Below are 51161 nucleotides of genomic sequence, written 5' to 3' on the forward strand. Positions count from 1 at the left end.
GCGGCCCCTGTTCGGGCTGGCCTACCTGGCCGGTTTGCTGCACAACTTTGGCGACCTGGTGTTGGTGCAGGTGTTCCCGCCCTACCACGAGCAACTGATGCGCTGGCAGGGGGATAACCCGGCCGGTGACAGCGCCGCCCAGGAACAGAAATTGATGGGGTTCAGCCGGGAACAGATCGCCGCCCGCCTGTTGGAGAACTGGGGCATGCCCGATGAAGTGACACTGGCGGTAAGGCACCAGGCGGATGCCGACTACAGCGGCCCGCATCATTACCTGGCCAGAATTGTCTGGCTGAGCCGGCAGTTGCTAACCGCCCGGGGCGTGATGCCGGGCCGGGCAGAACCGGTGCCCCAGTCTGTTTTTGAAGAACTGGGCCTGAGCCGGCAAAGGGTAGAGCAGCAGTTCGATGCGCTGGTTCGTAACCGGGACGGCATCATGGCCATGGCCGGAATGATGCCGCTGGCCCGGTAACTGCGGTTCAGTCGAACCGGTAATGGCGAATGGCGGTTGCCGCCTTGCGCACATCCTCGGCGTGCTGCCGCTCTACCGCGAAGCGTTCCTTGTCCATCTTCTGAACCAGCTTGGCATCCGTGGCCTTTCGGGCGCGGTGGGTGGGCATGTGCTGGATCTTGTCGTGCACTTCCTGAAACACCCGGTAGGGCGCCTGGCCCAGCAGTTCCGGGGCCACGTAATCCAGCAGGCCCTTCAGGCGCAGGCAGGCTTCAGAATGTTCCACCTGTCCCTCTTCCACCGCCAGGGCAATAATGCGGATGCTTTCGATCATCTCGTCGCGCCGCTTGGCCTGGAACTCTTCCGCCTTCTTCTGGCGCATCCGGTTTTCGTTCAGCACCCGGGATTGCCGCCAGATGTAGAACAACAGAATCCCGATCACCACCAGCCCGACAACAATAAACGACAGTTGCAGTCCTCTGGGCATTGTTGAACCTCGTATCAATGAATGGCGAGGCCTGCCCGGTGGGTCAGGCCTGTTTGCTTTGGGCGCCAGTTTGCCAGACTTTCACTTCCACTGCCTGCCCGTTCAGTACCGATGTGCCGGAAACCGGGTCGGTTTCGGTGTCGTCCAGGATATCGTTGATGCTGGCACCGGCGTGGGCGCTGGCAACCGACTGCCCGGTGCCGGGCCGGCTATGGCCCCAGCCGTGGGGAATCGACACCACTCCGGGCATGATATCTTCCGATACCTCCAGCGGCAGCACCACGGCCCTGCCGTCTTTCTGTACCTGTACCTGCGCGCCGTCTTCGAGCTTGCGGTTTTGGGCATCTTCCGGGTGCATGATCACCGTACAGCGGCTTTTGCCTTTCACCAGTCGCTGGCTGTTGTGCATCCAGGAGTTGTTGCTGCGTACATGGCGACGGCCGATAAGCTGCAGGCTGGTGCTGGCTTCAGGCTGGTCCAGCAGGGCCTGAAGGCGCTCCACATCCGCCAGGTAGCGGCGCGGCGCCAGGTTGATCTTGCCATCCCGGGTAAACAGCCGCTGGGGCAGGGTAGGCTGCAACGGGCCAAGGTCCACCCCGCTGGGTGATTTCTTCAGGGCGGACAGTGATAGCCCCTTGGGCATGTGCTGCCACTGCGGGTTCAGCGGGCTGAGCCGCGCCAGGCCTTTGAGGGGGTGGCGTTCCGGAAGAATGCCGAGCACCTTGTCCAGCACCGGCTTGATCACACCGCCCACCCGGCCCGGGTTGGCGCCGTAGGGGCCGGTGCGCAGCAGCACATCCAGGATCGGGTCTGGCCCCAGCTTCTTGAAAGCCTGCCAGCCCAGTTCCGCCTGCAATGGCAACTTCCCGCCCTTGCGCTGCCGTTCAAGGCGGTGGGCCAGTTCCAGGTTGATCTGCCAGTCGTGACGGCTGTCCTGTGCCGGTTCGAACAGGGCTTCGCTGTACTTGGCCTGGTTGCGTACCGCCATCATGCTGAAAATCAGGTCGTAGTGGCTGCGCTCCAGCGCCGCTGTGGGCGGCAGAATCACATCAGCGTGGCGGGTGGTTTCATTCAGGTAGTAATCCACCGACACCATGAAATCCAGCCCGGCCAGGGCTTCATCCAGGCGCTGACCATTGGGGTTCGACAGCACCGGATTGCCGGCCACGGTTACAAAGGCGCGAATTTGCCCCTCGCCCGGGGTCAGGATTTCATCGGCCATGGTGCTGGACGGGTATTCACCGCCAAATTCCGGCAACTTGCGCACCCGGCTGTAACGGTTGCCGAAGTGGCCGGCCTGGCCCACCAGTGCGCCCAGCGCTACCAGATCCACCGCAGGCTGGGTGAACATCACCCCGCCCGGGGCATCCAGCTTGCCGGTCAGGATATTCAGGCAGTAAGCCAGCCAGGTAGTGGTGCCACCAAAGGCCTGGGTGCTGGTGCCCATTCGGGTGTGCAGGGCTGCCCTTGGCGTGGTGGCAAGCTGCCGTGCCAGGCCGCGAATGGTGTCGGGGTTGATGCCGGTATGGCTTGCTACGGCTTCCGGCGTAAAGCTCAGGACAGCCAGCTGCAGCAGGTCCTGGTCTTTTACCAGCCCGGTAGCCGCGCCGGTACTGACCAGGTTCTCCGCAAACAGCGTGTGCACCATGGCCATCAGCAGCAGGGCATCGGTGCCCGGGCGGATAAAATGGAAATCATCGGCAATGCGGGCGGTTTCCGTGCGGCGAGGGTCGATGACGACCAGCTTGCCGCCACGTTTCTTGAGCTCCTTCACCCGGCCCCGGAAATCCGGCACCGTCATCAGGCTGCCGTTGGAGGCCATGGGGTTGCCACCGATGCAGATAAACAGGTCGGTGCGGTCGATGTCCGGAATGGGGAACAGCACCTGGTGCCCGAATATCTCCAGGCTGGCCAGCATATGGGGCAGCTGGTCGTTCGAGGTGGCTGAAAAGCGGTTCTGGGTGCCTATGGCCCGCAGCAGCGGCGTAATGGTCATGGCGGCGCCGTGGTTGTGCACATTGGGGTTACCCAGATACACCCCGATACTGTTCCGGCCGTGGGCCTTGCGCACCTCATGCAGCCGCCGGGCGACCAGGTCGAAGGCCTCGTCCCAGCTCATTTCTTCCCAGCCGGTGGCGGTTTTGCGAACCGGCCGGCGCAGCCGTTCCGGGTCTTCATGCAGGTCCTGCAGCGCCACCGCCTTCGGGCAGATATGGCCCCGGCTGAGCGGGTCGTTGTCGTCGCCTTTGATAGCGGCAACCTTGCCGTTCTGAACCTCGATAGCCACGCCACACATGGCTTCGCAAAGGTGGCAGGTGCGGTAGTGGGTGCCGTTGTGCATAAGGATTCTCCGGAACTCTTGTTTTTAGGTTTCAAATTGAAACCAGATTATCAGGAAACGAACCGCGATGGGAAAAGGGTTTTTGTAAATGTGACCCGATAAGCCCGACAAAAAAGGCCAGCCCGAAGGCTGGCCTGAGGAGGGTCCGTATTACCTGGTTAACTTACTGAGCAGTTTGCTGCTCGTATTGGGCCGGCAGGTCTTTTACCGGGTTGGAGATGAAGTTTAGGTAGACGCCGTTTTCGGGAATGAACAGCGGGATTTCAATGTCGCCAGCCGGCACAGATTCAGTTGTTGAGTCACAGAAATCCAGTACGTTAAGGAAGTCCAAGGCGCAGGCGAATTCACGAAGCGACTCTTCCGGATCTTTCAGGAAGTTGAGGAAATCGGAAATAACAGGCGCGTCGACCGTGACGCTGACGGTTATGTCTGCAGGTATTCGAGGGGCGACGTTACGTTGCTCAATCTGCATCCTGCCATCATCGAAGAACACAATGTCGCCCTCAAGATCCAGAGTGAACGGATAGCTATAAAGGTTGTGCTGAAGGAGGCCCTCGATCGGCAGGTGCAGGTTGGGAGCATCCAAAGTTAATGCTGCCTCGGTCTTGAAGGTGGGTTGTCCATTTTCTCCCTCGATGATCATGCCTTCGACCAAGCCGAGTGGGTTGTCATCAGCTCTATCCTCAGGCGCTGCATAGGTCATCCTGAGAATTTGTGGCCCGGTGGCCTGCTCTCCAAGCGGAGTCAGATAAACACTGGCAGATGTGGTTGCCAGCATGGTGGGATACAGAAGTACCCTGATGCCTTCTTTTCCTGTCTCTTCGTCAATGGCAGGGCCGATTACTTCGGTATTCAAGCCATAAGTCTGATAAATGAACTTATTCATCGGACAGTCATCACCGTTAGCATCACAGCCAATGCGGGCAGGAATGATGCCGCTGTCGCCGCCAAGCAGTCTTGCGTCGTCTCTCAGGGCTAACTTAGCAGCGTTTGCGGAGGGCATATACTCGCCATTTTCACCCGGGGCGCCATGGTTAAATGGCTCCAGACAGCTAAGACCTTCCGGGTCATCACAGTCAATTTCATAGTTGGAGTTGGTGTCGCGAACCGGAAGATTTCGTAGTGGTGTGAATACAGTACTTACAGCATCTGTTCCACGGAAGTAAATGGCCATGTCTGGACCACCTACATCCTCAGGATCTACCAGCAGATCGGTTTGTAGGGCCAGGCCATTATCACCTTCCGCACAGATTACACCGTCGCTGCAGGAACCATCCTGTTGAGATTTCATGGTGTAACGGTAGAAAACTCCATCTTCCTTTGACCAAGGCTGGTCCGGGTAGAAACGGATGCGCTGGTTGTTCTTTTCCAGGCGGCCAGCCACGATTTCGCCCTCACCAACGGGGGTGTCAGACCCAGTCACCTTTTCAACGACGAAGGTTTGATCGTTGATCGAGTCGAGGTTCATGGACTGCGAGAACACAACCACGATGGGCCGATCCTCAGGCAGTGTGGTTATAGGTAGTTGCTGTCCTCTCGGGCCACCGGGGGCTGCATCCAGACACTGGCCATGGGTAGGTGGATTAGCATTAAGGTCTACGCCAGTGGTTACGCAAGGGAAGCCAGGATAGGTCGTCAGCGCAATAGGGGAGCGGGAATTAACGTTATCAGAATTCTCCCCCAGATCTTCCATCGTAAACGAGCGGGTCAACGAGACAGGGTTGCCAGCAAGGTCGGTTACACCATTTACGCTGATATCGTATGTGGTGCCGTGTTTCAGGCCACCTGCGGGGTTCAGTGCGAGAGCTGTGCCATCTAGGTCGAAGGCAAAATCAACGGCGGCACTTGTGTCTGCAGAAGTAGCCGTCAAAGAGACGTTATTTTCAATAGAAGCCGGATCCAGCGGCTCATCAAAGAACAAAATCACCGGGTCACCCGGCCGCTGCATGGACTGGCGGGTGGCCGGAATGGCGTCCGAGTCACCTGGCATCCAGCTGACTAGTGATGGGCCGGTATTGTCCAGTTCGTTGTCCAAATAGTCCTGATAGGCATCCAGCGGAGAGTTCTCGTCAACCGGAGCTTGCAGGTGGAAGGCGATGGTGGAGTCGGTGTACTCCTGGCCCAGCAGGTTCGGTTCTACCATGCCAATCGCGTCGATGGTTAGAACGCCATCCTTGACCAGTGCAATACCGCGGAGCTCAACGCCCATCAGGTCCTGGGACAGTGCAGCATTTGGCTGTGCTTCCTGGGTGTTCATGGAGACATCCATGTACAGGGTGACCAGGCTGGGGGCATCGACGCTGTCGGTGTAGGGGTTAGGGCTCAGATAGCCGCTGGCGTCAGACAGCATGGTGACTTTGATTTCACCCGTGGTCTGCAATGGGCCTACCGGCTGTCCTTCACGGGTGGCTACTGTTACCGGCACCTTTCCGCCCACCAGTACGTCCAGGCTGGTACTGGTAAGTACGCTACCCTTGGGAATGCGTAGCGGGATCGCCTCATCTGAGTTGAATGCTGGGGCATAGCCCAGTTCAGCAAAGAGGGCTCCGGTTTGTTGGGATGGGCCTGCAACACCTTGCAGCACCGAGTTCAGGGTTACACCGTTGATAATCTGGTCGTTCAGGATGCTGCGTGTGGCGTCACTTTCTGTAGCACCCTGTGCCAGACCGGAATCCACGGTAATCTGCTGAACCACTACTGTGGGGCTGGTATCTCTGGGCGTAAATGCATATTCCTCACTGAAGCGTTTGCCGTTCAGGCTGGGGAGGTTGTTGAGCTTCAGTGTGTAGGTTTCACCCGAAGTTAGGATGTCTTCCTTCGTGCCACACATCAGTGGGTCGTCGGTTAGACACGGATCAACTGTGATCCGGTTACCCTTGACCAGAACGGTTGCGGGTACCGCTTCGCCATTCCTGTCCAGTAGTGAAATGCTGCCGCCCATCTGTTCCCACTCGGGATGGACCGGTTGGGTCATGGCCAGCCGGAAAGTGGAGAAGTTCATGGCCTGGAAAGCGCTGCCATTGGCAGGAACCTGCCAGGCTACGCCGAACTTATTCGATGTGGCTCCCAGCTCTGCTACCTGACTGAACGCCGCGCGGGTGTAAAATTGGACACCGTCTGCACCTACAGCATTGGGCGTGGCAATGGTGCGGCCGCCTTCAGCAGTCAAAGGCTCGGTAAAGGTGACTGTGTAGCCGCTACCGGGTTTTAGTGCGGTCTTCGGTTCGAGTTTTACGCTTTTACCGCCGTCGACCATTTTTACATTGAAATCGACAGTTGCACCGTCTGCTTCCACTGAAATCTTCTCGGCGAGCGTGGCCTCATCATCCACCACGGCATGGGAGAAGCGCAGTACGATATCCGCTTTCGGGCTGACATCATTCTGGCCGTCCATCGGGAAGGAATACACCATCGCGCCCGGCGTGGTTTTTTCTTTTATGGTCTGGGTGTCACTGTCGCCGCCACAGGCTGCCAGTAGCATGGCGGGAATCAGTGCCAGGATCTTGAATTGTTTCATGGCCTGCTTCTCCTCAGAACTTCAGGGTGATGGAGCCGCTGACTACGTGCACATCGCCGTTGGCATTGGGGTTGGCTGAACGCAGCTCCTGCTCGGCGTGCAGTATGCCGGTAGTCAGCTCACCCCGGGTGTCCTTGGTGAGAGACGCGGGGTTGTAGTAGGTGGCGGATACCTGGTCGTTGAACATGGACAGCGACTGGGCGGTTGCCACATCTATGGGCATTACGCCGTAAGTGGTGCCCAGGTTGCCCATGCTCGCCGAGGCGTTCATGGTAAGGCTGGCGGAAACTGCTGCAACTGCTAGGGACACTGCCCGTACGGAAAATCGGGGAGAGGGGACCATTGATACACTCCGTTCGCTCGTTATTGTTGTATTCAAACCTGACACCCTGCGCCATCGCGGACCTCGGGTTTGGCTACATTGGTTCAGTGGCAAGTGTATTGGGCTTGTCCGATGAGGACTTTGGCATTTTTGACACAGGTCAGTGTCGGTAAAACCACGTAGTGCTAGCCCGTGACTTCAAGTTAGCGCTAAGCCATTGAAATAACAGGTGTCAGGTGTGATTTTTTGTAGCGTAATGTTTCTTGGGCGAGGTAAAAAGAAAAGGATAAATTGTGTTGTTTGATAAATGTGACGGGGTGTTATGTAGCGTAATAGGCGGGTAAAAACCTGTGCCGGGGTGCTATGTAAAGTTTCCCGACACAGGTTTTTGGTTACTTCTGCAGTTTGCGGCGTGAAGCAATCAGGCCGGCAAGGCCCAGACCGAAAAGGGCCAGGGTGCCGGGTTCGGGGACGGGGATGGTTCTTGCGAGGTAATTCCATTCCTCGAAGCCAGAGCCCACCCGGTCGTACTCTGTGTAGAATACAAAGTAATCATCGGTATCGCCTTGCAGCAGGCTGTCGAGAATGAACAAATTGAGGTCTCCCTTCCCGCTACCGCACTGCCCCGGATTGTCGCAGATACTGGCCTGCAGGATAACAGTAACGTCTCCGTTCAGAGCATTATCCAGGTTCCAGACCGGGGCATAGCCCGCCAGGAAGTTGTCCGACGCGCTGCCATCGAACTGGGTGCCGGTGTAGCCGCCATTGTTTTCTGGAATTCGAAGGCCGTCACCACCGAGGAAAATCTGGATTTCGGTCAGGTCAATCTGGTTTTTCCTTCCGCCTTCTTCATTGGCGTCCATGGAAAACTGGTAGTAGGACAGCCCCCCGATGTCGACGGTGCCCAGATCGCCAAACAAGACGGAGTGGGTCCAGATGCCGGATTTAGTGTCAAAATTTATACCATTGTCTGGCGAATAGTCGGTATTGTAGCCGCTTTGGGTGTCGCTATTGCCTTGGGCCTGAACCCGAACAAAGGGCTTGAAAACCCCGGTTCCGGTGGAAGGCTCTGTCGGGTTCGCAGCAGCTTCGAAGATGGTGCCGTCGGCGGTAGTGCCAGACGATTGGCCGCAAGGCTCGGATGCCGTGCAGAGAATCTCGATGGTAGTAGCCTGGGCGCTGGCCATGCCAAGCGAGCCGGTCGCAGCCATACCGGCAAGCAATAGTGTTTTGGTTATCGTTGAGCGGTTCACGTGACACTCCTTCGTTGCGGTTCGCAACCTTGTCCTTTCTCGCTAGAGAGGTAGCAGTATGTGTGCCAGCTTCGTAGTTGTTTGTATTCAGGAGTGTTTTCGGAAGTTCTGAAAGTGAGGTGTAAAGTTTTTTGACGGTGTGGTTGTGGCGGCTTCGGAAGGCAGCGGGAGAGTAGAAAGAAATGGTGGGCCCAGCTGGACTCGAACCAGCGACCAAGGGATTATGAGTCCCCTGCTCTAACCAACTGAGCTATAGGCCCTGAAAGCAAAACGGGCGCCATTATACCCGCGAGGGGTGGCGCCCGCTACTGTGTTGCGGATTAACCGTTGCCCTGATCGTCAATAAAGCCGCGCAGGTGATCGGAGCGGGAAGGATGGCGCAGTTTGCGCAGGGCCTTGGCTTCGATCTGACGGATACGCTCCCGGGTTACGTCGAACTGCTTGCCGACTTCTTCCAGGGTGTGGTCGGTGTTCATCTCGATACCGAAGCGCATGCGCAGCACCTTGGATTCGCGAGCGGTCAGACCGGCCAGCACGGAGCGGGTCGCTTCGCGCAGACCTTCGGCGGTGGCGGAATCCACCGGCGACAGGGCCTGGATATCTTCGATGAAATCGCCCAGATGGCTGTCTTCATCGTCGCCGATCGGGGTTTCCATGGAGATCGGCTCTTTGGCGATCTTCAGTACCTTGCGGATCTTGTCTTCCGGCATTTCCATGCGCTCGCCAAGCTCTTCCGGTGTGGGCTCGCGGCCCATTTCCTGCAGCATCTGGCGGGAAATGCGGTTCAGCTTGTTGATCGTTTCGATCATGTGCACCGGAATCCGGATGGTGCGGGCCTGGTCCGCGATAGAGCGGGTGATGGCCTGACGGATCCACCAGGTGGCGTAGGTAGAGAACTTGTAGCCACGACGGTACTCAAACTTGTCGACGGCTTTCATCAGGCCGATGTTGCCTTCCTGGATCAGGTCCAGGAACTGAAGGCCGCGGTTGGTGTACTTCTTGGCAATGGAGATAACCAGACGCAGGTTGGCCTCGACCATTTCTTTCTTGGCACGGCGGGCCTTGGCTTCGCCGATAGAAACGCGACGGTTGATTTCCTTGATGTCGACTACGTCCAGGTCCACTTCGGTCTGAACGTTCTGGATGCGTTTCTGCAGGCGTACGATTTCGTCAATGCGCTCGCCGATGGCAGCGGCGTATGGCTTCTTGGTGGCGGCGATTTCTTTCGCCCACTCAAGGTCGATTTCGTTGCCCGGGAACCACTTGATGAAGTCTTTGCGGGGCATTTTGCAGTCGCGTACGCAGATCTGCATGATCGCCCGCTCGTTCTCGCGCACCAGGTCGTTGGTGGAGCGAACCACGTTCACCAGCTCGTCAAACGCCTTGTTGGCCAGTTTGAACGGAGCGAAAACCTGGCCCAGTTCGTTCAGGGCTTCCTGGGTTTTCTTGTGGCCGCGGCCGTGCTTGTCCAGGGCCTTGTTTGCGGCGTCGAGCTTTTCTTTCAGCAGCTCGAAGCGCAGGCGGGTCTCTTCCGGATCCGGGCCGTTGTCGTTGTCGTCATCGCTGGAGGTGTCATCGTCATCGTCATCGCTGTCGGAGTCGTCCGAAGAGGTATCTTCGGTGGTTTCTTCGCCCATGAACGGCTCGGCGTCGTCCGGGTCAAGGAAGCCGGTTACGATGTCGCTGATGCGGCCTTCGTTCTCGATGATGCGGTCGTAGGCCTGGATGACGGTGCCAGCTGTGCCCGGGAAGTGGGCAACGGCGGCCATGACGTCGCGGATGCCTTCTTCGATGCGCTTGGCGATAACGATTTCGCCTTCGCGGGTCAGCAGTTCAACAGTACCCATTTCGCGCATGTACATGCGCACCGGGTCGGTGGTGCGGCCGGCGTCGGTTTCCACGGCGGCAAGGGCTGCGGCGGCTTCTGCGGCAGCGGCTTCGTCTGCGGTGGAATCGCCTTCGGTCATCAGCAGGGTATCGGCGTCCGGTGTTTCTTCGCACACCTGGATACCCATGTCGTTGATCATCCGGATAATATCTTCAACCTGGTCCGGGTCTGCGATATCTTCCGGCAGGTGGTCGTTTACCTCGGCGTAAGTCAGGTAACCTTGTTCCTTGCCTCGTGCGATGAGGTCTTTCAAACGTGATTTCTGCGAATTGCCTGACATAGACACCCTGTGAACTCGCTTTTAAAAAGGAAAAAAGTTAAACAGCCATTATAGCTGTCGCTTGGTTTTGCTGCCACCAACCGGTTAGATGGTGATCAATTGCGATAGTTTCAAGTTTTTACTCCCCGGCTTTCGGGTTTAACGTACCCGCGCTGAGGGTTCTCAGCTCTTCCCGCTGTTCCGGGGTGAGCGTTGCCAGGTTCCGGAGCAGGGTTGCCAGTCTTTGCTGGCGCGCGGCTTCTTCGTTCGGGCTTAACAGCTCTCTGGCAGCAGCCAGTGTGCTTTCCCGTGCCGGTATGTGCTCCAGTCCGTCGAACAGGTTGTAGAACCTGTCGCGGGCCTGCTTATCGGTTGCCAGTCCCGCTACCAGTGCTTTGCGGGTCTGGATGTTGTTTTCCAGCAGCCAGCGGGCCAGTCGGCCGGCCTGCTCCAGTTGCCTTGTGCGGTCGGCCAGGGCTTTCACTTCCGTGGCCAGTTCCGGCGCCTCCAGCAGGGCCAGGCACAAGGTGCTGTCTTTGCTGAGTTTTACGTCAATACGTTCTTCTGAAGGCCGGTTCTGGCCTTCGTTGCGCCAGCCCCGGGCCTTGTAGTTCTGGCCTTGCTGGCGGTTCTGCCACTGGTTGCGGCCGCCGCACAGTCGCAGCATTTCGTGCCACATGGCGTCCCGCAGTGTGCTGCGGGGCATTTTGTTCAGTAGCGGCTCGGCCCGGGCTCTCAGTTCACCCCGGTGTTCCGGCAGTTGCAGGTCGAGCCCTTCGCTCTGGCGGTCAAACAGGTAGCGCGAGAGCGGAGTGGCGCCGTCTATGCGTTTCTGGAAGGCCTCGGCACCCTCTTTTCGGATCAGGGTGTCCGGGTCTTCGCCTTGCGGCAGCATCAGAAACTGCAGATGCAGGCCGTCTGCCATCAGCTCCAGGGCATTTTCCATGGCACGGTCGGCAGCACGGAAGCCGGCCTGGTCGCCGTCAAAGCAGAATACGATGTGTCTTACCTGCCGCAGCAGGGCGTTCAGGCTGTCCTGGTTGGTCGCTGTCCCCAGGGTAGCAACGGCGTAGTGAATGCCGTGCTGGGCCAGGGCGATCACGTCCATGTAGCCTTCCACCACCAGCAGCTTGTCCAGCTGGCGGATGGCTTGCCGGGCCTCGAACAGGCCGTAGATTTCACGGCTCTTGTGGAATACGTCCGATTCCGGCGAATTGATGTACTTGGCTTTGTCGTCGCCCAGTGTGCGACCACCGAAAGCGACGGTTTTGCCCCGGGTGTTCCGGATCGGGAACATTACCCGGTTGCGAAACAGGTCTCTGGGGCGGCCGTATTGATCGGAAACCGTCCGGGTTTCAATCAGCGGGCCCTTCAGATCTTTCGGGGCTGCGTCGTAAAGGGCGGTGCCTGTGCCCGGGGCGAAGCCGATCTGGTATTGCTGGATAATCGAATTATCCAGTCCGCGCTGTGTCAGGTAGTCCCTGGCGTAGGCGCCTTGCTGGCCGGCCAGGGCCGACTGGTAAAAGCGATTGGCAAAGTCCAGCGCATCGGTCAGCGTCCGGGCCTGCTGCATTTCCTGCTTGGCGGCCTTGTCGTAAGGCACTTCAAGCCCTGCGCGCCTGGCCAGTTCTTCCACTGCTTCGGTAAACCCGAGGCCCTCGAACTCACGAACGAAGCTGATGGCATCGCCGTGGGCGCCGCATCCGAAACAGTGATAGAAGCCTTTGTCTGGCCGAACGTTAAACGAAGGTGTTTTTTCGTCGTGGAACGGGCAGCAGGCTTTGTAATTTGCGCCGGCTTTTTTCAGGGTAATGCGGGAACCGATCAGCTCCGCCAGGTCGATACGATCCAGCAGGTCTTCAACAAATCGTTGAGGGATCAGTCCGCTCATGGTGGCTCCACTTCAGCCTGGGTGCCGGGGTAAAACGCTATTCACCATAGCCAAAAATGCCGCCGAAGCCAGGCCTCGGCGGCATTTTCAGTTTGCCGGGTAGGGCGAAACGCCGTTCCGGCAATCAGTCTTGCTGTCGATGCGTTCTGAACTCAGTACAGACGCTCGAACTTACGCTGCTCACGCTGAAGCTTCTTGAGATGACGCTTAACGGCGGCAGCTGCTTTGCGCTTACGTACAGCGGTCGGCTTCTCGTAGTGCTCACGACGACGTACTTCAGACAGTACACCGGCCTTCTCGCAGGAACGCTTGAAGCGACGCAGTGCTACATCAAACGGCTCATTCTCTTTCACTTTAACAGCTGGCATTCGAAAATCACCTACCTGATAGATTCGGTTTCAATTGGTTCCGCCGGCCTTTGCCATGCGGGCTCGATCCCTGGTCAGATTGGCTAAAACTCGACCAGTGCTAATTTAGGGCGGCAATGATAACGGCTGGGCCTGCCGAGGTCAATCATTGTTCAACGAAACTGCCGGAGGCTTTCGGGTTTCTGCTAAAATGCCGCCAGCTTTCATTTCTCCTCCTGCGGATACGGCCTGACTATGCTGATTCTTGGTATTGAAACCTCCTGCGACGAAACCGGCGTTGCCCTGTTTGATGACGAGCAGGGGCTGCTGGCCCACGCCCTGTTCAGCCAGATTGACATGCACGCCGACTACGGCGGGGTAGTGCCGGAGCTGGCCTCGCGGGATCACGTGCGCAAATTGTTGCCCCTGTGCGACCAGGTGCTGGCCGAGGCCGGCAAAACCCGCAAGGATCTTGAGGGCATTGCCTACACCGCCGGCCCGGGCCTGATCGGCGCGTTGATGGTGGGCGGCTCGGTGGCCCACGCCCTGGGTTTTGCGCTGGATATTCCGGTACTGGGTGTGCACCACATGGAAGGCCATTTGCTGGCGCCCATGCTGGAAGACAACCCGCCGGAATTTCCGTTTGTGGCGCTGCTGGTATCCGGCGGCCACACCCAGCTGGTGCGGGTAGACGGCATTGGCGAGTATGAAATGCTGGGCGAATCGGTAGACGACGCCGCCGGTGAGGCTTTCGATAAAACCGCCAAGATGCTGGGCCTGGATTACCCCGGCGGCCCCCGGGTGGCGGCGCTGGCCGAAAAGGGCCGCGATGGCATCTACCGGTTTCCGCGCCCGATGACCGATCGCCCCGGCCTGGACTTCAGTTTCAGCGGCCTGAAAACCTTTACCCTGAATACCGTGAATGCGGCCCGGGATAACGGCAACCTGGACGAGCAGGTAAAAGCCGATATCGCCCTGGCCTTCGAGGCGGCGGTGGTGGATACCCTGACCATCAAATGCAAGCGGGCACTGGAGCAGACCGGCTGCAAGCGGCTGGTGATTGCCGGTGGCGTAAGTGCCAACAAGCGGCTGCGGGCCGGGTTGGAGAAGATGGCCGCGAAGCTGCGCGGCTCTGTGTTCTATGCCCGCCCGGAATTCTGCACCGATAACGGGGCCATGATTGCCTACGCCGGTGCCCAGCGGCTGCGGGCCGGGCAGCGTGACGGTGAACGGATTGTGTCGGTGCCGCGCTGGCCGATGAACACCCTGCCGGCGGTGAATGAGCCCCGGGCTAACGGCCTTGTAGACTGAGTATTACAAACCGGTTTCCCGGCCCTGGGCCAGGCGGATCAGGTTATTGCGGTGGCGCACCACAATCAGCAGGGTAAGCAGGCCAAACAGGGGCAGGGTGTCCGGCTCCAGCAGGGCGCTGATGACCGGCCCGCTGGCAATGGCAATCAATGAGGCCAGCGCAGAGATACGCCAGCGCCACATGATCACCAGCCAGATGCCGGCCATGATCAGGGTTGTGACCGGTGCCAGCGCAAGGCCGGCCCCGAGGGCTGTTGCCACGCCCTTGCCGCCCTTGAACCGGTAGAACAGCGGAATCATATGGCCGGTTACCGCGCACAGGGCCACCATGGCCTGCACCAGGATGGATAGCCCCGCCAGGTGCGCCAGCCACACCGGTAGCCAGCCCTTGAAGGCATCCAGCGCCAGGGTGATCAGCGCCGGTTTCCAGCCGCCGGCCCGGTACACGTTGGTGGCTCCGGGGTTGCCGGAACCCAGCGCCCGCGGATCGGGCAACTGCCATGCGCGGCATACGGGAACGGCAAACAGCACCGAGCCGGCCAGGTAGGCGCCGAAGCAGAGCAGTACAGTCACAATCGGGTTGCTGGTTACATCCATGGCTGCATCGCAGGTGCGCAGACGGCACCGGGTGTTCTGTGAGAAAATGCCGCCCCTTAAATCCGGCAGACAGGCGAACAGCCACAGTATCGCTTGCCTGTGCATTATTCAATCAGCCTTGAGTGGAACATCCTGGAGTCCGGTTTGGCAGATGCTTCAACAGACATCGTCTTCATCGAAGGCCTGGCGGTAGAGACCGTTATCGGCGTGTACGACTGGGAGCGCGACGTCACCCAGCGGCTGCTGGTGGACCTGGAAATGGCGTGGGACAACCGGCGCCCGGGTGCCAGTGACGATGTAACCGATGCCCTGGACTATGCTGCGGTGAGCGAGCGGGTAACTGCCGTGCTGCAGGCACTGCAGCCGAAGTTGCTGGAGCGGGCGGCGGAAGAGATGGCCGGGGTGCTGCAGAATGAGTTCGGGGTACGCTGGTTGCGATTAACCCTGCGAAAGCCTGGCGCCGTGCCGGCGGCCAGGGCGGTGGGTGTAAAAATTGAAAGGGGAGAGCGGTGATGGCCAGGGTGTATATCAGTATCGGCAGTAACATCGACCGCTACCGGCACGTAACGGCAGCACTGGATGCCTTGCAACAGTGGTTTGGTGAGTTGGTGATCTCGCCGGTGTACGAGAGCGAGTCGGTGGGCTTTGACGGTTCGGACTTCCTGAACCTGGTGGTGGGGGTGGAGACCGACTTGCCGGTTGGCGAGTTATCTGCCCGTTTCAAGCAACTGGAGCGGGAAAACGGGCGCAAGCGGGATGCTCCCAAGTTCAGCCCGCGAACGCTGGACCTGGATATCCTGACCTGGGGCAGTGTTACCGGTGTAACCGATGGCGTTGAATTGCCCCGGGCCGAGATTCTGAAGAATGCCTTTGTGCTGCGTCCACTGGCAGATATTGCGCCGGATGAGGTGCATCCGGTGTGTGGCAAGCGCTATGAGAGTCTGTGGCAGGCCTACAGCACCGACCAGAAACTCTGGCCGGTGGATTTCACCTGGCAGGGGCGGCGGATTTCACAGGCCGTTGGCTGACCGGAACCGCTCAATCAGGTGATCGGTGGCGCTGTCTCCTGCCGTGCCGTCACTCTTTTCGCCCAGCAGGCGCGGCAGGATTTCGTTGCCAATCTGCTTGCCCAGCTCCACGCCCCACTGATCAAAGCAGTCCACATCCCAGATAACGCTCTGCACAAAGGTGCGGTGCTCATACAGCGCAACCAGCGCACCCAGTGTCTCCGGGGTTAGCTGTTCCATCATCAGGATGTTGCTGGGCTGGTTGCCGGGGATTGCCTTGTGCGGGGCCAGCGTCTGCGCTGCAGCCTCAGCCATGCCGCTATCCCGCAGCTCCTGAACGGCTTCCTCCCGGGTTTTCCCCGCCATCATGGCCCGTGCCTGGCTCAGGCAATTGGCAAACAGGGTGGCGTGGTGGTGTTCCACGGGGTTGTGGGACTTCAGCGGAATCACAAAGTCCGCCGGAATCAGCCGGGTGCCCTGGTGGATGAGCTGGTGATAGGCGTGCTGGCCGTTGGCGCCTACGCCACCCCAGAGAATCGGGCCGGTTGTGGCGTCTACCGGGGTACCGTGCTGGGTTACCCGCTTGCCGTTACTTTCCATATCCAGCTGTTGCAGGTGTTCCGGCAGGTGTTTCAGGTACTCGTCGTAGGGCAGTACCGCGTGGCTACCGGCCCTCCAGAAGTTGTTGTACCACACGCTCAGCATGGCCATCAGCACCGGCAGGTTTCGCTCGGCCGGGGTGTTGCGGAAATGGCAGTCCATGGCATGGGCGCCGGCCAGCAGGGAACGGAAGTGATCCATGCCCAGCGTCAGCGCGATGGGCAGGCCAATGGCCGACCACAGAGAATAACGGCCGCCCACCCAGTCCCACATGGGGAAGATGTTGTCAGCGGCAATGCCAAAGCCGGTGGCTGCTTCGATGTTGGTGGTGACCGCCATAAAGTGGCTGGCGATAGCCGTATCGGAGCCGCCATTGGCCAGGAACCATTGCCGGGCCACCAGGCTGTTATCGAGGGTTTCCTGGGTGCGGAAGGATTTGGACTGCACCAGGAACAGGGTGGTTTCCGGGTCCAGGGCCTTCAGGGTTTCGGAGATGTCGGTGCCGTCGATGTTGGCAACAAAGTGGCAGTTCAGGCCGCCCTGCCAGTAAGGCTTCAGGGCCTCGACCACCAGTTTCGGGCCCAGGAAGGAGCCGCCGATGCCAATGCTTACCACATCGGTCAAGCGTTTGCCGGTGTGGCCACGGTGCTGGCCGCTGTGTATCGCTTCAACCAACTGCTCCATGCGGGCCAGTGTGCTGTGCACTTCCGGCATGATGTTGCAGCCATCTACCTTTACGTCGGTATCGGCCGGCTGGCGCAGTGCCGTGTGCAGGGCCGGCCGGTTTTCGGTGATGTTGACGATGCCGCCGTTAAACAGGGCCTCGGTGCGCTGCTCCAGGCCACAGGCCCGGGCCAGGTCGGCCAGTGCGCTGAGGGTATCATCGGTCAGCCGGTTGCGGGAGAAGTCCAGGGTCAGGCCCGCAGCTTCGATCAGGTAGCGGGTGGCGCGTGTGGGATCGTCCCGGAACAGGTCTCGCATCGGGGTTTCGGCAAGTTTTTCTTGGTGCCGGATCAGCGCCTGCCACTCGGGCTTTTGGGTCAGTGCTGCCGTGTTGTCTGGCATCAGAGTATCCTTTCTGTCTGCCGCCTTCCCCGTTCGGGCAGGCGGCAGTTCCGGGTTCAGCGGGTTACGGAAATATTGTCGATCAGCCTTGTGGTGCCCAGGAAGGCTGCGACCAGCAGGGTGAGCTCGCGGTCGGCTTCTGCTGCGGGTTTGAGGGTCAGGCTGTTCACGATATTAAAGTAATCCGGGCGTAGCCCGGCACCGGCCAGTGCCTCTTTGGCTTCCTGCTCCAGCGTGTTGAAGTCCGAACGGCCCTGCTCCAGCTGGCTGGCGACGCTGGTGAGTGTTTTGTACACCACCGGAGCGATGGCTCGCTCCTGGTCAGACAGGTAACCGTTGCGGGAGCTCTTGGCCAGGCCGTCATCTTCGCGGATGGTCGGGGCGCCAATAATCTCGATGGGCATCATCAGGTCCCGCGTCAGCTTGCGGATCACTGCCAGTTGCTGGAAATCCTTCTCGCCGAAGATGGCGATGTCAGGCTGTACCATGTTGAACAGCATGGTCACCACCGTGGCTACGCCTTCGAAATGCCCGGGGCGGCTGGCGCCGCAGTGGCCTTCGCTGACTTCCGGCACCACTACCTTGGTCTGGTTGGCCAGGCCTTCCGGATAGATCTCGTCAACCGTGGGCGCAAACACCAGGGTGTTGCCGGCAGCTTCCAGTTGGGCCTGGTCTTCTGCCAGGGTGCGAGGGTACTTGTCCAGGTCTTCGCTGGCACCGAACTGCATCGGGTTCACGAAAATACTGGTGACCACGATATCAGCGGCTTCTGTGGCCTTACGCACCAGGGCAATGTGGCCCTCATGCAGGTTGCCCATGGTGGGCACCAGGGCAATGGTTTTGTCCTGCTGACGGAACGCCTTCAGGATGCTGCGCAGTTCTTTCAGTGAATGTACGGTTCTCATGCCTTGAACGTATGCTCCTCGGCCGGGAATGAGCGGTCTTTAACGGCGTTTGCGTAGGCGGCAATGGCTTCCGGAATGGAGTCGGTCTCTGCCAGGAAGTTTTTCACAAAGCGCGGCTTACGGCCAGTGGTGACGCCGAGCATGTCATGCAGCACCAGTACCTGGCCGTCGGTGCCGTTGCCGGCGCCGATGCCGATGACCGGGGCTTTGACCGCCTGGGTGATGCGGGCAGCCAGCGGTGCGGGCACACATTCCAGCAGGATGACGTCGGCGCCGGCGGCTTCCAGTTCGCAGGCGTGTTCGATCATCGCCTCGGCGGCTTTGTCGTCACGGCCCTGTACCTTGTAGCCGCCGAACTTGTTGACGAACTGGGGGGTAAGGCCCAGGTGAGCACAGACCGGCACACCGCGTTCGCTCAGGGCCTCGATGGTGTCGCGCATCCAGTCGGTGCCTTCGAGTTTCACCATGTGGGCGCCGGCACGCATCAGTTCTGCGGCGTTGTCCAGGGCGTCGGCCACGGTGCCGTAAGACATGAAGGGCATGTCCGCCATGATCAGTGCGCCACGGTTGCCCCTGGCAACGCAGCTGGTGTGGTAGACCATGTGCTCCATGGTTACCGGCAGGGTGCTGTCATTGCCCTGAAGAACCATGCCGAGCGAGTCACCAATCAGGATCACGTCTACGCCCGCTTCACTGACCACCTGTGCAAAGGTGGCGTCATAGGAGGTGAGGGCAGAAAAGGCTTCGCCCTTTTGCTTGTATTCCCGCAGGGTGTTGATGGTAACTGCCATAGAATCCTTGCCTTTGAATAGATGAATGCCGGGGTATACCTGTTACAAGAGTAGCACGGAGTTGCCAGCTGTTAATCAGTTGCTTCCGCCTGTGGGTGGCAGTTTGCGCAGCTGATTGTCCGGACACTCGGACCGCAGCTGGTCGACGCGGCGGCCATCGGGCAGGCTCAGTTCCGGGTTCAGGTCCAGCAGGGGTTGCAGCACGAAGTCCCGGTTTGCCAGCTCGGCGTGGGGTATCGTCAGCCGCTCATCTGCCAGCTGTTGGTCGCCATACAGAAGCAGGTCAAGATCCAGGGTGCGTGGCCCCCAGTGACGCAGCCGCTCCCGGCCGTGGGCCTGTTCGATAGTTTGCAGGTGGTCCAGCAGCTGGTGTGGCGGCAGGGTCGTGCGCAGTTCGACAGCGCCATTCACAAAATCCGGTTGATCTTGTGGGCCCACGGGGCGGCTGGCGTAGAACGGCGACTGCGCCATCAGTGTGGTGTCCGGCAGGCTGGCCAGCTCGGCAACGGCGCGAGCAAGCTGGGCAGCGGGGTCCTGCAGGTTGCTGCCCAGGCCGACGTAAGCCAGCACCGTCATGACTGAGGCGGCCGTTTCACCGGGCTGCGCTTGCGCCGGCGTTTGCGGGGCGCCGTGGCCGAGCCAAGCTGGGACAGCATTCTTTCCTGGCCGCGCTCGTCCACTCTCTGGAATTCGGTCCACCACTGGCCGAGGCCGGGTTCAATCTCACCAGCAGATTCCCGTACTAACAGGAAGTCGTAGGCAGCCCGGAAGCGGGGGTGGGTGAGCGTGGCAAAGGCCCGCTTGCCCTGGCGCCGGGGCAGGCGCATCTGCATTTCCCAGATTTCTTTCATGGGGCCGGAGAAACGCTTGGGAATGGATGTGGCCTGAACCTGGCGGCCGATAACCTTGCCGATAGCACCGTGCAGCGCCGGTTGCACCGGGTCGCCGTTGTCCTGGCGGCGGCGCCATTCCACCTGCAGGGCAGGCCACAGCATGGCGGCAAACAGGAAATACGGTGTTACCGATTTGCCCTGGGCGATGCGGGCATCGGTGTTGCGCAGGGCCTGGAGGATCAGTTCGTCGGGTTCGCCGGCTTCAATAGCACGGGCGGTCTCCGGGAACAGCGGCTCCAGCAGGCTGTATTGCTGCAGCAGGTTATAGGTGGCTTCGCCATGGCCGGCGGAGAATAGTTTCAGCACTTCATCAAACAGCCGGGCCGGCGGAATGTGGCTCAGCAGGGGCGCCAGCTCCCGGATCGGGGCCTCGGTTTCCGGTTCGATCTCGAACCCGAGCTTGGCGGCAAAGCGGATTGCCCGCAGCATGCGCACAGGGTCTTCCCGGTAGCGGGTTTCCGGATCACCGATCAGACGGATCTGGTGGTTTTTCAGGTCTTCCACGCCATTGGCGAAGTCGATAATGCTGAAGTCGCGGATGCAGTAGTACAGCGCGTTGATGGTGAAGTCGCGGCGCAGGGCGTCTTCTTCCTGGTTGCCGTATACGTTGTCCCGCAGCAGCAGGCCGTGCTCACTGGTGCGGTGCTCGTCGTCGGCAACATCGTCTTCTGCATCCCGGGCATTGCCCCGGAAGGTGGTGACTTCAATAACTTCACGGCCAAACACCACGTGCACAATACGGAACCGGCGGCCGATCAGGCGGGAGTTCCGGAACAGGTCGTGGACCTCTTCAGGGGTGGCATTGGTGGCGATGTCGAAGTCTTTGGGTTTGCCGCCGAGCAGGATGTCCCGCACGCCGCCACCCACCAGGTAGGCTTCGTAGCCGGCTTTGTTCAGCCGGTGCAGCACTTTCTTGGCCGGCTCGCTGATCATCGAGCGGGACACGTTGTGCTGATCCCTCGGGATCTCTTGCCTCTGGTAGTGTCTGGCTTTCTTTTTCCCGTTGCCGGGCATGAAAGAGCGGAGTTTTTCTACTAGTCGTCTAGGCATGGAATTCCGTGTTTGCAAGCCGCAAAAACGGGGATTTTAACGGTTTGCGCAGGAATTGCACACGTTTGGCGGGAATCGCTGGCAATAAAGTCGTTTCAGGGGGTGTTTCGGGAAGGTGTTTGGCTTTTGCGGAAGCCAGATAATCAAAAGGCGGGTTCGCGATTACGAACCCGCCCTGAAAGCGTTGACGATCTGCATTGTTCTTGTTGTTGTCGGGATTCTTTTTGATTTTTCTACCCCACCGTGTTGCCCCAAAGTCAGGGCTTATAAGCAACGCAAACGGAAAGCTTTGAATACACGAGCAGTCAGAAACATGGCACGGGCTTTACAGTAGTTGCGGTGTCGCCTGGAAGACGATTCTTCTCCACTTCTACAACTCGCGCATGTTGTGGGACCACTAAAAAAGCAAAGTACCCAAAACACTCAGTTCGCTCGCGTCCTGTTTTTGTTTTTGTTACCGGACGCTCTTGCAGCTTTTTGTTTTTGTTTTGACGCCGCGTTGTCACTCTTGTTTTTGTTGTTGTGCGCTTGATAGGTTGCAGGGGGCGTGCCAGTTTTTGAAAAGTGTTTATTAACAGCGGGTTACGAAAAATGCAGATATAAGTGTTACCCCGTACCCGGTGGAAGTGTTACCTGTGTCACGTTATCTGGGGAGGGAGTGTTACCGTGAGGAACAGGGAGGTAACAAATGAACGATGGCTCATTTGTTACCTTTCGGATGGTTAGCTGCCGGCGCCTTTTTTACGGGGAATGCCGAGCCGCTGGCGGCGTTCCCACAGCGATTTACGGCTGATGCCGAGTTTCTGGGCCAGCTCGGTTTCACTCATACGATCTTGATTTTCAAGCACAAAGTGCTGGAAGTAATCTTCCAGAGACAAGTCATTGGCAGAATCTGCGTCGCGGGTGGGCGTTTGTTCGTTGTCGCCTTCCACCAGGGTTTCCGGGATGTATTCGTCTCCGTAATCACTGTCCAGGTCCAGCACAGAGGGGGTGATGATGTCGGTATCGGTCAGGATTGACGCCCGCTCGATGGCATTTTCCAGTTCCCGTACGTTACCGGGCCAGCGGTAACGCTCCAGGGCCTGCATGGCTTCCGGGCTCAGGCTGAGGTCCGGGCGTCCGAGTTTTTCTGCTTGCCGTTTCAGGAACCGGCTGGCGAGGCCCAGCACATCGCCCCGGCGTTCCCGCAGTGGCGGAATACGGATCTGCATCACGTTCAGGCGGTAATAAAGGTCTTCCCGGAACTCGCCGGTGCGGGTCATCGCTTTCAGGTTACGGTGGGTAGCAGCGATCATCCGCACGTTTACTTTCTGGCTTTGGGTAGAGCCTACCCGGCGTATTTCGCTTTCCTGCAGTACCCGCAACAGGCGGGCCTGGGCTTCGGCGGGCAATTCGCCGATTTCGTCCAGGAACAGGCTGCCACCGTCGGCAGCTTCGATCAGGCCGGTACGGGCTGAAACCGCACCGGTAAAGGCGCCTTTTTCGTGGCCGAACAGTTCCGATTCAATCAGGCTCTCGGGGATGGCGGCGCAGTTTACCGAAATCAGGGGCTTGTTGGCCCGGGGGCTGAGCAGGTGCAGGGCCCGGGCGGCCAGTTCCTTACCGGTACCGGATTCGCCCTGGACAAGCACCGTGGTTTCGGTGGGGGCTACCTTGCGGATCAGGGTGAATACCCGCTGCATCGGCTCGCAGGTGCCAAACATGACGGTCGACGGGTCACCGGATGGGGTGTCTGCGGTTCGGTCAGGGTCTTCATCGGCCCGGCTGCTGGCGGGCTCGTGGCCGCGGGCCAGGATGTTCTCCACGGCAGCCAGCATTTCGTCATGGTCGAAGGGCTTGGCAATGTAGTCCACAGCGCCCATTTTCATGGAGTCCACGGCGGAGCGCAGGCTGGCATAGCTGGTCATGATCAGCACCGGGGTGTCCGGCGCCCGGGTGATCATTTCGGTGCCGGGCGCGCCGGGCAGGCGCAGATCGGTGATGATCAGGTCAAAGCTGTCGGGGTCCAGCCCTTCGGCTTCTTCTACAGAGACGGCATCGGCCACTTCGTAGCCGGCGTGCTGCAGCAGTTTGCGGACCGCCGAGCGGATAATGTCTTCGTCTTCAACTATCAGAATACGGGGCATATTGCGTTCACGACCTTTCGTTCGGGCTGCTGTTGCCGGTATCGGTTTCTGGCTCGTAGGCGGGCAGGCGCAGCCTCATGCAGGTGCCGCGGCCGGCGGCTTTGTCGGCCGGGCTTTCTACCTGGATGTTGCCATAGTGTTCTTCAACAATACTGTACACTAGGGATAACCCCAGGCCCGTGCCTTTGTTGGGGGCCTTGGTGGTGTAAAAGGGCTCGAATATGTGGTCCAGCTGATCTGCCGGTATACCGGAGCCTTCATCAATCACCTCGATGATAGCGGAGTAGCCGTCGCCCTTACCATTGACCGTTATGGTACCTCCGTCTGGCGAGGCGTCCCTGGCGTTGGCCAACAGGTTAACAAATACCTGAACCAGCCGCTGCTCGTCGCCCAGCACCTGCATGGAGGGCGGGCAGTCGTTAACAAAGCGGATGCCCATGCCCCGTTCGCTGAGTGACAGCAGGTTGATGGATTCTTCCACGCAGCGGTGAATGTTGACCGGCTCATAGCGGTTTGCGTGGGCATGGTTGCCGGTACGGGCGAAGTTCATCAGGGATTGGAGGATGGCGGAAATGCGCCGGGTCTGCTGCTGTATCTGGTCTGCGGTTTCCAGGATGCCAGGGTCGTCGGTTTCCAGCTTCAGGTTCTGGGCCAGGGAGGAAATGCCGGTGACCGGGTTGCCGATTTCATGGGCCACGCCAGCGGCCAGGCGGCCAACAGAGGCCAGCCGTTCGCTGTGCATCAGTTCGTCTTCCAGCAGGCGGGTTTCGGTCTGGTCTTCCACCAGGATAATGGAACCGCCTTCGGTGTGGTCCGGGCCGCTCAGGGCCGCTTTGTGCAGGTTCAGCCAATGGGGCTTGCCCCGCAGGTCCAGCCGGTGCTTGTAGCGGTGTAGCTCCGAGCCCCGGTTAAAGTCATCCAGCAGGGTGTGCCAGTGCTCGGGAAGGGCCATCAGCCGGGCGCCCACCACTTCGTCAGCGGAAATGCCGGTGAGTGCTTCGATGGCGTGGTTCCACATCAGGATTTCGCCGTCCTCGCCCACCGAGCACGCCGGGATTGGCAGGTTCTGCAGGGTTTGCCGGTAATGCCGGCGCAGGTTGTCCAGTTCCCCGGCCAGGCCGGTCAGCTGGTTCTGGTAATCCCCCAGCGCCCGCTCCACATAGCGGATATCCTGGCCGGTGACGCCGTGGGTCAGAGGCTTGAAGCCCAGGTGCCGCTTTACAATATCCCGGGCCACCGAGGGCCCCAGCAGGCCGGACAGGTTGATTTCTATCTGGTCCCGCAGCCGGCGCAGCTGGTACGGCCGGAACTCCACATTGGGCAGTTTCAGCTGGGCCAGGGCCCGCTCCACTTCCCGCCGTGCCACGCTCTGGCCCAGCGGATCCGCCAGTTGCTGGATGAATTCCTGGGAGGATGCCGCCAGCAGTTCCCGGCGCTGGGGCCGGGACAGTGCGCCCATGGAACAGGCCTGGGCAGCGCTGGTTTCTTCCGCCGACGCGGGGCTGATGATCGAGACCAGGGCAAAGACCGAGATATTCGCCGTCAGGCTGATAAAGGTAAAGATGTGCCAGTTGTCGTAGCCCGGGTTGATGGGCAGGTCGAGCCAGTATAAAAGATCCGTGGCAGACGAGAACGGCAGTACCAGGGTAAACAGCCAGATGGTCAGGCCGGTAACCAGTCCCGCGACCAGCCCCCGGCGATTGCCTTCCGGCCAGTAGATGACTCCGAGCGCGCCGGGCAGCAGTTGCAGGGTACCGGACAGGGAAATCGCGCCCAGAATGGACAGGTCCAGTTTCTGGCCGATGGTTTCGTGGAACAGCAGGGCCAGGAACAGGATAACGGCGATCAGCAGGCGCTTGACCCACTGCAGCCAGCGGTAGATGTCGCCCTGATCCCTCGGGGTTTTCAGGGGCAGCACAACGTGGTTCAGCACCATGCCGGCCAGGGCAAGGGTGCTGACAATCATCAGGCCGCTGGCGGCAGACAAACCGGCAATGTACATCAGCATGGTCAGGGCCGGGCTGCCCAGCGCCTGGGCAACGCCGATACTGAAGAAGGCGGGCGGCGAGGTGACGTCCAGTGCCTGTGCCCCCCAGACAATCAACGGAACCGGCAGGCCCACCAGCAGCAGGTAAAGCGGCAGGCCCCAGCTGGCCTTGGCCAGCGCCCGGGGTGACGGGTTTTCGCTGAAGGTCATGTGGTACATGTGTGGCAGCACAAGGGCGGCGGCGAAGGACATCAGCAGCAGGGCGCGCCAGCTGCCGTCGTTGATCGCCATGGTCATGGCCGCTTCCGGGTGGGAATTCTGCGCCAGCCAGTCGTCCAGCCCGCGGGTGCCATCGAAGACACCGAACAGGATGACGCCGCCAAGCACCAGCAGGGCGATGACCTTCACCAGCGAGTCGAAGGCAATGGCCAGTACCAGGCCCTGATGGTTGCCGGAACTCTGGTGCCGTCGTGCCCCGAAAAGCATGGTGAACAACACCACGATCAGGGCAAACATCACGCTGATGGCTTCCGGTGAGGTGGCCGGCGCCAGCAGGCTGGCAGATACGGTAACCGCCTGTATCTGCATGCTCAGCAAGGACAGGATAGCGGCGGCGGAACAGAGGGTTACCAGGGTGCCCGCCCACTGGCTGCGATACCGGTAGGCGAACAGGTCGGCCAGGGATGTGAGCTGGTAGGCCCGGGCAATTCTCAGAATGGGGTTAAGCAGCACCGGTGCCAGCAAAAAGGCACCACTGATGCCCAGGTAATAGGCCAGGAAGCCATAACCGGACTCCGCTGCCATGCCAATGGCGCCATACACGGCCCAGATGCCGGCATAGACCCCGAGGCTGAGCGTATACACCAGGGGGTGGCGCACCCAGCGGCGCATCAGTGTGCCCTGTTCGGTGCCCCAGGCAATACCGAACAGCAGGACAAGGTAAAGAAGGCTGGCCAGTAACAGGCCGGTGGCACTAAAACTCATTGGGATCCCGTCGCCATTCCAGCCAGACGCCGATGGCTATCAGCCCGCCCCAGATCACATAGGGGCTGTACCAGACGTTATCCGGCGACGTCCACCAATCCAGGATGTTCGGGGAAAAAATATAGATGGCCAGTACCAGAAGAAAAACCAGGCGGTAAATGTACATCGGCTCAGTGGTCCGAACGGGTGTGTGTACCGGGGGTTATACCACGGGCCTGCCGGGATGTCAGGGGAATAGCCTGTCGCTGCCAGTTTGCCCGGCCCCAGGCCAGTATCGCGTCCACACCGCGAGCGGCCAGTTCCGGTGGCGGATTTTGTCCCAGCGCCTGCAGTGCCTGTACCAGGTTCTCTGCCGGGCGGGTATCGTCCAGCGCCGGGGCATGGGTCTGTTTGCTCAGTTTCTGGCCCTGGTCGTTCAGGATCACCGGAATATGCAGCCAGTGGGGCGGCTGTGCGCCCAGCGCCCGGTAGATCTGTTGCTGCTGGGCGGTCATGTCCAGCAGGTCTGAGCCACGAACAATGTGGGTGATGCCCTGGTCGATGTCGTCCACCACCACCGCCAGCTGGTAGGCGTAGAAGCCTTCCTTGCGCAGGATGACCGGGTCGTCGATTTCGGCATGTACCTGCTGTTGCTGCGGGCCCAGCAGCTGGTCATGCCAGTGGCTGGTTTCGTCCTGCAGGGCAAAGCGGATGGCGAAAGGCTCGTTGCCAACGCCGGTAGTGCCGTTGCGACAGTGGTTCGGGTGCCGGCCACCATGGGCTTGCAGTTGTTTGCGGGAACAGCGGCAGCGATATGCCTTGCCGGATTCCAGCAGCTGGGCGATGGCGGCCTGGTAGGCGCCATGGCGCTTTGACTGAAAGCGTATCGGTTCGTCCGGGAACAGGCCGTGGCAGTCCAGGGAATGGAGGATTTGTCCGGTGGCTTCGGGTGGTTCCCGCAGGGGGTCCAGATCTTCGATTCGTACCAGCCAGTCACCGCCAGCGGTTCGGGCTTCCAGCCAGCTGGCCAGGGCCGTAACCAGTGAGCCGAAGTGCAGGGGGCCGGTTGGGGAAGGCGCAAAGCGCCCGCGGTAGCGGGGTTGCTTCATAGGGAGTCATCTGGCCGGCAGCGGGTGCTGCCGGCCATTGAGGCGTGATCAGATGCCAGTCTGGCGCTCGCGGATTTCTGCCAGGGTTTTGCAGTCGATGCAGAGCGTGGCTGTCGGGCGGGCCTCCAGCCGGCGAATACCGATTTCCACACCGCACTGGTCGCAAAAACCGTAGTCGTCTTTGTCGATGCGGTCGATGGTCTGGTCAATCTTCTTGATCAGTTTACGCTCACGGTCCCGTGTGCGCAGTTCCAGGCTGAACTCTTCTTCCTGGGTTGCGCGATCGCTGGGATCCGCGTAATTTGCGGCGTCTTCCTGCATATGGTGCATGGTGCGGTCCACTTCTTCCATCAGCTCCTGTTTCCATTGCAGGAGCAGATCTTTGAAGTGCTGCAGCATGTCAGCACTCATATACTCTTCACCCTTCTTCATTTCATAAGGGGTGAAGTTGGTAAAACGTTCGCGTGGTTGTTCTGCAGTGTTTGCCATTGAACCCGGCCTCTTGTTTGTACTTCACAAGAACGCTTTGCTTCCGCCGCGCCAGCGTGGCTGCGCGGTTTAACCCTGGATAAAGCATTCGTCCTGAATCGGGAGTTTGCGGAAAATAGCAGATAAGTTACGGGGGTGCCAGCCCTGTAACGCCGACTTTATGGGGAGATCACGTGAAGTTTCCTGAACCTTTAGTGGAAGGGCGCCTGATCCGGCGCTACAAACGCTTTCTGGCGGATGTCCGCCTGCCCGGTGGCGAGGAGGTAACCGCTCACTGCCCCAACACCGGTTCCATGCTGGGGTGCCAGCCGGAGAACGCCAGGGTGTGGCTCAGCCGCAGCGACAACCCCAAGCGCAAGCTGCAATACACCTGGGAGCTGGTGGAAACCTCACCCGGGGTGCTGGCCTGTGTGAATACGGCGCGGCCCAATGCCCAGGCCCGGCATGCCATTGAAAGCGGCGTGGTAGAGGAGTTGGCCGGGTACAGTACCGTCCGTAGCGAAGTGCGGTACGGTGAGGAAAAAAGCCGGATTGACCTGCTGCTCTCCGGCCATGCCAGCGAGCCGGATGCCTGGGTGGAGGTCAAGAATGTCACCCTGGCCGAAGGCGGGCGGGGCTATTTTCCGGATGCGGTCACCGAGCGGGGCCAGAAGCACTTGCGTGAGTTGATGGCGCAGGTGGCAAAGGGCGACCGTGGGGTGCTGTTCTTTCTGGTGAACCACACCGGTATCGAAGAAGTACGCCCGGCAGACCACATCGACGCCCGTTATGGCCAGTTACTGCGCCAGGCTTGTGAAGCGGGGGTGGAAGTGGTGGCTTATCGGTCTGCCCTGGCCGGTGACGATGGTAATCCCACCGGCCGGCTGGACCTGACAGAGGCGGTACCGGTCAACCTGGAGCCCTGACCGGTACCCTGAGGGCTTACTGGGCCGGAGTCAGGCCCAGGTGCTGGCGGATACGGTCTGCCACGGCCTCGGCCACATGCTCCTGCTCGGTGTGCAGGTGCACGGTGTGGGTTTTCTCGTCCGTTGTCAGGGGTTCGAACCAGCTTTGCTGGGCATCCAGCAGCTCTTCGGTAGCCTCGGAAGCATCCCCTTTGCGCTTGCGCACCCATGCCCGGCGCAGCTGTTCCGGTGCTTCGCAGTGCAGCAGGGCAAAGGGCACGCCCTGGTTTTCCGCGACACTGGCAAACAGGTTGCGTTCATGTTCCTTCAGGCAGGCGGCATCCACGATCACGGAGGCGCCGGAGGCCAGCAGGTCACCGGCCAGGTTCGCCAGGTGCTGATAGGTTTGCTCTGTTACTTCCGGGCTGTACAGGTCTTCACCCAGGCCTGACTTGCTGCTGTCCAGCGGCCCCAGGCCATGCAAGCGCTTGCGCTCGACATCCGAACGCAGGCGAATCAGCCCCAACTCGCCGGCCATGGCGGCACTCACACAGGTCTTGCCGCTGGCAGAAAGCCCGGTAGTGGCCAGCAGGTAATGGTTGGGAATGGCGCCGTAGTTTTCCGCCAGCTGGGCGTAGCCGCGATAACGCTGCATCAGTTCTTCCCGCTCCTGCTCGTTCAGGCTCGGGTTGCCCATGGTGAACAGGGCAATCTTGGCCCGAACCATGGCGCGGTAGGCTTTGTACAGGGGTAGCAGTGCCAGTCCTTCGAAGTCGCTGCGGTATTCCAGGTAGGTGTTCAGCACCAGGTTGGCCAGCGCCGGTTCGTTCCGGGATTCCAGGTCCATCAGCAGGAAGGCCAGGTCGTTAATCACATCAATCCAGCGGAACGGCTCGTTGAATTCGATGCAGTCGAACACCGTTACCTTGTCGTTGAATACGGTGATATTGGCCAGGTGCAGGTCGCCATGGCACTCCCGCACCAGGCCGTTGGCCCGGCGGCTGGCGATCAGCTCGCGGTGGCGTTCAAAGGTGGTGCGGGTCCAGTCTTCCAGGGCGTCCAGCTGGGTCAGCAGGGCCTTGTCTTCCAGCAGGGGGCGGACCTGGTCGAAGTTCTCCTGCATGGCGGCGTAGACGGCTTCCGGTGTGCCTAGCGGCTTGTCATCGGTAATGGGGGGCAGGCTGTCGTGAAACTGTGCAGCCTGCCTTGCCACGCTGGCCAGCAGCTCGGCCGTCATCTCGCCCCGTTCCTGGCGACGGTCGAACAGCTCGTCCTGGTTGAACTGGCGCATGCGGATGGCGTATTCGAAGGGCTCGCCTGCACCGCCGATTTGCGGTTGCTCCGGGCTGCCCGTGATGGGCAGTACATCCAGGTAAAGCTCCGAGGCCAGCCGGCGGTTAAGCCGAAGCTCCTCTTCGCAGAAGTGTTTGCGGCGTTCGAGGGTCGAGAAATTTAGGAAGCCGAAATCCATGGGCTTCTTGATCTTGTAGGCGTAGTCGCCGGTCAGCAGAACCTGGGAAATATGGGTTTCGATAACCCGAAAATCCTTCACCGGGTGGTCGTACAATTCCGGGTTTTGCAGTGCCTTCACCAGTGTATCCGGGGCGTTCTCGCTCACATTGTTCTCCTGGGTTCCCTGAACTCGTTGATTTTTCTTGGCCTATCATAGCGGGCAGATTACAGAAATAACACATTACAGGCCTGCCGGTCGCCCATGTGGCTTCGTTATAATCGCGGCATGAGTAAATCATCTTCTTCCCGTAAAAAATCTCCCAAATCCCGCTCCGGAAACCGGAAATCCGGCTTCTGGAGCTTCATGTTCCGGGCCGGTGCCCTGGGGCTGGTGTTGCTGGCCGGCTGGATGGTGTACCTGGATGCGGTGGTCACCTCCCGTTTCGAAGGCCGGCGCTTTGAGGTGCCATCCCGGGTGTATGCCCGGCCACTGGAACTGTATGACGGCGCCAGCGTAAGCGCAGGGAGCCTGGTGCGTGAACTGGAGCTGTCCGGTTATCGGCCGGGTGATGGCGTGCGGGCCGGCACTTATCAGCGTAATGGTGGCCGTTTTGTCATCAGTACCCGTGGTTTCCTGTTCCCGGACGGTGAAGAAGCCCGGCGCCGGTTATCGCTGGTGGTGAGTGGCGACCGGGTCAGCTCGTTCTCAGTACTGGCGGGGCCATCGGCTGCGATTGTGCGGCTGGAACCGGCACGCATTGGGGGTATCTACCCGGCCCATCGGGAAGACCGGGTACTGGTGCAACTGGAAGAGGTTCCGGAATTGCTGCCGCTGGGCCTGATGGCGGTGGAAGACCGCCGTTTCTACGATCACTTTGGCGTTGCGCCGCTGTCCATTGCCCGGGCCATGCTGGCCAATATCAAGGCGGGCGGGATTGTTCAGGGCGGCAGTACCCTGACCCAGCAGCTGGTGAAAAACTTCTTCCTGAGCCGGGAGCAGACACTGGTTCGTAAAGGCAACGAAGCCCTGATGTCGATTTTGCTGGAGCTGCATTACGACAAAGACGACATCCTGGAAACCTATCTGAACGAAGTGTATCTGGGGCAGGCGGGCACCCGCAGCATTCATGGCTTCGGCCTGGCCAGCCAGTTCTATTTTGGTGAAAGCCTGAAAGACCTGGCCCCGCACCAGCTGGCACTGTTGATTGGTATGGTAAAAGGCCCCAGCTATTACAATCCTCGCCGACACCCGGAACGGGCCACGTCGCGCCGGAACCTGGTGCTGGATGAAATGGCCGAGGCCGGGCTGCTGGCCGAACCGGAGCTGGCGAAGCAGAAATCACGGCCGCTGGGCGTAAGCGCAAAGCCTTCGTTTACCGAGAACCGTTACCCTGCCTACATCGACCTGGTGCACCGGCACCTGGCCCGGGATTACCAGCAGGAAGACCTGCAGAGTGAGGGGCTGCGTATTTTCACTACACTTGACCCTGCGGTGCAGCATGCTTCGGAAACAGCGGTCAGCAAAACCCTGCCGAAACTGGCCAATGCGGATGAACTGGAAGCCGCACTGGTGGTCACCGCAAAGGATACCGGCGAGGTACTGGCACTGGTGGGTGGCAAGGATCCGCAATTTGCCGGCTTTAACCGGGCGGTGGATGCCCACCGGCCGATGGGTTCTCTGATCAAGCCGTTTGTTTACCTGACCGCCCTGGAACAGCCGGATCGCTACACGCTGATCACGCCGGTGAAAGACCAGGCGTTCACCCTGGAATTCGATGACGGCCGGCTCTGGCAGCCGAAAAACTTTGATAAGGAAGAGCGCGGCGAAGTGCCTTTGCACCTGGCCCTGTCCAAATCCTATAACCTGCCTGCGGTGCGGGTGGGGCTGGATATCGGCATTCCGAATGTTCAGCAAACACTCCGGGATTTCGGGGTGACCACGCCGATATCCGATTACCCGTCGATGCTACTGGGTTCTGTGTCCCTGGCTCCGGTGGATGTGGCCCAGCTGTATCAGGGCCTGGCCACCGGCGGTTTCAACACCCCCTTGCGCACCATTCGGGAAGTGACCGATGCCGACAACGAGCCGTTGTCCCGCTACAACCTGAAAGTAGACCAGGTGGCAGACCCGGCCGCCGTTCACCTGGTGCAGTACGCCATGCAGGAAACCATGCAGGAAGGCACCGGCCGCTCAGCCTACTATACCTTGCCTGGCCAGCTCACCCTGGCCGGTAAGACCGGCACCACCGATGATGGCCGGGATGCCTGGTTTGCCGGCTTCAGCGGCGACTTGCTGGCGGTGGCCTGGGTGGGCCGTGACGACAACGGGCCAACGGTGCTGACCGGCGCCTCTGGCGCGCTGCCGGTGTGGTCATCCATGATGTCGCAGATTCCCCAGCACGGGTTTTCACCGGTAATGCCGGACGGCGTGCAGTATCATTGGGTAGATGCCGAGGCCCAGGCCCTGACCGGTGAGGGCTGTGCCAATGCCCGGCTGGTGCCATTTATCACCGGCAGCGAGCCGGTAATGAGCACAGATTGCAACGGCAATATCGGCCGGCAAATTCGCAGTTGGTTTGAAGGATTGTTCCAATGATAAAAGTAACCAGTATCCGTTTCGCACCGCTTGCCCTGGCGCTGGCCCTGGCGGGCTGTGCCAGCGGCCCCGGTGGTGGCTCCATTTATGTGCCGATGGGCGGCGGCGAACCCTCCCGGGCACCCGAGCCGCCGAGAACTGCGGAGCCTGAACAAAATTCGGAACGGGAGCCGGAGCCTCGTGTCTGGCGCAAAAGCGAAGAGCCCGCCGTGAGCGAGCCGGAACAGCCGTCCCGTACCCCTAGCTACCGGGAATCCGGGGACGCCCTGCCTGCAGCGGCGGTAACCCTGATTCGGGACGCCGACCAGCGTTTGCAACAAGGGGATTCTGCCGGAGCAATCTCCAGTCTGGAGCGGGCACAGCGAATCGCGCCCCGTTCGGCAGAGGTCTATTTCAAGCTGGCAGAAGCCTATGTGGCCGGTGACAACCTGGGAGCGGCGGAGCAGTTCACCCTGAAGGGGCTGTCGCTGGCGGGCAACAACTCAAGCCTGCAGCGTTCAGGCTGGCTGTTGCTGGCGGATATCCGTCGGGCGAGGGGAAATGTTGCGGGGGCCAGCCAGGCGGAGGATCGGGCACGGGCGTTGTAAGGCTGAACGGGGCTGCTAATTGGCAGCCCCGTAATGGTTTAGAAGTTTACAGTGGTTGTTTCTCCAGCCGTTACGGTAGCGTTCTGGCCGTTGGTGAAGTTCAGTTCATCGTCTGATGGGTTGCCTTCCGTATCCTCGATCAGGTCGCTGTCGCAGGTGTAGCTGACCGTGTAGTCACCTTCCGGAATGAAGCTTGCCTGGTAGCTGTACTCCTCTCCATATTCGACTGGCACCACGACCAATGGCTCGTTGGCACTGCCAATGTCATCAGGGGTCTGGTCCGCTCCGGCATGCACATAAATATTGCCCAAGAAACCATCTGTTGTGGCCACGCCCCCGCAAGCCTCAGTGATCAGTTCCGCACTGACTGCGCCGGTAATCGTACCAACCTGGGCGTTATCAACCAGGCGAAGTACCGGCTTCAGCTTGTAACTGTTCGGGTCGTTCTGGGGGTTAACGATCGACTTCCTGGCGTCAAAATCAATGGTGATTGCTACTTCGCCGCCAGCAGGCACCGTGAATCCGCTGGTTTGAATGCCTCGGGCTGAGGGAGTGGTAAGCGGGTTTTCCCCGCCGTCAATCACGATGTTGTTGTTTTCGCCGATTTCCAGTCTTACCCACTGGTACTCGCCGGCATCCAGCTCTTCCCGGTCCAGAAGTGCCTTTACCTGACCATTCTGGTAATCAAGCAGGTTGACCGGCTCGGGAATCTCCAGCTCGTATCTCACCGGAGAGCCATCCTGGTGCTTGAGTACAAGAGCTGTGACTTCGATGTTTACGGCCTCGGCATGGTCTACAGGCGCATCTGTCAGTCCTACCGAAACTGTACCTGTTTGTCCGGTACTGCCTCCGTCGCTGCCACTGCCACCGCAGGCAGCCAGGGCGCCGGCGAGGGCGGAAACTGCGAATACCTTGGTTGAATTCTTCATAAATCCTCCGGTTTGTATTCTTTCCGTTGTAAGTCCGGCGTTGTGGTCGCCAGTATTGAGCTCACGAAGCCGTTGCGGGTGGGGTTCCATCACTTTGATTAACATTTGCACATGTTTTGGCCATAGTGCGTGGCAAGTGCATGGCGGGCGCAGCTGTTATAGACTGCGCGCTTCCCGAAACCGCAACCAGGCAGTCGTTTTTTGGCAATCCTTCCGTTTCGTCCCTCAGCCCAGAAGCGTTTTCAGCGGCTGGTGCAGCCGCACCTGCAAGCTATGCACAGCTTCGCCTGGCGACTGACCGGCAACAGCCAGGATGCCGAAGACCTTGTGCAGGATGTGGTGGTCAAACTTTACCCCCGGCTTGATGAACTCGAATCCGTAGACCAGCTGCGCCCGTGGCTGAACCGGGTTCTGTACCGGCAGTTTATTGATGGCCTGCGCAAGAAGCGTCGCCAGGCGGACCAGCCGGTGAGTGACCTGATGGACGCCGACAGCCAGTCAGACTGGCTGGATTCACTGGAAGCGGACGACCATTCACCGGAACTGGCCCTGGGGCAGGCGCAGCTGGGCCCGATGCTGGACAAGGCGTTGGCACGATTGTCACCGGACCAGCGCACGTTGTTGCTGCTGCACGATGTGGATGGCTGGCGCCAGGAAGACGTTGCCGAGGTGCTGGGTGTGCCGGTGGGAACGGTAAAATCCCGCTTGCACCGGTGCCGGGCCAACCTGCGAAAATTTCTTCAGGAATGCATGGAACCGGAACCCGGTTCCGGGCGTCAGGAACTGTGAGGTGATGACTATGTCCTGTTCGCAAATCCGATCACAATTGCCTGACTTTGTCAGGAATCAGCTGGCTTCCGGGGAGGCGCAGCAGGTGCGCGCGCACCTGGAACACTGCCAGTCCTGTGCCCGGCAGGCAGAGATCGAAGCGGTCCTGAAGGACGAGCTGGCCAGTCGCTATGCGGTACCGGCCGCTTCGGCGGATTTCGAAAGCCGGGTGTTGGCCGCGGCATCCGGTTCCGGTCAGGGCCGCAAGGTTCACCTGGCCTGGGGTGGTGCGGTAGCTGCCGCCCTGGTACTCGGGCTGATGCTGGGGCGTGGAATGCCGGAGCCGGACCCTGTGCCGCAACTGGCCAGTGAGCCGGCGCCGGAGGAGCAGAGTGCTGGCCCGATGCCGGAGCCCGTGGACAGAACGGTACGGCTGGCCTTCACGGCCGGTGAGCCCCTGGATAATGTCACGCTTACCCTGGCGTTGCCGCCCCATGTGGAACTGTCCGGATTGCCGGGCCAGCACCGGGTTAGCTGGCAGGTCAGCCTTGAACAGGGCGATAACGTGCTGGCCCTGCCCCTGAAAATCCTGTTTCCCGGTGCCGGTGAGCTGATTGCAGAACTGGATGCCAACGGGCGACAGAAGGTGTTCCGGGCGGTTGTGCCCCAGCATCCCGGTAACAGTGTGCCCAATGAGCAGGAGGAACCGGCAACATGAGTGTTGGTAAAAACATAACGTTTGGCGGTTGGCTGCTGACCACCAGTTTGCTGGTTGTGGCGCCCTTAGCTGCGGCGAATGACCTGGATGTCACCATGCGTATGGTGGAAGACAGCGAAGACCTGACCAACTCGGTTACCCGCGAAATCCGCCTGCCGGAATTACCGGTGTTGCAGCGCAAGGCAGGCGACCAGGGACGGGCTCGTCCGGATGCTCCGGGGCGTGAAGTGTCAAAAGATGCCCGCGAGCGTGGCCGCGACTTTGGCCAGTCAGTGTCTGAACGGGCCAGGGAAGCGCGGGAAAAAAAGCGGGAACCGGGAATTGACCGGCTGCCACAGCCGGCTCTGGATGCCCGTGAGCGCAAGCCAGATATGCCGCCACAATCGTCACGTCCGTAATTTCTCACTTATGGTAACCTCAAAACCCTGACAGCCCGGCCTTACCCGGGCTTATCTGCTAATCACTAGCCTCGGGGTTTCCTGTTGTTCAGATTCCTGCTTGTTCTGAGCCTGCTGGTACTGGCCGGTGCTGCCTGTGCCAGTGACGATAACTCTGCCGGGCAAGCGATGACCGCCGGTATCGAACAATTCCGCGAAGGCAATTACCCCCTGGCCCGGGAGCACTTTGAGCGCTCGCTGGGGCTGGGTGCCGACACGCCCGCACTCCGCTACAACCTGGGCGTGGTCTGCTACAAAACCGGCGACTATGCCGCGGCCCGTAATCATTTTTCGACGTTACTCAATGGCGACAGCCAGGCCCTGGCCCGTTATAACCTCGGATTGGTGGCACTGGCTGAGGGCCGGACCGGACAGGCCCGCGACTGGTTTGGCCAGGCGGCAGCCGATGACGCACCGGATAAAGTGCGGCAGCTTGCGGAGCGCCAGCTTGCGGACCTTTCAGTTCAGGACAACGCTTCCCGGCAGCAGTCCACGTTGGCCCGACAGGGCTATCTCTCTGCGGGTCTGGGCTACGACAGCAACATGGCCGGGGTGCCCGAGGATTCACCCAGTAATCGCGGCAGCGCCTTTGCCGAGCTGGTGGCGGCTGGCAGCCTTGGCTACCAGGCCACGGAGCGTTGGCGACTGGTTTGGGATGGTGTGCTCTATGGCCAGGACTATCACCACGACAGCGACTATGACACCTCGGTACTGCAGGCTCGGATAACCGCTTTGCAGGTGGTCGATGTCTGGGAACTGGGAATACGTGGGGGCGGCACCAGGGCCTGGCTTGGCGGCGATGAACTGGAAACCCGGGCCGGCCTGGCGTTACTGGCCCGCACCGATGCCTGTGCTGGGGCGGCTCTGTTGCACGGTTGTTCCTTTGAGCTGGCGGCAGAGCAGGTAAACGGCGGCCCCGGATATAGCGCCTACGATGGCCAGTGGTATCTGTTTGAAGCCCGGGCGGACCGGACCCTTGCAGGCTGGTTGCTTGAAGGTTTCTACCGCTGGGAGTCCAACAACCGGGACAATTTCAGCCAGGAAGGCTATGTGGTGAGTGTCTCGCCACGCCACCATGAAATCGGCATCGAGGCGATATACCCGTTACATCCGGATGTGCTGGTAGGCGCCGAGAGCGCGCTGCGGCACAGCCGCTATGATTCACCACACCAGTGGCTGGAACAGGATGTGTTGGTGGAGCGCAGGCGGAAGGACACCCGTCTGGAACTGGGACTGATGGCGGAATACTGGCTGAACCGGCAGTGGCTGGTGCGCAACCAGTGGCTGTATCGCAACCAGGACAGTGGAATTGACCGGTATGACTACGACCGGCATACGCTGACGGTCTCGCTGGAAGGGGTATTCTGAAAGCAACAGGTTGCCCCGGCCCGGTTATGACCCGGGCCGGGACTGATTGCTTACCCGTTACAGGGTAGCCATTACCTTGCGCGCAGCGGCGATGGTGAACTCGATGTCTTCTTCAGACAACGCGGCACACACAAAACCTGCCTCGAACGCAGACGGTGCCAGGTACACGCCTTCGGCCAGCATGCCCTGGAAGAATTTCTTGAAGCGCTCTACGTCACACTCCATGACCTGGTCAAAGCGGGTAACGGAGTCCTCTTTGGTAAAGAAGAATCCGAACATGGCGCCGGCGGATTGAACCGTCAGCGGAATGCCTGCTTCGTCTGCTGCAGCTTTGAAGCCGTCCCGCACCTTGTTGGTCTTCTCGATCAGTTTGTCGTGGAAGCCGGGCTCGGAAATGGCATTCAGGGTGGTCAGGCCGGCGGTCATGGCCAGCGGGTTACCGCTGAGGGTGCCTGCCTGGTACACCGGGCCCAGCGGAGAGATGTGCTCCATGATTTCCCGCTTGCCGCCGAAGGCGCCGACTGGCAGGCCGCCACCGATCACTTTGCCCAGTGCGGTCAGGTCCGGGGTGATGCCGTAGTAACCCTGGGCTCCGCCGAGGGAAACTCGGAAACCGGTCATCACTTCGTCGAAAATCAGTACGGTGCCGTGCTCGTCACACACTTCCCGCAAACCTTCCAGGAAGCCCGGGACCGGCGGGATACAGTTCATATTGCCGGCCACCGGCTCCACGATGATCGCGGCAACCTGGTCGCCGATCTCTTTGAACGTTTCCCTTACGCTGTCGATGTCGTTGTAGGTAAGGGTAATGGTGTGCTCGGCCAGGCTGGCCGGGATGCCCGGGGAGTTGGGCACACCCAGGGTCAGGGCGCCGGAACCGGCTTTCACCAGCAGCGAGTCCACGTGGCCGTGGTAGCAGCCTTCAAACTTCACAATCTTGTCGCGGCCGGTGTAGCCACGGGCCAGGCGAATGGCGCTCATGGTGGCCTCGGTGCCGGAGTTGACCATGCGCACCAGCTCAATGGACGGCACCAGTTCGCACACCTTCTTGGCCATCTCGGTTTCGATGGCGGTAGGCGCGCCGTAGCCAACGCCAAGGTCGACCTGGGCGTGCAGTGCCGCTTTGATGCGCGGGTCAGAATGACCCAGGATCATCGGGCCCCAGGAGCCGATGTAATCGATGTAGCGCTTGCCGTCTTCATCGTAAAGGTAGGCGCCTTCGGCATGGTTGAAAAACACCGGGGTGCCGCCCACGCCACGGAATGCCCGTACCGGTGAGTTAACGCCGCCGGGGATGTATTTCTGGGCCTGTTCAAACAGATCTTCAGAATGAGTCACAGTGAGCTCCTGTCAGTCGGAATGTGTGTAAAGCGGATGGTGCCGGGCAAACAGCTGGCAGAATTGCTTTGCCCGGGTTTCAATCTCGGTTGGGGTGCCGCCGAACAGACCGCCGACCACGGCCAGCAGGTCTGCGCCGGCCAGAATCAGCGGCTCGGCGTTATCGGCGGTTATGCCGCCAATGGCGGTAATTGGTAAGGCCAGTGTCCTGGCTTCGGTCAGTACGGTTGCCTCGGCCGCCGGCGCCCCGGGCTTGGTGCCGGAGTTGTAGAAGCGGCCAAAGGCCAGGTAATCGGCGCCGGCGGATTTTGCTGCCCGGGCCAGTTCAAGGCGATGATGGCAGGTGATGCCGATAATCGCCTCCGGGCCCAGCAGGCGCCGGGCTTCGTCCGGAGCACCGTCGTCCTGGCCCATGTGAACGCCTGCCGCGCCAACCCGGTGTGCCAGCTGCGGGTCGTCGTTGATCAACAGGGGTACGCCGGCGTTGCGGCACAGGCTGTTGAGGTCTGTAGCCTGGCGCAGCCGTTCTGCAGACGAGGATCCCTTGTCCCGGTATTGCACCAGCACGGCACCACCGCGCAGCGCGGCTTCAACGGAATCCAGCAGGGTTTCCGGGGGCGTCAGCCGGTTGTCGGTGATGGCATACAGCCCCGGTTGCAGCTTCTGGCTCAGCGTTCCCACAGGATGCCCCGATCCGGAATTCGCTGGCCCTGGCCCACGCTGAGGGCGTGCAGCAGGGTGCGGTGTACATAGTTCTGGGCCTGGGAGATGGACGCCCGGGCTGATAACCCACTGGCCATCCCGGTGGCAATGGCGGCAGCCAGGGTGCAACCCGTACCGTGGTATTCGTTACTGCCAACCCGCTCGACTTCCCAGTGCATGGGTTCCGGGGAGTGGTTGTACAGGGTGTTGGTAATGTGAATGCCGGTGCCGTGGCCGCCGGTTGCCAGTACGGAGCGACAGCCGGCTTGCAGCAGGTTCAGGGCGGCCTGGTCGGCATCATCGCTGCCGCCGAGTTGTGTCAGCTCTTCGCCGTTCGGGGTGATCATTTCCGCGCGAGGGAACAGTTTGTCCTTCATGGCCTGGACCAGCTCGTCATCGGCCAGGTCGCCACCACCGGCGGCCTTGATGACCGGATCGACAATCAGGGGCAGTTCGTCATCCTGGCTGTCCAGGAAGTCCTTCAGTACAGCGACAATGGCGGCGTTGCCCAGGGCTCCGGTTTTTACCGCGTGGATGGTGATGTCCTTGTCCAGGCACTGCAATTGCTGGCGGATCAGCTGGGCGTCAACGGCTTCGGCGCCATACACGTTGTGGGTATCTTGTACCGTCAGGCAGGTAACAACCGGTAACGGGTGGCCGCCCAGTGAGGTAATGGCCTGGATGTCAGCCTGGATGCCGGCACCGCCGGAAGGATCCAGGCCAGACAGTACAAGAACGTGGGGGCGGGTGTAATTGTTAATGCTGTGCCTCCTCAGAAAGGTTTAACAACGGCCAGGATCACCACGGCCAGCAGGATAAATACCGGGATTTCGTTGAACCAGCGGTAGAACACATGGCTGCGGTGGTTTTTGTCATCACGGAACACCTTCACCAGGTGGCCGCAATAGAAGTGGTAGACAATCAGCAGGGTCACCAGTAACAGCTTTACGTGTAACCAGCCCTGGCTGAAATAACCGGATACGTTATAGCTGAGCAGCCATACACCAAAGATCACCGTGGCAATCATCGAGGGTGTGGTAATGCCGCGGTACAACTTGCGCTCCATGATCTTGAAGCGTTCCTGCCCGGGCTTGTCTTCGCAAGCTGCGTGATACACAAACAGCCTGGGCAAGTAGAAGATGCCGGCAAACCAGCACACCAGGGAAATTATGTGGAAGGCTTTAACCCACAGCATCTGTCAGCTCCGTCGGTATTGGTAATAACTTTCGATATCGGATTGAAGTACCACACCATAAACCCGCTGGATCATCGGAGCCACATGGCGTTGTACGTATAGCGCTTCGGCCTGGGAGTTGTCGAACTCGTTCAGGGCTTCTTCCAGGGTGGCCTGGTATTGTACCGGGGCAACGTCCCGCCGGTTAGCCGGAATCTCCATCAGGTCAACCGTCTCCGGCGCCTCTATACCTTCTTCGGCCACCTGCTTGGCGGTGTCTTCAAGGTAGCGGGCCAGGTCTACCGCCGGCAGCAGTGCGGTGGGGCCGTTGCTGCCGTCGATCAACAGCCACTTGGGTTCGGACTTGAGCGCCTTCCTGGCTTCCTCAACCGTCAGTTCCCGTTCTGTGCGCAGAATGCTCCTGTCCATGATGGCGCCCACGGAAACCCGGCGCAGGGCCTGGATCACCGGGGAGTTCTGGTAGCTGAGCCCCTGGCTTTTCAGGATCGTCAGGAACAGCGATTTCTTGCCGAAGGCTTCACTGGTTACCAGGCTGGCGGTGGTAATGATCAGCATGCCCGGCAGTATGATATTCGGGTTACGGGTAAGTTCCATGAGCGCCATCAAGGCCGCCAGCGGAGCCTGCAGCACGGCTCCCATCATGGCGCCCATTCCCAGCATGGCGTAGAAACCCACAGATGATGCCTGCTCCGGAAAAATCTGGGCCCCGATCAGCCCCATGGCACCGCCGAGGGTGGCGCCCATAAACACCGTGGGGCCGATCACCCCGCTGGGCATGCCCAGGCCGATGGAAATGCCGGTAATGATCAGCTTGGCGGCACCCACTCCGAGCAGCAGCCAGAACGCCAGTTCGCCGTGAATGGTCTGGCTGACCGTGTCGTAGCCGATGCCCATGGTTTCCGGGATGAATACAGCAAAAGGCACCATCAGCAGGCCGGCCATGGCAATGCGCAACAGCACCGGCCGGTGATGGAAACGCCCCATGCTGTCCACCAGCTGGATAAACGCCGCTGCAGCAATGCCGATAATCACCGCAATGGCGATAATCCAGGGAATTTCCAGCATCGAGTTCATGGTCAGGGCAGGCACGCTGAACGCCGGTTCGGAACCGTAAACCACCTGGGTGACAATGGCGGCGCTCACAGCGGCCAGGATGATGGGGGTAAATCCGGCAATGGTGTATTCCATCATCACCACTTCCATGGCGAAGATAACGCCGGAAATGGGCGTGTTGAACGAGGCGGAAATGGCCGCTGCACAGCCACAGGCCACCAGGGTACGAATGCTGTTGTTGGGCAGGCGCATCCACTGGCCGAGCAGGCTGGAAAACGCAGCCCCCAGGTGCACCGCCGGGCCTTCCCGGCCGGCGGACTGGCCACTGACCACGGTCGCCACCCCGGCGACAAACTGCACCACGGCACTGCGGAATGAAATGTAGCCCTGGTGGTAATTCAGGCGCTCCATGATGTGCACAATCCCGACCTTGCGATCGTGGATGGCGAGCCGGTGCAGCAGCAGCCCGAGCCCCAGCGCGCCGGCCAGGGGCAGAAGGCCCCGGGTAAGGATATCCAGTTGCTCGAAGTTCTCGGAACCGGTCCCCGGCAGGAAGTGCTCCAGCGGCCATTCGATGGCGAGGCGGAACAGCAGGATGACCACACCGGTGACAATGCCGGATAACAGGCCCAGAACTGCCAGTTGGGGCAGGGCATCCACACCGGACAGTCTCCGCCGGAAAACGGGGATCAGGTGTTCGGTAATCTGTTGCCTGATACTACGCATTGGCGCGGGATTCCGGTAGCTGACACGGCATGGTCAATGGGTTTGAGCGGACATTGTAGCTTCGGGTCTGAAGGCTGCAATAAGTCCTTGGATTATCATGGTAGACTACAGGCAAATTCTGGCCAGAACACCTTGGAGATTAGTGTGATAAAGACAGGCATTGTGGGTGGTACCGGATACACAGGTGTGGAACTGCTGAGAATCCTCGCAGTTCATCCGGAAGCGGAAGTTACCTGCATCACTTCCCGTTCAGAAGCCGGCATGCCGGTGGCTGATATGTACCCCAACCTGCGTGGTCACTATGACCTGGCTTTCTCCGAGCCGGACCCCGCGGTACTGGCTGAGTGCGACTTGGTCTTCTTCGCCACGCCCCACGGTGTAGCCATGCGCGCAGTGCCAGAGCTGATGAAAGCCGGCGTGCGTGTGGTGGATCTTTCGGCGGATTTCCGCCTGAAAGACCTGGATGTCTGGGCCGACTGGTACGGCATGCCCCATGAAAGCCCGGAGTGGGCAGAGAAAGCTGTTTACGGCCTGCCGGAAGTGGTTCGTGATGAAATCCGCCAGGCGCAGCTGGTGGCTAATCCCGGTTGTTATCCGACAGCCGTGCAGCTTGGCTTCCTGCCATTGCTGGAGTCCGGGCTGGTGGATCCGTCCCGGTTGATTGCCGATGCCAAGTCCGGTGCCAGCGGTGCCGGCCGGCAGGGCAAGATCGGCATGTTGCATGGTGAAGTTGGGGAAAGCTTCAAGGCCTATGGTGCTTCCGGGCACCGTCACCTGCCGGAAATCCGTCAGGGCCTGAGCCAGGCCGCAGGAACCGGCGTGGGTGTTACCTTTGTGCCCCACCTGGTGCCGATGATTCGCGGTATTGAAGCAACACTGTACGCCGAGTTGTCTGATGCCGCCGATTTCGACCGCCTGCAGGCGCTGTATGAAGAGCGGTACCGCAACGAGCCGTTCGTGGATGTCATGCCCTTCGGCAGCCACCCGGAAACCCGCAGTGTGCGCGGCGCCAACAGCTGCCGTATGGCCCTGCACCGCCAGGAACAGAGCAACATCGTGATTGTAACCTCGGTGATCGACAACCTGGTGAAGGGTGCCGCCGGGCAAGCGGTACAGAACATGAATATCATGTTTGGCCTGGATGAGACCCAGGGGCTGCAAGCACCGGCATTGCTGCCCTGAGGCTCTGAGTTGTGAGCGACACGCGTAAACCTTCCGAAGAATATGTTGTTATCCGCCACCGGCCGGGCCACCGCCTGCGCCGGACGGTGATTCTGCTCACCTTTACCGTGGTTGCTGCCGTGGCAGGCTACGTGGCCGGGCTGGCTCAGGGCGGCTTTCGGCTGTCTTCGGTCGAGGCATCCAGCGAGCAACTGGTGGAAGAAGTAGAGACGTTGCGGGGCCAATATCGTGAGGCCCGGCAGAACATGGTCAACCTGGAGCGGGGTCGGGCGATTGACGAGCACGCGCTCCGGGAAGCCCGGAACACTATGGTCAACCTGGAAACCCGGATTTCCGAGCTGGAAGCGGACCTGACCTTCTACCGCAACATCATGGCACCCTCAGAAACGGCCGAGGGCCTGCAGGTAGACCGCTTTACCCTGCTGCCCGGGCGGGACAATCGGGCCTTCAATTTCAAGCTGGTGCTGACCCAGGTGGGAGATAACAAAAGCTACATTTCCGGGGTTGTGGCGGTGAATGTTATCGGTAACCTTGACGGCGAAAAAGAAGTGATCGCGCTGCGGGACCTGTCCGATGAAATCGAAGACCTCGGCGTGGCATTCCGGTTCCGGTATTTTCAGGATGTAGAAGGCAGCCTGATGCTTCCTGAAAACTTTGAACCCCTTGAAATCCAGGTAGTGGCTCAGGCTGAAGGGCGCAAGGCGTCACAGGCTGAACGCACCTTCGACTGGCAACAGATAGCGGAGTACTGAATAGATGATGGGCAAGAAAAAACAGAAACCGCGCCGCGCGACCGGGCAGTTCGATACCCTGATCTCGTCCCGGACCACCATCGAAGGTGATGTGCACTTTTCCGGTGGCCTGCATGTGGACGGCAAGATTCGCGGCCGGGTCATTGCCGAGGAAGGCAGTGACGCGGTAGTCCGAGTGTCGGAAGTTGGCGAGATCACCGGCGATGTGATTGCCCCGCACATCATCATCAATGGCCAGGTGAAGGGTGACGTGCGTTCCTCTGCCCACCTTGAGCTGGCGGAAAAAGCGTCGATCACCGGTAATGTCTATTACAAACTGGTCGAAATGGCCATGGGGGCTTCGGTAAACGGCAACCTGGTTCGGGAAACCGAAAACAGTGGCCTGCTGACTCATGACGGCGCAAAGGCCGAAGCCGATGAGGGTAAATCCGAATAGTTGATTGTTTTAGTCAGGAATACCATAATCGTGAGTCAGTCATACGTTGCCGGAGGCAGATCTTGAGTGTAGTCCAACAAATGGCCACCCCGTTGTTCTTCAGTGACAACGCCGTCGCCAAAGTGCGTGAGCTGATCGAGGAAGAAGAGAATCCTGGTCTCAAGCTGCGCGTATTTGTTACGGGCGGTGGTTGCTCCGGATTCCAGTATGGTTTCTCGTTTGATGAGAACCAGGAAGACGACGATACGGTGATCGAGCGGGACGGCGTGAAACTGCTGGTGGACTCCATGAGCTACCAGTACCTGGTTGGCGCAACCATCGATTACCAGGAAGGACTGCAGGGCTCTCAGTTCGTGGTACAAAACCCGAACGCCAGTTCCACCTGCGGTTGTGGTAGTTCCTTCTCTATCTGAGCATTCAGGCCGGGTAAATCGCGCCCAGAATTCTTTCCCCTGAAGCGCCTGTTACCTCAGGCAGATTTCCCGGCAGGCCGGCTATGGTTTGCCGGGCCAGCCAGGCAAACGCTACCGGTTCCACCCATTGCGGATCCAGCCCCAGCTCTGCAGTTGTGGCCAGGTGTACCGACCCCAAACCCAGTCTCAACTCATTCATCAATACCGGATTGAAGGTGCCGCCGCCGCAGGCGAACACTGCCATATCGGCATTCTCCTGGGGCAGTTGCTGGAGGATAGTGGTTATGGTCAGTTGTAGCAGGGTTCTTTGCACGTCTTCCGGTGGCAAATCCGGAAAACGCTGAAGGTGGGTGTGAATCCAGTCGAGATTGAAGCGTTCCTTGCCGGTGCTCTTGGGCGGAGCCTTGCTGAAATAGGCATCTGATAACAGGCTGGCCAGAAGGTCCGGGTTAGTGGCACCTTCATGGGCCCAGTGGCCGTTCTCATCATAGTGGCGGCCGGTCTGGTCCAGGCACCAGGCATCGAGCAGTGCGTTCGCCGGCCCGGTATCAAAACCGATAACCGGTTTGCGTTGCCCCGCAGGGAGCCAGGTGATGTTCGCAATGCCCCCAAGATTCAAAATGCAGCGATCCTGCTGCGCCGAACCGAACAGCCAGCGATGAAAGGCCGGAACCAGGGGGGCACCCTGGCCATGGGCGGCCATGTCCCGCGAACGGAAATCGGCAACGGTGGTTATGCCGGTGGCCTCAGCAATCCAGGCAGCATTGCCAATCTGCATGGAGAAAGGCGCGGCGCCGGACGGTTGGTGGCGGATAGTCTGCCCGTGGCTGCCGATGGCGCGGATCTCTTGCGGGTTGACTCCGGACTGGTGGATAAGGTCGCTGGCGGCCTTGGCAAAGTGCTGGCCGGTGAGGGTGTCCAGTTCGCCAATTTCATCCGGGTCGGCCTGATTGCGCACCGCCTGCAGCAGGCGGTGGCGAAGTTGTTCAGGGTAAGGCAGGGAGAGCGTGCTGTGGATGTTTACGCCTGGCTCGCCGAAGGACACCAGCACAGCATCGACTGAGTCCATGCTGGTGCCTGACATCAGGCCGAGCCAGAATGTCATGATCAGTTATCCGAAGCGAATGCCAGCTGGCGGCCACTTTCGCGGAACACATTGAACTGCGCCAGGCGCTGTTCGGTAAACTGCTTGAAGCGGGCCATCTCGGTGCTGGGCACCGGCTGGGCGTCTGGCAGTTTTACGGTCCGGGAGTTCTTGGCTACGCCATTGATCCGGAACTCGTAGTGCAGGTGCGGGCCGGTAACCATGCCGGATGAGCCAACGTGGCCGATGGTCTGCCCCTGTTTTACCCGGGTTCCGTTCTTGATGCCTTTACCCAACTTGCTCATGTGGGCGTACAGGGTGGAAATGTTGTCACCATGCTGGAGAACAACGGTGCGGCCATAGCCGCCTTTCCAACCGGCAAACTGAACACGACCGTTACCGGCGGCTTTGATCGGTGTGCCCGGAGGCGCTGCGTAGTCTGTGCCTTCATGGGGGCGCACCACGTCCAGAACCGGGTGCCGGCGCTGCAGGTTAAAGGGCGACGATACCCGGGCGTTGATCGGTACCCGCAGGAACGCCTTGCGCATGCTCTGGCCTTCCGGTGTGTAATAGTCGCTGTCACCGTTGGTGTCGGTGTACAGCAGGGCAACGTTTTCTTTGCCCCGGTTGATAAAGCGGGCAGACAGAATGCGGCCGGTATTGAACTTTTCACCATCTACATACAGCTCTTCGTAGACCACTTCAAAGCTGTCGCCTTTGCGAACATCGTAAACAAAATCGATATCCCAGCCGAAAATACCGGCCAGTTCCATGGTCAGGCGGTCATCAAGGCCGGCATCGCGGGCTGCCAGGTAAAGGGAGCCGTCGATAACGCCGGTTGCAAACGCCGGACGGGCTTCCGGTTCGCGGATGTCGGTTTCGCCAACAAAGCCGGAATCGGTCTTTTCAATCTTCAGGGTTTCCAGCAGGCTGCGTTGCAACTCGATAGCGGCCAGGCTGCCTTCGTCATCGATGCCGAAGCGGATATGCTCACCGGCGTACAGGCGCTGAAGCTTGTCGGCTTCGCCGTCACCGTGAATGACGGAAAGCATCACGCCATCGTTAAAGCCGGCCTTTTTGAACAGGGACGACAGCGTCTCGCCGGATTTGATATCAAACTCTTTCCAGTTCAGCGTTGGCTCGGCGTCAACAAGCGCGGGCACTTCGCTAGTGGCCGGCAGTTCTGCTGTCTCAGCTGCGGTTTCCGAGGCAGCTTCGGCAGGCTCCGGCTGTTTGGTAGCTTGCTTGATAGGAACCGGGTTGCCCAGTGCGGCACCCTGTTCAAGGTCGATGGTGTAAGACATGCGCCGGGCTTCAACATCGGCGCTTGGGCTCATGAGCGCAGCGGTGGTAACAACCACGGTGGCGGCTGCAGCCAGAGTAATATGTGTCTTGGGAAATTTTTTCAGCACGTGGCTCACCCGTTTTAATCGGTATTCCAGTAATTTGTGCCGGCTAATTAAAGCGCCAGTTCAAGTATAGACCATCAGATTACCGCATATGACATAAACAGGACAGTGCGCAACATTACAGTTCGCGCCTTTGGTTGGTCGTACAACCTGCTATGCCACTGATATAATGCCGGCCTTATTATATTCAGTCTGATCGATTTGTGATCAATGGCTACTTTACCAAGGGAGCCGGTAACACGCAGATTTCTTTTGTAGATCTCTGTAACCGGCGGGCCCTGTTGCACCTAAAAACTGGGGACAAAAGGTTCATGGCATCATTAGACGAAGCGTTGGCTATCATCAAGCGCGGTATTGACGAGCTGATTCCCGAAGAGGAACTGGTTGAAAAGTTAAAGGAAGGTCGCCCCCTGCGGGTAAAGGCCGGCTTTGACCCCACTGCGCCGGACCTCCATTTTGGCCATACTGTACTTATCAATAAGCTTCGTCAGTTCCAGGACCTCGGCCATGAGGTGATTTTCCTGATCGGCGACTTCACCGGCATGATCGGTGACCCGACCGGAAAAAGTGCAACCCGCCCGCCGCTCACCGAAGAGCAGGTGCGCCAGAATGCGATCACCTATAAAGAACAGGTGTTCAAGATCCTGGATCCCGTCAGGACCCGGGTTGTGTTCAACTCCGAATGGATGAGCAAGATGTCTGCGGCTGACATGATCCGGCTGGCGGGTCAGTATACCGTTGCCAGGATGCTGGAGCGGGACGACTTCACCAAGCGTTACCGTTCCGAGCAGCCGATTGCAATCCACGAGTTCCTGTATCCGCTGATTCAGGGCTATGACTCGGTCGAGTTGAAGGCTGATATCGAGCTCGGCGGTACCGACCAGAAGTTCAACCTACTTATGGGTCGGATTCTTCAGAAGCACTATGGTCAGAAGCCGCAGGCGATTCTCACAGTACCTATTCTGGAAGGGCTTGATGGCGTCCAGAAGATGTCCAAGTCTCTGGGCAACTATATAGGTGTGAGTGATTCTCCGGGTGAGATGTACACCAAGCTGTTGTCCATGCCGGATGAATTGCTGTGGCGTTATTTCGAATTGCTCAGCTTCCGCCCGATGGCGGAAATTGAAGAATATCGTGCTGCTGTAGCGGCAGGGGCCAATCCCCAGGACTACAAAAAAGTGTTGGCCGAAGAGCTGATCACTCGCTTCCACGATGAGGAAGCTGCAAAAACTGCGCATAAATCGGCGGGCAACCGGGTGGCCCTGGGTGAGATTCCGGAAAATGTTCCGGTAGTCGAAGTTTCGCTGGAAGGGCAGGAAGGTCTGCCAATGCCGGCGGTGCTGCGTTTGGCAGGGTTGGTCAAGAACGGCGCGGCCGCCCGGGATGTGTTGGGTCGCGGTGCTGTTTATATAGATGGTGCACAGTTTGAAGGCGAGCGGATGTTTGCCGAAGGTGATGACTGCGTTATCCAGGCGGGCAAGAAGAAGATCGCGCGGGTGGTAATTGTTGCCTGAATAAGGAGGGGGGAACGGCCAGTCTGAATTTTTTCAAATTGGCCGTTGACTCCTGCGGCCAGGTCTGTAAAATGCGCATCTCGCTTGAGGGGCAACGCCGGAAACGGGGCAAAACCTCAGCGATAACCGATTGAAAGTATTCGAAAAATCGCTTCAGAAATTATTCGAAATCAACGGTTGACAAGGCGGCGGAACGATGTAGAATACGCGGCCTTGATTGAGCAACACAGCTCAAACGCTCTTTAACAAGTTAACCAAGTAATTCGTGTGGGCGCTGGCCGAGGTATTTCGGATACGAAATATCAGGACAGTGACTCGTCGAAAATTGAGTTTTGTCTTGAGCAAGAATTAAGAACTTTCGAGTTCTTGTATGATTTAAACTGAAGAGTTTGATCATGGCTCAGATTGAACGCTGGCGGCAGGCTTAACACATGCAAGTCGAGCGGTAACAGGGGGTGCTTGCACCCCGCTGACGAGCGGCGGACGGGTGAGTAATGCTTAGGAATCTGCCCAGTAGTGGGGGACAACAGTCGGAAACGGCTGCTAATACCGCATACGCCCTACGGGGGAAAGCAGGGGATCTTCGGACCTTGCGCTATTGGATGAGCCTAAGTCGGATTAGCTAGTTGGTGGGGTAAAGGCCTACCAAGGCGACGATCCGTAGCTGGTCTGAGAGGATGATCAGCCACATCGGGACTGAGACACGGCCCGAACTCCTACGGGAGGCAGCAGTGGGGAATATTGGACAATGGGGGCAACCCTGATCCAGCCATGCCGCGTGTGTGAAGAAGGCTTTCGGGTTGTAAAGCACTTTCAGCGAGGAGGAAGGCCTTAAAGTTAATACCTTTAAGGATTGACGTTACTCGCAGAAGAAGCACCGGCTAACTCCGTGCCAGCAGCCGCGGTAATACGGAGGGTGCAAGCGTTAATCGGAATTACTGGGCGTAAAGCGCGCGTAGGTGGTTTGGTAAGCGAGATGTGAAAGCCCCGGGCTTAACCTGGGAACGGCATTTCGAACTGTCAGACTAGAGTGTGGTAGAGGGTAGTGGAATTTCCTGTGTAGCGGTGAAATGCGTAGATATAGGAAGGAACACCAGTGGCGAAGGCGGCTACCTGGACCAACACTGACACTGAGGTGCGAAAGCGTGGGGAGCAAACAGGATTAGATACCCTGGTAGTCCACGCCGTAAACGATGTCAACTAGCCGTTGGGACTCTTGAAGTCTTAGTGGCGCAGCTAACGCACTAAGTTGACCGCCTGGGGAGTACGGCCGCAAGGTTAAAACTCAAATGAATTGACGGGGGCCCGCACAAGCGGTGGAGCATGTGGTTTAATTCGACGCAACGCGAAGAACCTTACCTGGCCTTGACATCCAGAGAACTTTCCAGAGATGGATTGGCGCCTTCGGGAACTCTGAGACAGGTGCTGCATGGCCGTCGTCAGCTCGTGTCGTGAGATGTTGGGTTAAGTCCCGTAACGAGCGCAACCCCTATCCTTGGTTGCTAGCAGGTAAAGCTGAGAACTCCAGGGAGACTGCCGGTGACAAACCGGAGGAAGGTGGGGATGACGTCAGGTCATCATGGCCCTTACGGCCAGGGCTACACACGTGCTACAATGGCGCGTACAGAGGGCTGCCAACTCGCGAGAGTGAGCCAATCCCTTAAAACGCGTCGTAGTCCGGATCGGAGTCTGCAACTCGACTCCGTGAAGTCGGAATCGCTAGTAATCGCGAATCAGAATGTCGCGGTGAATACGTTCCCGGGCCTTGTACACACCGCCCGTCACACCATGGGAGTGGATTGCACCAGAAGTAGTTAGTCTAACCTTCGGGAGGACGATTACCACGGTGTGGTTCATGACTGGGGTGAAGTCGTAACAAGGTAGCCGTAGGGGAACCTGCGGCTGGATCACCTCCTTAAACGAAGCCGAATGCTTCGGTCAGAGTCCACACGAATTACTTGGTTGGCTA

The 51161-nt window shown here is 59.5% G+C and carries 42 protein-coding genes, 1 tRNA gene, 1 rRNA gene and 2 pseudogenes (1 of these 46 running past the window's edge); 17 read left to right on the forward strand and 29 right to left on the reverse strand.

Annotated features, from left to right (window positions below):
- Positions 1-472 (forward strand): annotated as a pseudogene (locus B9Q17_RS10970) (HDOD domain-containing protein) (its annotated part extends 410 nt beyond the left edge of the window); the annotation flags it as partial.
- A 7-nt stretch (positions 473-479) separates the two neighbouring features.
- Here B9Q17_RS10970 and B9Q17_RS10975 read toward each other — a convergent pair.
- From B9Q17_RS10975 to rpsU, 9 genes and pseudogenes are all read right to left on the reverse strand, one after another.
- Positions 480-938, reverse strand: coding sequence for a DUF2489 domain-containing protein (locus tag B9Q17_RS10975; protein ID WP_094625244.1), 459 nt, complete (start codon positions 936-938; stop codon positions 480-482).
- Positions 939-981: 43 nt separating this feature from the next.
- Positions 982-3279 (reverse strand): molybdopterin-dependent oxidoreductase, encoded by a 2298-nt coding sequence (locus B9Q17_RS10980; protein WP_094625245.1) that lies wholly within the window; start codon positions 3277-3279, stop codon positions 982-984.
- Positions 3280-3442: 163 nt separating this feature from the next.
- Entirely contained in the window at positions 3443-6796 is a 3354-nt protein-coding gene (locus B9Q17_RS10985) for an Ig-like domain-containing domain (protein ID WP_094625246.1), read from the reverse strand.
- 49 nt (positions 6797-6845) lie between these two features.
- Positions 6846-7139: pseudogene (locus B9Q17_RS10990) on the reverse strand (aromatic hydrocarbon degradation protein); the annotation flags it as partial.
- Between the two features lie 371 nt (positions 7140-7510).
- On the reverse strand, positions 7511-8371 hold the full coding sequence (locus B9Q17_RS18390) for a PEP-CTERM sorting domain-containing protein (protein ID WP_094625247.1): 861 nt from the start codon (positions 8369-8371) through the stop codon (positions 7511-7513).
- A gap of 183 nt (positions 8372-8554) precedes the next feature.
- Positions 8555-8631 (reverse strand) — tRNA-Ile (locus tag B9Q17_RS11000).
- 60 nt (positions 8632-8691) lie between these two features.
- Positions 8692-10539, reverse strand: a complete 1848-nt coding sequence (gene rpoD, locus B9Q17_RS11005; protein ID WP_058339905.1) for an RNA polymerase sigma factor RpoD — start codon at positions 10537-10539, stop codon at positions 8692-8694.
- 118 nt (positions 10540-10657) lie between these two features.
- The gene (dnaG, locus tag B9Q17_RS11010; RefSeq protein WP_094625248.1) at positions 10658-12409 is read right to left on the reverse strand and encodes a DNA primase; all 1752 of its coding nucleotides are present in this window, start codon (positions 12407-12409) and stop codon (positions 10658-10660) included.
- Between the two features lie 152 nt (positions 12410-12561).
- A complete protein-coding gene (gene rpsU, locus B9Q17_RS11015; RefSeq protein WP_007153483.1) occupies positions 12562-12777 on the reverse strand; it encodes a 30S ribosomal protein S21 in 216 nt (71 codons plus the stop codon).
- Positions 12778-13011: 234 nt separating this feature from the next.
- On the opposite strand from rpsU, the gene tsaD reads away from it, so the two are divergent.
- Positions 13012-14067: a tRNA (adenosine(37)-N6)-threonylcarbamoyltransferase complex transferase subunit TsaD gene (tsaD, locus tag B9Q17_RS11020; RefSeq protein WP_094625249.1), complete on the forward strand. Its 1056-nt coding sequence runs from the start codon at positions 13012-13014 to the stop codon at positions 14065-14067.
- A 3-nt stretch (positions 14068-14070) separates the two neighbouring features.
- On the opposite strand, the gene plsY is transcribed toward tsaD, so the two are convergent.
- Entirely contained in the window at positions 14071-14664 is a 594-nt protein-coding gene (gene plsY / locus B9Q17_RS11025; protein WP_094625287.1) for a glycerol-3-phosphate 1-O-acyltransferase PlsY, read from the reverse strand.
- Positions 14665-14808: 144 nt separating this feature from the next.
- Here plsY and folB point away from each other — a divergent pair, with 144 nt between their 5' ends.
- Together folB and folK (B9Q17_RS11035) are read left to right on the forward strand one after the other, a co-directional pair.
- Complete coding sequence (folB, locus tag B9Q17_RS11030; RefSeq protein ID WP_094625288.1) at positions 14809-15177, forward strand: dihydroneopterin aldolase; 369 nt, start codon at positions 14809-14811, stop codon at positions 15175-15177.
- A complete protein-coding gene (gene folK, locus B9Q17_RS11035; protein WP_094625250.1) occupies positions 15177-15692 on the forward strand; it encodes a 2-amino-4-hydroxy-6-hydroxymethyldihydropteridine diphosphokinase in 516 nt (171 codons plus the stop codon). Before folB ends, folK (B9Q17_RS11035) begins: the two co-directional genes overlap by 1 nt.
- Here folK (B9Q17_RS11035) and pgi read toward each other — a convergent pair.
- The 10 genes from pgi to dksA all read right to left on the reverse strand — a co-directional run bounded on the left by pgi (position 15675) and on the right by dksA (position 27649).
- Entirely contained in the window at positions 15675-17336 is a 1662-nt protein-coding gene (gene pgi, locus B9Q17_RS11040) for a glucose-6-phosphate isomerase (protein ID WP_094625251.1), read from the reverse strand. The two genes, folK (B9Q17_RS11035) and pgi, sit on opposite strands and share 18 nt — an antisense overlap.
- Before the next feature lie 56 nt (positions 17337-17392).
- Positions 17393-18241, reverse strand: coding sequence for a pantoate--beta-alanine ligase (panC, locus tag B9Q17_RS11045; RefSeq protein ID WP_094625252.1), 849 nt, complete (start codon positions 18239-18241; stop codon positions 17393-17395).
- The gene (gene panB / locus B9Q17_RS11050) at positions 18238-19032 is read right to left on the reverse strand and encodes a 3-methyl-2-oxobutanoate hydroxymethyltransferase (RefSeq protein ID WP_094625253.1); all 795 of its coding nucleotides are present in this window, start codon (positions 19030-19032) and stop codon (positions 18238-18240) included. Before panB ends, panC begins: the two co-directional genes overlap by 4 nt.
- Before the next feature lie 75 nt (positions 19033-19107).
- Positions 19108-19608, reverse strand: coding sequence for a 2-amino-4-hydroxy-6-hydroxymethyldihydropteridine diphosphokinase (folK, locus tag B9Q17_RS11055; RefSeq protein WP_094625254.1), 501 nt, complete (start codon positions 19606-19608; stop codon positions 19108-19110).
- On the reverse strand, positions 19605-20975 hold the full coding sequence (gene pcnB / locus B9Q17_RS11060) for a polynucleotide adenylyltransferase PcnB (RefSeq protein WP_094625255.1): 1371 nt from the start codon (positions 20973-20975) through the stop codon (positions 19605-19607). The genes folK (B9Q17_RS11055) and pcnB overlap by 4 nt, the downstream gene beginning before the upstream one ends.
- A 722-nt stretch (positions 20976-21697) precedes the next feature.
- The gene (locus B9Q17_RS11070) at positions 21698-23101 is read right to left on the reverse strand and encodes a sigma-54-dependent transcriptional regulator (protein ID WP_094625256.1); all 1404 of its coding nucleotides are present in this window, start codon (positions 23099-23101) and stop codon (positions 21698-21700) included.
- A gap of 7 nt (positions 23102-23108) precedes the next feature.
- A complete protein-coding gene (locus tag B9Q17_RS11075) occupies positions 23109-26072 on the reverse strand; it encodes an ATP-binding protein (RefSeq protein WP_094625257.1) in 2964 nt (987 codons plus the stop codon).
- Positions 26062-26238, reverse strand: coding sequence for a hypothetical protein (locus B9Q17_RS18190; RefSeq protein WP_022990235.1), 177 nt, complete (start codon positions 26236-26238; stop codon positions 26062-26064). Before B9Q17_RS18190 ends, B9Q17_RS11075 begins: the two co-directional genes overlap by 11 nt.
- A 4-nt stretch (positions 26239-26242) precedes the next feature.
- Positions 26243-27160, reverse strand: a complete 918-nt coding sequence (gluQRS, locus tag B9Q17_RS11080; protein ID WP_094625258.1) for a tRNA glutamyl-Q(34) synthetase GluQRS — start codon at positions 27158-27160, stop codon at positions 26243-26245.
- A 48-nt stretch (positions 27161-27208) separates the two neighbouring features.
- Positions 27209-27649 carry an RNA polymerase-binding protein DksA gene (dksA, locus tag B9Q17_RS11085; protein ID WP_022990237.1) on the reverse strand — a complete coding sequence of 147 codons (441 nt, stop codon included), beginning with the start codon at positions 27647-27649 and terminating at the stop codon, positions 27209-27211.
- A 173-nt stretch (positions 27650-27822) separates the two neighbouring features.
- Here dksA and sfsA point away from each other — a divergent pair, with 173 nt between their 5' ends.
- On the forward strand, positions 27823-28554 hold the full coding sequence (gene sfsA / locus B9Q17_RS11090; RefSeq protein ID WP_022990238.1) for a DNA/RNA nuclease SfsA: 732 nt from the start codon (positions 27823-27825) through the stop codon (positions 28552-28554).
- 16 nt (positions 28555-28570) lie between these two features.
- Here sfsA and B9Q17_RS11095 read toward each other — a convergent pair whose 3' ends face one another.
- Complete coding sequence (locus B9Q17_RS11095) at positions 28571-30151, reverse strand: bifunctional aminoglycoside phosphotransferase/ATP-binding protein (protein ID WP_094625259.1); 1581 nt, start codon at positions 30149-30151, stop codon at positions 28571-28573.
- Positions 30152-30271: 120 nt separating this feature from the next.
- Here B9Q17_RS11095 and mrcB point away from each other — a divergent pair, with 120 nt between their 5' ends.
- Together mrcB and B9Q17_RS11105 are read left to right on the forward strand one after the other, a co-directional pair.
- On the forward strand, positions 30272-32581 hold the full coding sequence (gene mrcB, locus B9Q17_RS11100) for a penicillin-binding protein 1B (RefSeq protein ID WP_094625290.1): 2310 nt from the start codon (positions 30272-30274) through the stop codon (positions 32579-32581).
- Complete coding sequence (locus B9Q17_RS11105; RefSeq protein ID WP_094625260.1) at positions 32578-33168, forward strand: tetratricopeptide repeat protein; 591 nt, start codon at positions 32578-32580, stop codon at positions 33166-33168. The genes mrcB and B9Q17_RS11105 overlap by 4 nt, the downstream gene beginning before the upstream one ends.
- A 38-nt stretch (positions 33169-33206) precedes the next feature.
- Here B9Q17_RS11105 and B9Q17_RS11110 read toward each other — a convergent pair whose 3' ends face one another.
- On the reverse strand, positions 33207-34097 hold the full coding sequence (locus B9Q17_RS11110; protein WP_167373024.1) for a DUF4382 domain-containing protein: 891 nt from the start codon (positions 34095-34097) through the stop codon (positions 33207-33209).
- 201 nt (positions 34098-34298) lie between these two features.
- Here B9Q17_RS11110 and B9Q17_RS11115 point away from each other — a divergent pair, with 201 nt between their 5' ends.
- The 4 genes from B9Q17_RS11115 to B9Q17_RS11130 all read left to right on the forward strand — a co-directional run bounded on the left by B9Q17_RS11115 (position 34299) and on the right by B9Q17_RS11130 (position 37388).
- Complete coding sequence (locus B9Q17_RS11115; RefSeq protein ID WP_094625262.1) at positions 34299-34886, forward strand: RNA polymerase sigma factor; 588 nt, start codon at positions 34299-34301, stop codon at positions 34884-34886.
- A gap of 10 nt (positions 34887-34896) precedes the next feature.
- Positions 34897-35583, forward strand: coding sequence for an anti-sigma factor family protein (locus B9Q17_RS11120; RefSeq protein WP_244177372.1), 687 nt, complete (start codon positions 34897-34899; stop codon positions 35581-35583).
- Positions 35580-35981, forward strand: coding sequence for a hypothetical protein (locus B9Q17_RS11125; RefSeq protein ID WP_094625263.1), 402 nt, complete (start codon positions 35580-35582; stop codon positions 35979-35981). Before B9Q17_RS11120 ends, B9Q17_RS11125 begins: the two co-directional genes overlap by 4 nt.
- Before the next feature lie 84 nt (positions 35982-36065).
- A complete protein-coding gene (locus tag B9Q17_RS11130; RefSeq protein WP_094625264.1) occupies positions 36066-37388 on the forward strand; it encodes a tetratricopeptide repeat protein in 1323 nt (440 codons plus the stop codon).
- 57 nt (positions 37389-37445) lie between these two features.
- Here B9Q17_RS11130 and hemL read toward each other — a convergent pair whose 3' ends face one another.
- Genes hemL through B9Q17_RS11155 form a run of 5 tightly spaced genes read right to left on the reverse strand, consistent with a single transcriptional unit; the run spans position 37446 to position 42402 of the window.
- Complete coding sequence (gene hemL, locus B9Q17_RS11135) at positions 37446-38726, reverse strand: glutamate-1-semialdehyde 2,1-aminomutase (RefSeq protein ID WP_094625265.1); 1281 nt, start codon at positions 38724-38726, stop codon at positions 37446-37448.
- Positions 38727-38738: 12 nt separating this feature from the next.
- Positions 38739-39398, reverse strand: coding sequence for a thiamine phosphate synthase (thiE, locus tag B9Q17_RS11140; protein ID WP_425268620.1), 660 nt, complete (start codon positions 39396-39398; stop codon positions 38739-38741).
- Positions 39395-40156 carry a bifunctional hydroxymethylpyrimidine kinase/phosphomethylpyrimidine kinase gene (thiD, locus tag B9Q17_RS11145; protein WP_167373025.1) on the reverse strand — a complete coding sequence of 254 codons (762 nt, stop codon included), beginning with the start codon at positions 40154-40156 and terminating at the stop codon, positions 39395-39397. Before thiD ends, thiE begins: the two co-directional genes overlap by 4 nt.
- Positions 40157-40200: 44 nt before the next feature.
- On the reverse strand, positions 40201-40623 hold the full coding sequence (hemJ, locus tag B9Q17_RS11150) for a protoporphyrinogen oxidase HemJ (protein ID WP_058339886.1): 423 nt from the start codon (positions 40621-40623) through the stop codon (positions 40201-40203).
- 3 nt (positions 40624-40626) lie between these two features.
- A complete protein-coding gene (locus B9Q17_RS11155; protein WP_058339885.1) occupies positions 40627-42402 on the reverse strand; it encodes a chloride channel protein in 1776 nt (591 codons plus the stop codon).
- Positions 42403-42546: 144 nt separating this feature from the next.
- Between B9Q17_RS11155 and argC the strand changes: the two genes are divergently transcribed.
- The 4 genes from argC to erpA all read left to right on the forward strand — a co-directional run bounded on the left by argC (position 42547) and on the right by erpA (position 45185).
- A complete protein-coding gene (gene argC / locus B9Q17_RS11160; protein WP_094625268.1) occupies positions 42547-43584 on the forward strand; it encodes an N-acetyl-gamma-glutamyl-phosphate reductase in 1038 nt (345 codons plus the stop codon).
- An 11-nt stretch (positions 43585-43595) separates the two neighbouring features.
- Positions 43596-44336, forward strand: a complete 741-nt coding sequence (locus B9Q17_RS11165) for a DUF6776 family protein (RefSeq protein WP_094625269.1) — start codon at positions 43596-43598, stop codon at positions 44334-44336.
- Positions 44337-44340: 4 nt separating this feature from the next.
- Complete coding sequence (locus tag B9Q17_RS11170; RefSeq protein WP_022990254.1) at positions 44341-44772, forward strand: bactofilin family protein; 432 nt, start codon at positions 44341-44343, stop codon at positions 44770-44772.
- Between the two features lie 80 nt (positions 44773-44852).
- The gene (gene erpA / locus B9Q17_RS11175; protein WP_022990255.1) at positions 44853-45185 is read left to right on the forward strand and encodes an iron-sulfur cluster insertion protein ErpA; all 333 of its coding nucleotides are present in this window, start codon (positions 44853-44855) and stop codon (positions 45183-45185) included.
- Positions 45186-45189: 4 nt separating this feature from the next.
- Here the strand turns inward: erpA and B9Q17_RS11180 are convergent, their stop codons facing one another.
- Complete coding sequence (locus tag B9Q17_RS11180) at positions 45190-46290, reverse strand: anhydro-N-acetylmuramic acid kinase (protein WP_094625270.1); 1101 nt, start codon at positions 46288-46290, stop codon at positions 45190-45192.
- A 2-nt stretch (positions 46291-46292) separates the two neighbouring features.
- Positions 46293-47681 (reverse strand): M23 family metallopeptidase, encoded by a 1389-nt coding sequence (locus B9Q17_RS11185; protein ID WP_094625292.1) that lies wholly within the window; start codon positions 47679-47681, stop codon positions 46293-46295.
- Positions 47682-47989: 308 nt separating this feature from the next.
- Here B9Q17_RS11185 and tyrS point away from each other — a divergent pair, with 308 nt between their 5' ends.
- Together tyrS and B9Q17_RS11195 are read left to right on the forward strand one after the other, a co-directional pair.
- Positions 47990-49192, forward strand: a complete 1203-nt coding sequence (gene tyrS, locus B9Q17_RS11190; protein ID WP_094625293.1) for a tyrosine--tRNA ligase — start codon at positions 47990-47992, stop codon at positions 49190-49192.
- Between the two features lie 377 nt (positions 49193-49569).
- Positions 49570-51110 (forward strand): 16S ribosomal RNA (locus B9Q17_RS11195).
- The last annotated feature ends 51 nt before the right edge of the window (positions 51111-51161 follow it).

Origin of the sequence: Marinobacter vinifirmus (assembly GCF_002258215.1) — a bacterium.
GTDB lineage: Bacteria > Pseudomonadota > Gammaproteobacteria > Pseudomonadales > Oleiphilaceae > Marinobacter > Marinobacter vinifirmus.

Coding starts and splice junctions, on each gene's coding strand:
- B9Q17_RS10975 (WP_094625244.1), bottom strand. CDS start 938: ATGCCCAGAGGACTGCAACTGTCGTTTATTGTTGTCGGGCTGGTGGTG.
- B9Q17_RS10980 (WP_094625245.1), bottom strand. CDS start 3,279: ATGCACAACGGCACCCACTACCGCACCTGCCACCTTTGCGAAGCCATG.
- B9Q17_RS10985 (WP_094625246.1), bottom strand. CDS start 6,796: ATGAAACAATTCAAGATCCTGGCACTGATTCCCGCCATGCTACTGGCA.
- rpoD (WP_058339905.1), bottom strand. CDS start 10,539: ATGTCAGGCAATTCGCAGAAATCACGTTTGAAAGACCTCATCGCACGA.
- dnaG (WP_094625248.1), bottom strand. CDS start 12,409: ATGAGCGGACTGATCCCTCAACGATTTGTTGAAGACCTGCTGGATCGT.
- rpsU (WP_007153483.1), bottom strand. CDS start 12,777: ATGCCAGCTGTTAAAGTGAAAGAGAATGAGCCGTTTGATGTAGCACTG.
- tsaD (WP_094625249.1), top strand. CDS start 13,012: ATGCTGATTCTTGGTATTGAAACCTCCTGCGACGAAACCGGCGTTGCC.
- plsY (WP_094625287.1), bottom strand. CDS start 14,664: ATGGATGTAACCAGCAACCCGATTGTGACTGTACTGCTCTGCTTCGGC.
- folK (WP_094625250.1), top strand. CDS start 15,177: ATGGCCAGGGTGTATATCAGTATCGGCAGTAACATCGACCGCTACCGG.
- pgi (WP_094625251.1), bottom strand. CDS start 17,336: ATGCCAGACAACACGGCAGCACTGACCCAAAAGCCCGAGTGGCAGGCG.
- panC (WP_094625252.1), bottom strand. CDS start 18,241: ATGAGAACCGTACATTCACTGAAAGAACTGCGCAGCATCCTGAAGGCG.
- panB (WP_094625253.1), bottom strand. CDS start 19,032: ATGGCAGTTACCATCAACACCCTGCGGGAATACAAGCAAAAGGGCGAA.
- folK (WP_094625254.1), bottom strand. CDS start 19,608: ATGACGGTGCTGGCTTACGTCGGCCTGGGCAGCAACCTGCAGGACCCC.
- pcnB (WP_094625255.1), bottom strand. CDS start 20,975: ATGCCTAGACGACTAGTAGAAAAACTCCGCTCTTTCATGCCCGGCAAC.
- B9Q17_RS11070 (WP_094625256.1), bottom strand. CDS start 23,101: ATGCCCCGTATTCTGATAGTTGAAGACGAAGACATTATCCGCTCGGCG.
- B9Q17_RS11075 (WP_094625257.1), bottom strand. CDS start 26,072: ATGAGTTTTAGTGCCACCGGCCTGTTACTGGCCAGCCTTCTTTACCTT.
- B9Q17_RS18190 (WP_022990235.1), bottom strand. CDS start 26,238: ATGTACATTTACCGCCTGGTTTTTCTTCTGGTACTGGCCATCTATATT.
- gluQRS (WP_094625258.1), bottom strand. CDS start 27,160: ATGAAGCAACCCCGCTACCGCGGGCGCTTTGCGCCTTCCCCAACCGGC.
- dksA (WP_022990237.1), bottom strand. CDS start 27,649: ATGGCAAACACTGCAGAACAACCACGCGAACGTTTTACCAACTTCACC.
- mrcB (WP_094625290.1), top strand. CDS start 30,272: ATGAGTAAATCATCTTCTTCCCGTAAAAAATCTCCCAAATCCCGCTCC.
- B9Q17_RS11105 (WP_094625260.1), top strand. CDS start 32,578: ATGATAAAAGTAACCAGTATCCGTTTCGCACCGCTTGCCCTGGCGCTG.
- B9Q17_RS11110 (WP_167373024.1), bottom strand. CDS start 34,097: ATGAAGAATTCAACCAAGGTATTCGCAGTTTCCGCCCTCGCCGGCGCC.
- B9Q17_RS11120 (WP_244177372.1), top strand. CDS start 34,897: ATGTCCTGTTCGCAAATCCGATCACAATTGCCTGACTTTGTCAGGAAT.
- B9Q17_RS11125 (WP_094625263.1), top strand. CDS start 35,580: ATGAGTGTTGGTAAAAACATAACGTTTGGCGGTTGGCTGCTGACCACC.
- hemJ (WP_058339886.1), bottom strand. CDS start 40,623: ATGCTGTGGGTTAAAGCCTTCCACATAATTTCCCTGGTGTGCTGGTTT.
- B9Q17_RS11155 (WP_058339885.1), bottom strand. CDS start 42,402: ATGCGTAGTATCAGGCAACAGATTACCGAACACCTGATCCCCGTTTTC.
- B9Q17_RS11170 (WP_022990254.1), top strand. CDS start 44,341: ATGATGGGCAAGAAAAAACAGAAACCGCGCCGCGCGACCGGGCAGTTC.
- erpA (WP_022990255.1), top strand. CDS start 44,853: ATGGCCACCCCGTTGTTCTTCAGTGACAACGCCGTCGCCAAAGTGCGT.
- B9Q17_RS11180 (WP_094625270.1), bottom strand. CDS start 46,290: ATGACATTCTGGCTCGGCCTGATGTCAGGCACCAGCATGGACTCAGTC.
- tyrS (WP_094625293.1), top strand. CDS start 47,990: ATGGCATCATTAGACGAAGCGTTGGCTATCATCAAGCGCGGTATTGAC.